Genomic DNA, 56,510 nt, shown 5'->3' on the forward strand with positions numbered 1-56,510 from the left:
TTCTCCGTATAGCGCCACACCATTTATCCGGCGGTCGAACGGCGGTTTCCGCCGTCCGATCCTCACGAGCCGACGCCTCGACCCGAACGTGTCCCCGTCAGAGGTACTCGTCGAAAATCTCCGCGAGTTCGTCCCGCACCAAGTCCCGCATCGCGTCGGCGCGGGCCCGCCGGCGGGTGCGCTCGTCGAGGTAGTTCCGTTCGGAAACCGAGGCGTCCCGGCTCCCCTGCGAAGCGGCGACGGCGGCCGTCCCCGCCCGGATGTTCGGGCGCTGGCGCCGGTAGAGCCGATACCAGGTGCGTCGCCCCATCTTCGGGAGCGGGTGGCCGCCCGCGATTTCGACGTCGGCCCGCGCTCCGAGTCGGCGGAACCACCGTCTGGCCGTCTCCGTCGACATCGGCGCTCCGGCCGACCGGCCGGGCAGGAGGTAGCCCGCCCAGTCATCGGCCGCGGCGAGCGCGTCGAGGCGGTCGCGGACCGCGTCGACGCCGACGAGAATCTCCACGGTGTTGCGGGTCCGGCGGGCGTTCTTGCGCTGACCCGCTTCGAACTCGACGTACGGAACGTCGCCGTCGTCGGGGTCGAGGACGAGTTGGTCGACGTGGAGTTCGCACGCTTCCACGGGGCGAAGTCCCCACCCCGCGAGCGCCAGCAGGAGGAAGCGCTCGTCGTCGTCGCCGGCGGCGAGCAGGGCCGCGAGGTCGTCGCGGCCGAGGGCGGGATGGTCGTATAGGGGTTCTTCGTCCCACCCGAACCGGTTCAGCAGGTTCTCGGCCGGATTGTAGAGGCCCCGACCCATCTCTTCGAGGAACGTGTACCAGTTCTTGACCGCCGAGACGTACTTCTTCTTCGAGGCGAGCGTGCCGAGTTCGTCGTCGAGGACGCGGAACGCGTCCCGAACGCGCGCGATCTCGTCGGGCTTGGCGGTTTCGTCGAGTAACGGCGTGAGGAGGTCGCCCGTCCCGTTGACGTCCCGGTAGGTCGTGACGTAGGTCTTCAGTCTGGACCGGCGGGGACCGACCGTGGTTTCGGCGCGCCCCCGGTCGCGTTCGAGTTCTTCGAGGTAATCCTCGAGTCCGCGGGCGGTCGGTTCGTGGTCGATTCCCCAGGGGTCTTCGCCGTCGTCGGGCCTCGGCGGGAGCCCCACCGTCTCGTAGAACTCGCCGGGCGAGCGGTCGTGGTCGCGCCGCAGGCGCTCGACGAATCCCGAATAATTGCGCTTGAGCCAGGCGTAACTGGGGGTTTTGTGGTCGGGGTCGACGTCGACATCCGGGTCGGCCCGAAGCGCGGGCGCGATCTCCTCGCGGTAGAACGTCTCGAAGTCGTCGAGGCCGTCGAAGCGTGCGTAGTTCGGCATAGTCAGTCGGCGGAGTTGCAGAGGGCTTCCATGTCGGTGACGAGTTCGCGGGTTCGGGAGTGGAGCGCGTCGACGTTCTCATCGAGTTCGTCGTAGCCGTAGTCGGCTTGCTGCCGAAGCTCGGAGAGCTGGCTGAAGAAGCGCCCGTCCCGTCGGGGGGCGTCTCCGGCAGCGATGATCTCGGAGCCGAACAGGGACAGCACGCCGCCGTGGGAGGTGGGATCGAACCCGCGGTCGTAGAGGGCCGCCTGGACGGCGTGGAACGCGGCGTAGTAGAGGCGATTTATCACCGCGGCGTCGGAAATATTGGCCTCTCGCGCTTTCTTCGCGTCGTCGAGCGCCTGCCGCGCTTTCTGGAGTTCCCGCTCGACCGAAGGGGCCGTGTCGTCGTTTTCAGGCATACGACCGTCCCTCGGTGACGACGTTGCGGATGAACGGGTTCCCTTCTCGCCGGTGGCGCTCGAACGTGGATTCGGAGAGGATGTGGAGTTCGACGACGGGGCCGTACTCGATCATCGCGTCGAGGGCGATGTCGCGGAGGGAGTCGGCGGTGGCGTCGCGGTCGGCGTCGTCGTCGAGGACGACGAGAACGTCGACGTCGCTCGCGCGTCCGCGGGCCTCTCCCCGGACGGTGGAGCCGAAGACGTACAGCTCCGCAAGTTCGTCGCCGTGTCGGGACCGCGCGCGCTCGACGAACGCCGCCGCTGCATCGGCGTGGGCGTCCTCCGGGAGGGACTCGTGCGCGGTTTCGTCGCTCATGGGCGGGAGTAGGGGCTTCGGCGTCATTTATATTTCCCCGGCGGAGTGGTGTCGGAGCGACGAGAGCGGGTGAAGAAAGCCGCTCGCCGTGTCCGGTGACGATTTCAAGACCATGGTTCTCGGTGGATAGCGCGATTCGGTCAAATCACTTATCGGTTGTGGTGTGGGGTTGTCTCGTCTGGACAACCATACAACACGGAATCCCCTCGGTTTCTCCGCCGAACACGATAAATCGTATAACGGTATACCAAATCTGACGGCGGTCCGTCGGGCAGCGAACGGCGACGAATCTGCGAAAAACTCGACGAGCGCCGTCAACTACGCCTCTTCCGGCGGTCGCTCGAACGGCTAGTCGTACTCGCAGCCCCACTCGTCCAACAGTTCGGCGACCTCGTCGGGATGGTCCATCGCGACGAGGTACGCGGCCTCGCGCACGTCGGTCAAGTACGTGTCGTAACCCGTCTTCGACTCGACTTCGCGCTGGAACCGCGACTCCCGTTCCTGCACGAAGCCCCGGAGGTAGAACTGCACCATCTCCCGCTCGCTCTTCACGCTGTTGCGCTCGACCGCCCACGGCAGGCCGTCATCGCCACCCTCGGCCGCGCCGCCCCCATCCTCGGCGTCCTCTCCGCCGGACTCGACGGCTACCTGCGCGTCGCCGGACTCCGCCTGCGTCGACGACGAATCTTCTCCTCCTTGGGATTCGTCTTCGGTGTCGCTCGCGTCGTCCTGGCCGTCTGCGACCGGGTCGTCGTCGCCGAACGGGTCGCCGCCGGTCCCTTGCTTCATAGGCCACCACGCTCCTCGAGGTGGGCCGCGAGTTCGTCGAGTTTGTCGAGCGTCTGTCGCTCGTGGTCCCGCTCGCGGTCGCGGTATTCGTCGACGTACCGGAACGCGCTGCATTGCTTGGCCCAGCACCCCTCGAAGAGGCTCGAGCGCTTCCGGAGCGTGATGGGATTCGAGTACGGCATGTCGGTGACCTCGTCGAGGACCGCCCGCTGGTCGTTCGTCCCCTCGAACCGGTTCACCACGGTCGCCAGCACGCCGACGTCGATGTCGAGGTTCGATTCGATGCCGGCGACGACCGACTCCAGTCCGGTGATGGACTCGCCGCCCTTGCCGCTGGGCTCGACGGGGATGACCAGACTCCGGGTCGCGTGGATGGCGTTGTAGAGGTGGGGACCGCTCGTCGCCGGTGGGTCGACGATGAGCACGTCGTAGTTCTCGGGAACGTCGTTGGCGGCGAGGACGTGTCGGAGGCGGCCGTACTTCGAGAACGACTCGCCGGTCTGTTCGGCGATGGACGCGGCCTTCTCCAGGAGGTCGCCGAGTCGTTCGAGCATGTTGTGGCTCGGGACGACGTCGATGCCCTCGGTCGTCCGGACGAGACCGTCGAAGTCGTCCCCGCGGTCGATCATGTGGTGGACGATGGTGTCGGCGTCGCCGTCGCTCCGGTCACCGTCGACGCCGAGGAGGTAGGAGAGACAACCGTCTTGGGGGTCGAGGTCGACGACGAGGACCCGGTGGCCGTGGTCGGCGTGGGCGCGCGCGAGGTTCGCCGAGAGCGTAGTCTTGCCGACCCCGCCCGCCTCGCTGTACGTCGTGTACGTTAGCATAGCAGGCTAATCAGAGAGGATGGCTATAAATCCTCGTCAGACGAACTCGTTACACTCCTTGGTTAGTCAGTTCAGTTAGGTCGCCTAGTTAGGCTAGTCAGTTAGTCTGTTTGGCTATTCTTCTTGGATAGTCTTGGCAGATAGGTTAATCAGCTAGTCTGGTTGGTTGGTCCATGTGAATAGGTTGTTCAGTTAGGAACTCTGGTTAGGTTGTATGATATCTCCGTTTGGTTAATCCGTACAGTTAGGCTGTACGGTTAGGTCGTGTGTGGGATCTACGGGGTTAGTCTAGAACGTTCGGCTGCGTGGCAAAACTCCGCAAATAGGCTGTCTCACCCGACTTCCAAGGAGAGCCGTCTGGCTGAGCGCACGTAGATGTCCATCGTTGGTTCTACGAAACGTGGCTGCGTCGTGCGGTTAGGCCGAACTGTTAGGCCGAACGGACGGCTACGTCAACAGGGCGGACGCCGCGTCGCTCACTCTGTCGTATCGACAAATACCGACCGACGATGTACGCAACGGCTTCTGCTTCGACCTCCCGTTTTGCCCGTTCGGGTTCATCCTCAACATCAAAGTATATCACCAGTAGGAGCGTTGGAAGCGACGTATCACTGAACCGACGTCTCTCCGACCGCCCGTTTCAGTGCAGTCGCGTCCTCGACTGCTACTTCACTCTGGCGAGACGCTTCTCTCGCCGTTCTCCGAAATTTTAATCGTGAGCACGGGTGTTGACGAGAGGGTCACGACCTTTTGTGAGACACTCCCGAGCATATTACGCATTGTATCATTTCCATGTGACACATCACTATGAGATCTGCGCTGCATTCGTCGGCCACGGCGAGGATTTCATCCGCGGGACTCCCCTATCGGATCTCGGTCACGAGCGATCCGAACAACTCGATGCCCCACAACATCGACTTACACGCGGTGCGCGGGCCCGGAGACGGCGCAGAGGCCTCGCTCGTCGCGCCCGGTGAGTCGAAGACCTTCGCGTTCACGGCGACCTACCCGGGCCTGTTCGCCTACCACTGTGCCATCCCGAATATGGACTACCACATTAGCTCGGGATGTTCGGCGCGATTCTGATCGAGCCCGAGGCGGGGCTCCCGGCAGTCGATCACGAGTTCTATCTGGGCCAGCACGAACTCTATACCACGAAGGCCGTCGGCGAGAAAGGCCACCACGAATTCGACCTCGATGCGTGTACTCGCGAAGACCCAACCTACGTCCTCGTCAACGGCGAGAAGTACGCCATTGGACCTGACGGCTACGATGAGATGCAAATGAAGACCGGGGAAACCGCCCGCGTCTTCTTCGTGGTCGGCGGGCCGAATAAATCCAGTTCGCTTCACTCGATCGGATCGGTCTTCGACGAGGTCTGGGAGCAGGGCGCTATCCTCGGCGAACCGACCCGGTACGTTCAGACGACGTCGGTTCTCCCAGGATTGACCGTGATGGCGACGATCTCGGCACCGGTGCCCGGTCCGATCAAACTGGTTGACCACTCCCTCAGCCGCGTGACCCGAAAAGGAATGTTGGCGGCGATCAGCGTCGACGGTGCCGCGAACAAGCAAATCTTCGACGCCGGGGAAGCGGCGACTGCGAGGAAGCCAGCAGACCGTGACGGCTTTGACGGCTGGTTCGACGACGTCGACAACTACGACGGCGTGGTCGACCGGACGGGCAAATCGACGGTCCGCATTCAGGTTGGTTCGCAGGGCAACGGCGGTGCGTTCGGCTTCAGCCCCGCGGCCGTCAAGGTATCGCCTGGAACCGAGGTCGTCTGGGAGTGGGTCGACGGGATGCACAACGACGAAGCCGAGGACGGTTCGTTCAAGAGCGAATTGGTCGGCGAGACGGGACACACCTTTGCCCACACGTTCGCCATGACGGGGACGACCAAGTACTTCTGTCTGCTCCACAAGGCGATGGGGATGAAGGGGGTCATCGTCGTCGAGTGAGCGATGTGCCTCGCGAACTCTTTGTCACGCAGTTTTCTCCACTGCCGATGTATGTGCTCCGGACTTTCTAGAGCACATCTCTTAATTCTGTGGGCATAATCCACTTGTTTATCCCTGGCGAATCCGTTTGTGCAATGAGTGACGACGAAACCGTGTTCGATCGGCTCGGCGGCCAGGATGCGGTCAAAAATGTCGTCAACGATTTCTACGACCGCGTACTGACCGACGAACGGGTCGTCCACCACTTCGAGGACAGCGATACGACCGAACTACGCGCCCATCAGGTACAGTTCATCTCGGCGGTGACCGGCGGCCCGGTCCAGTACACCGGTGACGACATGGAGGAGGCCCACGAAGGGATGGGTATTACGGACGGAGAGTTTGATGTAATCGCAAAGCATCTGGATACCGCCCTCGACGAGAACGAGATCGCTGACGAGGACCGCGAGCAGGTACTCAACGAGGTCAAGGCACTACAACCCGAGATCGTCGAAGCGTAGCAGACGGTGCTTGGGTTACTGGGGGACTACGTCGCTAGACTCCTCGAATGCTCTCCGGCGATGACATTCATGTGGGCTTGAGTCGACACGTGAATGCGTAGTGATTCCAATGAGTAACACACGTACTCACGAGAACGAGTTTCGTTCGACAATCGCCGGTGTCACCGTCGAGGGACGCGCTCACTCGCTGAGCGCGTGGTTCGTCCTCGCGTTGCGCCTCGTCATTGGCTTCGCGTTCCTGTATTCGGGGGTCGAAAAAATCCTGGCCGGCTTTGATGCGGGGGGCTATCTCAGGAACGTCGCCGCGACCAATGGGAATCCATTTGAAGGACTGTTCCTCTGGATGGGTCAGACGTCGTGGTTCGTCGACTTCGTGAATATTGCCGTTCCGTGGGGCGAGGCAGCGATCGGCCTCAGTCTCATGGTCGGCCTGCTCACTCGCCTGGCGGCGTTCTTCGGCGCACTCATGATGTTGCTGTTCTACTTCGGCAATTGGGATATCACCCATGGCTTCATCAATGCGGACTTCATGTACATGCTGGTGTTCCTCTCTGTCGCTGCCTTCGGCGCAGGTCGGATTCTCGGTTTCGACGCGATCGTTGAACAGTACGAGATTGATGGACAGCCTCTTATCGAGAGGTATCCCGTACTCGAATACGTCTTGGGGTGAATCGCGTCCATCTCGTGGTTCAATTCGTAACTGTGCTCGTTGAACCCTTCAGGACACGAAAGCACTGGCCATCGTTATCTATGACAGACAACACGGCAGTGACGCAGATATGGAGGTGAGATGGCGACTCCCTTACTCGGTTCTCACGCCGTAAGAACCAGCTTCCATGTATATGGGTTCAGCAGTCCATTATCTACGTGTAGGAGAGATTAACGATGGCAACCGACATCCAAACTAGCGTGAACGAGTTCGAGAGCAAGATTGGCGGCGTGACCGTCCACGGGCGGGCCCACAGCCTGAGCGCGTGGTTCGTGCTTGCACTCCGACTCATGATGGGCTACGCATTCGCCTACTCGGGCTGGGCCAAGCTCACTGAGGGTGGCTTCAGCGCACAGGGCTATCTGGTGGGTGCCGCCGCGACCAACGGCAACCCCTTGGCGGGTATGTTCCTCTGGATGGGCCAGACGCCCTGGTTCGCCGAGTTCGTGAACGTCGCGGTGCCGGTCGGCGAACTCGCGATCGGGCTTGGGCTACTCGTCGGCCTCATGACTCGCCTCGCAGCGTTCTTCGGCGCACTCATGATGCTCCTGTTCTACTTCGGGAACTGGAGCGTCGAACACGGCCTGATCAACGGCGACTTCGCGTACATGCTCGTGTTCCTGGCCGTCGCGGCGTTCGGTGCAGGCCGGATCCTCGGCCTCGACGCGCTCGTCGAGCGCTACGAAGTCGGTGGCCAGACGCTCATCGAGAAGTATCCCGCTCTCGAGTACATCCTCGGCTGAACGACCCATTTTGGGACGGGCTCTCCGTCGTTCTCGAAGAGCAACTGTCCAGCGGCCTGTTCACCAGTGAGTGTTCGCTAATTCTCCGTCACATCCGTGAACAGACCCGACTGATTGTGATTCCTCGATTCTTTACATACCCGTCATGTAGGGTTAGCGCAATTCATCAGTCATCGGTTGGGTTGGTATTTCTGTAGTTGGGGCTGGAGGTTCATGAGTGCCAAAGTCGGGATGCGTCTCTTCCATCCACAGATACACGACTGTACCGGAGAGAAACATCAAAATCGCAATCATGTAGAAGGCGGCCACTGCGTTCACGAACTCCATTGAGGACCCAATTAGAATTGCGCCAACACCATAGCCTGCGTCGCGCCACATCCGATACACGCCCATTCCTGCCGACCGCCACGTCGGATGGGCCGCGTCACTGGGAACCGTCATCAAGTTCGGATAGAGCAACGCCATTCCCAGTCCAGAGATTGCCGCGAGGAGTGTCCAGAGGAGGTAACTATCGACGAGTACCATCCCGAGAACACCACCCCCGGCTACGAACATTCCTGTGACGATGGGTGGACGACGACCGATTCGGTCCGCGAGTCCACCAGTGGCAATCTGGAGGAAGTACATCGCGCTGTGGACACCGACGACGACCCCGACTGCTGCAATCCCGAGTCCCTGACTCGTGAGATACAACGGGACTGCGAGCCAGTATAGCGTATCGACGAACTTCTCGACGTGGCCCGCTTGTGCCGCGGCGAACAGCGTCTTATCGCCGTAGGTCGCCCGCTTCAGCACCTCGCTGAACGGGAGGTTCGCATCGTGGTGGTCATCGTCGGCCTCCACCGCTGCGTACTGGACCGTCTCCTCGATCAGGAAGATCGAGACGAGGAACGCCAAGACGACGACGGCGGCGAGGAAGTAGAACGGCTCGGGTCGGAGACTCGTCCGGGTGGCGACGACGCCCGTGATCCAGGCACCGACGGCGACGCCAGTGTAGCCGAACGCCTCGTCGATACCGACGGCGACCCCTCGCTGTTCGGGGCCTGCGAGATCGATCTTGGCGTTGATCGCCATACTCCAGGTCAGCGCCTGGTTGATACCCAGCAGGATATTTCCGACCGTGATCCAGCCCCAACTCGGCGCAAAGATGAGGACGATTGGGAGTGGGAGGGCGGTCGCCCATCCGAGGATAAGCACCGGCTTGCGACCGTATTCGCCGCCCCACTTGCCGGCGTAGAGGTTGAGAAGCGCCTTGACGAAGCCGAACGAGACGACGAACGAACCGACGACGAGTAGCGATTCGACGCCGAATACGTCACGACCCAGGACGGGGACGACGGCCCGCTCGGACCCGATGGTCAGGCCTGTAGCGAACACAAGCAGGATGTGTAGCGAGAACTGCCCGAGGTGTTCGCGAATCCCTTGCTCGAGTGTGGGTGACTCACGCATGATTCGTTCTTGAAAGAGCAGTGATGGGGATGACCGCTTTAGTTAGCGGCGCAGTTGTTGGGGCCGAGTTCGAGCGCTTCGGCGTCACCGCCGGGCTGTTCTTTCCCCCAGTTGATTTGCTTGATCTCGTTGTAGTTGGCAGGTTCGTCCGAGAGGCTCTCGACGATGGTCTCGGTGAACGCCTTTTGGTCGCCGTCTTCGACGTAGCCGACGAGTTCGTTGTCGGTTTCTTCCTGAAGCGCGCCGAGTTCGGTCGCGAGTGGCCGAACCTCCTCGTCGCTGAAGTGCCCTGGGAGGACGACCGTGTTGTCGCTCAGTTCATTCACGCGGTCGAGGCTATCGAACAGCTGACCCGCGGCCTCTCGGACAGCGTCTTCGGAACTATCTTCGAGGTCGGGCCGACCGACGCTGCGGAGGAACAGCGTGTCCCCCGAGAGGAGTGCATCGCCGAATCGGAACGAAACGCTGCCGGGCGTGTGGCCGGGGGTGTAGAGCACGTCGAGGTCTCGGTTGCCGACGGTCAGTGTCTCACCTTCTTCGATCTCGGTGACCTCGTCGAGTTCGCCAGTGTCTTCCTCGTGGAGGAAGTACGGCACATCGAGTTCACCGGCGAGGCGCCGCGCTCCCGAGACGTGGTCGGCATGGGCGTGGGTGTCCGCGACCCCGACGATTTCCAGGTCGCGCTCGTCAGCCGCACCCAGATACTGGTCGATGTACTGGCTCGGGTCGACGACTAGGGCCTCGTCGCCGTCGTGGATGAGATACGAGATACACCCCGTCCCCGGCCGAACGATCTGGACGACGCCGTCCGCGTCTTCGATGTCGTACTGACGGTGAACGCGGCCCCAGCCGTTCATGCCGCCATCGATGGACTTCGCGTCGAAACCGTGATCGCGGAGGAACTCCGCGGCGCGGGCCGACGTGACGCCGCCAACGCAGACGACCGCGATTTCCTCGTTCTCCGGGAGCGCATCGAGGTGCTGCTCTAATTCGGAGTAGTCGTACTCGAGGAGTTCGTCGTAGACGGGAACGTTCGTACTTCCGTCGATCTGCCACTCCTCGTAGTCGTCTTCGTTTCTGACGTCGAGGACGAACAAGTCTTCAGCGTCGTCGTCTCGCACACGTCGGGCGACGTCAGTTGCGTCGATCATAGTATTGCTCATTACACCCAATTCTATACAATGCACTCTATTAAATCCGTCGGCTACCCTGATGGGCTCTCAGGGAGAATCAAGACCCGGGCGGCAATCGACTACATTGCTTGGTCATCGACCGATGTCGGTCCGCGATTGCTCGCGTAGTTCCCTCAGGGCACTGTAGACGACTGCGCCAGATACCACGATGGCCGCGCCGAAGATGAGCGCTATGCTCACTGTCTGCAACATCTCGATACCGTACCCCGTACTGAGCTTCTTCGCTGCGACTGCGCCACTCCCGGCTAGCAACATCGCGGCGAAGTAGCCCTTTATATCGTCCTCGTCGACGAGTTTCGTCGCGCTCGCACCGATACGGGCTCCGAGAGCACTCCCAGCGAGTAGCGAAATGACGACTGGTAATGCAATCGAGCCTGCTCGCGCATACGTGAAGGCACCGAACGCTCCGGAGATAGTGATCTGGAGAACGTCGGTCCCGACAGCGACTGTCGCGGGCACGCCGAACCCGTACATCATTGCAGGCATCAAGAGGAACCCTCCGCCGACGCCGAGGAACCCCGAAAGGACGCCGATAGCTAGCCCGACGGCGAAGACGATGACAGCAGCGACGCGGACACCGCCCGTGAATTCGACCATCGGCCAAATCTCGATAGACTGTATCGTCCCAGACAGGTCGAAGCTAGCGGACTCGTCAACTTCGGAGCGAGCGTCCCGCAGGGTCATCAGACCGACGGTAGCGAGTAGTCCCACGTAAGCTACGCTGATGACCAGATCTGAGATTCCCGCTTCTTCGAGGAAGAACACGACGTGCTTCCCGCCCTCGATGCCGAGCGTCATCGCGACCGTCATGATGAGGGCGAGCGTGTAGTCGACCTGTCCGTGGTCGCGGTGGCGCAGTGCGCCGATAACGCTCGTCCCGAAGACGAACGCAAGCCCACTGCCCACAGCGACTTTCGGTTCGTAGCCCATTACGAGGAGGGCCGGCGTGACGAGAAACGAACCACCCATCCCGAAGAATCCGAAGAGGATTCCGATGAGGAGTCCGAATCCGACGAACAGCGCGACCGTCACCGCACTCAATCCGAGTATCGCCATGACTACTTGCCCTGAACCGCGGTAGTAATTCGATCGCCAACGGCAGAAGTCAGTCCACCGTAGACGACGTACAGCACCATGGCTTCGGCCAAGACGAAGCCGACCTGGGCAACGGCCCTTGCCGACCCCTGTAGCGTTTCGATTCCGAACATCACTGGATCCCCGCTTCTAATCTTGTACGGATTTCTGATTTCTGCACACGACCCGCTAACCGTCGGGGCGTAATAATGGTTTTGAACGAACTACACAATACTATGTTCGCGTGACCAACGGATGGCAATGCGTAAGTTATGGATAACTACGGTCGTTCGTCGACGGAGAGTTGCTTGCCCCGCCCCGAGAGCGAGTGTACCCATGGTCACCATTGTGATGGAAGCGGACGAAAGCGAACACTACCGCCCGACGCATGATTACGTAGAGATGGAAGTAACGGTTCAGACACTAGAATTTTTGTCCTATCGCTGCGCTGTCGTTACAGAAGATGGCATTTTCACGTATGCCGAAACGAGAGACGTCTCCAAGCGCCAACAGAGATGTGTCGAAAACAGTAGCTAGCTCGAAGTAGCGTCGGTCACGTCACCCGCATCATCTGCGCGAAGTGCGCGCCAGTATCCCTGCGCATACGCACCGAGGAACATCCCGGCGATGGCGAATAGAATCGGGTAGTTCCCAATACCGACGCTGGCGTACGCGGCGCCGGGACAGATCCCCGACAGTCCCCACCCGACGCCGAAGATGGTGCCGCCGATGACGACGTTCCGGTCGAACTCCTTGAGCCGACGCGTATACTCCCGCGCCGTCAACGGCGCGCGCTCAAGGTACCGCGTTGCAACGGCGAACGTAACGCCGGTCACGAGTGCGGCACTGCCCATCACGAAGAGCAGGCCGAAATCCTCGAACTGGAGGAAGTCCAACACGACCTCCGGGCGGGCCATCCCGCTGATGGCGAGTCCGAAGCCGAAGATGAGCCCGCCGACGTAGATGACGGGCAAGAACAACGGACTCCGCTCCTGCCCGCTCACGGTGCCACCCCCAACGCCTGGACCAGCTGAGCAGTTCCGATAGCGACGGTGAGGAACGTCGCGACGTTCACGAGTGACGTAGGTGAGAGCGATCCGGTGCCACAGACGCCGTGGCCCGAGGTACATCCCTTACCCAGGCGGGTACCCACTCCGACGAGGAACCCACCACCGAGCAGCCGCCACCACTGGACGTCGGTCGTCCAGATACCGGGATTCAACACGAGTCCGTAGACGGCTGCGCCGGTGACGATGCCCGCAGTGAACACGAGTCGCCAGTCGCGCGACTGGCGATACGTGAAGCGGTTGAACCGCGGCACGTCCGAGACGTACGACAACGTCGACTCGAGGAACGTGCTGGCCCCGGCGATGATGCCCGTCGCCAGATAGATGACCGCGGCCCCGAGTCCGACGAGGAAACCGCCGAGAAGGTACGGCAGAATCTCCCGCGGGAAGAGCTCATTGGCGGTGAGTAGCGGTACGAGACTGTTCATCTTAGTCCGTTAGCGCCTCCTCGCTGGCCGCGCAGTTGTTGGGGCCAAGTTCCAGTTCGAACGCGCTCTCGTCGTCGGGCGACTCACGTCCCGTGTTGGTAGCGATGATGTCCTCGTAATTGGCCGGACGCGGGGGCATATCAGTGACGATGAATTCGACGAACTCGTCTTCGTCCATCGTCAGTGCGTCCATCGTCTCCTCCAGCGCGCCGAGTTTGGCCGTGTATGTCCCGTCGTCGTTCGGCGTCGCCGAGTCGCTAAAGTGCGCAGGTGCGACGACCGTGTCGTCAGGTAAGGTCAGCATGCGCTGGGTGAGACTTGTGTAGAGGGTCTTTGCCGCGTTCTTCGCAGCTTCGGGGTCTTCGAGGTCCGGCCGAGCCACGCTCTCTGTGAACAGGCCGTCGCCGGTGAACAGCACGTCGCCGACCTTGTAGGAGGTCATCCCGGTCGTGTGGCCGGGCGTGTGAACAACCTCGATATCCACGTTGCCGACGCCGAGAGTGTCACCGTCCGAAACGGTTTCGTAGGGCCGGTCGTACTCGACGCCGCGCTCCACGGCGGGGTCGGGTAGAACCGCCGTCGCGTCGGTCTCGTCGGCCAGGTTACGAATTCCGGAGATGTGGTCTGCGTGGACGTGCGTGTCGAGCACGTACTCGAGTTCGGCATCGAGAGCGTTCACGTCTCGCAGGTAGTCGTCCGTGAACGCTCGCAAGGGGTCGACGACCGCGGCCTCGCCGTCGGAAACGACGAGGTACGCGAGACAGCCGCTGGAGGGCCGGCGGTACTGTGCGATCGTGGCGTCCGCGTCGGTGTCCAGTTCCGTGTACTCGTAGATACGCGCCCAACCCTTCATTCCGCGCTCGAGGTGGTTGACGTCGTACTCCTCGTCTTCGAGGTGGTCGGCGACCATTTCGCTAGAGCCGCCTTTCCCGCAAAGGACGGTGATCTGCTGGTCCTCGGGAAGGTTCGCGAGCAACTCCCCCGGGATGCCATCCAGAAGCTCGAAGTACGGGTAGTTCACGACGTCGACGTTCTCAGCGTCAATGCGCCATTCTTCGAAGTCGTCTTCTGCGCGTACGTCGAGGAGGAAGACGTCCTCACCGCTGTCGATGTGCTCTTTCAACTCGTCGGGCGTGATCGATTCGACTGTTCTCCCGGAAGGGCTCGATTCGGTCATCGTCACTCGTGTCTCTCTTCGGCGCCCAAATAAGACTTTGCATAGTAATCCAAAGACAGTACAATATTGATTCGGCGTTCGGGGGCCGTAACGCCGTTTTCGTGCCGGTACGCTATAATCGCATTTTGATTGTGCGCGAACTCCGAACCACTACCGACACGCTTTTACTACCCGGAGCAATATTGGGCAGTGAAGTCAATACCATGACTGAATACGAGATTACCGAGACGCTCGACGTGAAAGGACAGAACTGCCCGATGCCCGTCGTGAAGACGAAGCAGTCCATCGACGAACTCGACGAGGGAGACGTCCTCGAGGTCCTCGCAACCGACCCAGGAAGCACGAGTGATCTCGGCGGATGGGCAGAAACGACCAACGGTGTCGAACTGATCGAACAGGAGGAGGGAGACAACCTCTACAAGCACTACGTCCGGAAGACGGAGTAAACATGAGTACGGATACTCCCTCCACGTCAGCCGACGCCGCGACCGAGACGGACGTAGCCGCGCTCGAATCCCGCATCGAGGAACTGGAGTCAGAACTCGCCGACCTCGAAAGCAAGACCGACGAGGGTGCTGAGAAGATGTCGATCATTGCAACGAAGGGGACGTTGGACATGGCGTACCCGCCGCTCATCCTCGCGAGCACGGCGGCCGCGTTCGGGTGGGAGGTGACGGTCTTCCACACCTTCTGGGGACTGGATATCCTCCACGAGGAGCGCTCGAAGAATCTCAAGCTGAGTTCGGTCGGTAATCCTAACATGCCACTTCTCAATGCGATTGCGGCGCTTCCCGGAATGGATCGCGTGACGACCAGGATGATGGAGCGACAGATCGAGGACAACGACACCGCGACTATCGAGGAACTCGTCGAAACGTCGTTGGACATGGGTGTGGAGTTTCAGGCGTGTCAGATGACGATCGACCTGATGGACTACGACGAAGACGACTTCTACGACGGGGTCACCACCGGGGTCGGGGCCGCGACGGCGCTTCAGGAGATGGCCGACGCTGACATCCAACTTCTGATTTAACTTGGGATCTCGAGTCCCTGACCGTCTATTGCTCCTGTGTCTCCGGCCGTTCGTTATGATTTGCAATCGTAGGATGATTATGCAAGACTCCTCAAAGTGAACACCGATGACCGAGAGTTCGAATAAAGAGATAGACCCGTCCGATCCGGAGTACCGAGAGGTGGGTCAAGGGCTCCTTGACGAGGAGATGGGGCCGAGCAGCTCGATGGCCCACCTGTACCGTGGCGAGATCCACCGAATGAAACTCTGGCGTGAGCGTCTCGACCGCACTACCAACTGGGCGGTCATCATGCTCGCGGCAATCTTGACATGGGCGTTCTCCAGCGAGACGAATCCTCATTATGTACTGCTCGCTGGCGGAGTAGTACTCAGTACCTTCTTGGGTATCGAGGCTCGTCGATACCGAGGGTACGACATCTGGCGGTCTCGCGTCCGCATATTGCAGAAGAATGTCTTCGCGTACGGGCTCGACCCCTCACAGGGGTTAGAGGACGTAGACTGGCGGACTCACCTAAGCGGCAGTTACCGGCAACCACGGCTCAAAATCACTCGGATGGAGGCCATCGCCCACCGTCTGCGCCGGGTGTATCTCCCCCTACTTACCGTTCTGCTCGGAGCGTGGGTCGTTCGAACCACCGCGTTTGCAGACGTTCCTTGGCCGGCTAGCGCAGCCATCGGCCGAATTCCGGGCGTCATCATAATTACCATTGTACTGCTTAGCTACGGTGTTCTCCTCCTCATCGCACTTTGGCCACGGACGTGGCACGCTGAGACGGAACTCTTGACCGAGGATCTGCGAGAGAATTAGCTTACGTCCGGACTGCCGTCCGATTATTCGCCGGTTCTGGCGAGTACTCGTTCGAAGTTCTATGGATGTCGGTCGTGACCATCAGCACGATACTGTGTTCATCATTGACATCCTCCCCGCGCTGAAGTTCGAGAATTCCTTCGAGGGGCGTCGGGCCGTCCAACGCTACCCCGAAGGCAACTTCCTCACCCCGCGTGGTGAGTACCGGGTTCGTGCGCTACACGTCGGCCCTCAAAACGAGGGTATGGCGTGTTCGGCGTCCGAGAGAGACACGGTATCCGCTTGTGCCGTACCTGATACCGCCTGAACCGAGGCGTCCGAATACCGGGCAACCGCCCACGGTTGGAACGTGGGCGGACACGGGGTCGTGCCATCGACCGTACTCCACCACGACAGGTGGAGTGCAACCGCGAATGGGGCGTGTTTTGGTATGCTGTCGCCCCCTCGTGTGCGCGGTCGTTGCCGACCGTCTCCAGTGACGGGTAGGGGTAGTGTGAGGACGGCGGATGAACCTCAACCACGTACTCCCCACCGGGTTTGCCGGTGGTGGGCGTGGAACCGTCATATCAGCGGGAAGCGACCCCGTATCTTCCGATTGAGAGTTTCCGCGAGTTGTCTTACCGCACGGTACGACGCCGGACTACGTGATAATGTCGGTTGGGGAGGGTTTATCGGCTTCATCCCCGCCCTGAAGGGCGAGGCTTTCGCCTCGAATTTTCCGTAACGCAGGACCAATTATCGGGTTCTATCGAAACCTTTCGAATCTGACAGTAGATGGCGTGAGCAATTCGTGGTGCAAATCTATCGAACGATGAGAAGGCATTTATCCATAGTATCAATAGATTTGCGCATGAAACGGCGTGCCCTCCTCTCCACCGCTCTTGGGAGCAGTCTTATCATATCTGGTTGTCTCGGCGTCGGCGGGGAACAGGGTGGAGAAGGAACGACCGTCGAAATCATCCCAACTAACAATACTAATCAACAAATTACCCTCGATGTAGCCGTCTACGCGACGGATAGCTCCCTGCTACTTGACCACTCGTACTCGTTGCCGCCGGAACACGCTGACGAATCACAAGGTGTCGAAAATCGCGTTGACCACCTTGTCGTCTCACTGAATGGCGGAGACCAGATAAGACACGAGTACGACCCCGATGTGGACATCTGTTCACACGATGGCGAAGACGTTCAAATCATAGTCAAACCAGAAGGTATTACGTTCGCTTACTCGTGTTAAACCCACGCTCTGTATTGCGCACAGCCGACTCAATTCTATCAGTATCTAAGGGTGTCAACAAGACCGAACCGGCTATCTACTAGAATCAACTGCCCTCTTATACTTCAAGCGAATCTTATCGCCATCACGCCACTGCCAGTAGTAGCAATTATCGTTACTCTCTTTCACCGTAATCGTCACCTTTGAGGGGACATCACCCGGAAGACTCTTCGGTTTCTCTTTAACTTCCTCCTGCTCCTCGCGTTCTGCGAGTCGTGCTTCTCGAGCGTAATGTTTGGTGCCTTCCTCGGCGAATCGAGCGATTTGCCGAAGCGCCTCCGGAGATTGTTCATCGAACTTCGAAGTGAGGTCAGCTGAGTGTTTCCGTGGTGGATCAGGTGGGGAACTGGACACGGGTCGTAACCTCGTTAACCAACATTGTCGGCCGATATCCCAGATTTGTTGGTTACTACCTTTCCTACTGAATTGAGAGTTCGTCGATAACTGCGACCGTAGCTTCGAGTTTCTATCGTCGGTCATCGCGTTCTTCTACCTCTTGTTCCAGCACGCTACACTCGATACAGGCTGAATTTTCGATATCATTCGATGAGGGCCACGATACTCTAACCTCGTGTCTATCAGAACTCGCCGAACTGTGCACCACAGTGAGGCCTGTTCCAGTCGAGTCGGCTCCTAGGAGCGGAACCATTAAGCGCCACGGTGACACATTATGACTGAGTTAGTGACGCCTATAGACCGTAGTCTCGAAGATATTGATAGATATGCTCAAAGCTACAAGGTTGAGTAAACGCAGTCGCTATCAATCAACGATAATCTCCAAAGCCGAAAAACGCACCGTCTCATGTCGGGAGCGGAAAACCATTACAATACCACCATTTCCAGAGGAACTTATATTACGTCACCCTCAGAAGGTGTTCATAGAGAGGGAATGACTGGCGAGTCGAATACCCCTGTTCGGACGACTGCTCGGTCGTTCGATATCATCGAAACCCTTCGTGAACTCGACGGAGCCCGCCTCACGGAGATCTCCGCCTACCTCGATTTACCGGATAGCACGGTCTACAACCATCTTCGAACGCTCGTCCAGCGAGGATACGTCATCAAAGACAACAACACGTATCATGTCAGCCTCCAATTCCTCGAAATCGGCGAGTACGCCCGTTCCAGGCGAAAGATTTACGAAGTAGCAGAACCAGAAATCGACAAGTTAGCCGACGAAACCGACGAGTCCGCGAGCCTCCTCGTTGAGGAAGACGGCCGAGGCGTTTATATCTACGATGCGCAAGCGGACACCTCCATTCCGGTTGATACCCATCCGGGAAAACACGTCGCACTCCACGCCACCGCCCTCGGCAAGGCCATCCTTGCCTACCTGCCCGAAAGCCGTGTCGAGGAGATACTCGAACGCCGGGGTCTCCCCGCCCGCACGGCGAAGACGATAACCGACCGCGAGGAACTCGCCACGGAACTCGAAACGATTCGAAAATCTGGATACGCCGTCGATAGCGAAGAGCGCGTGCGCGGCGTCCGCTGCGTCGCGGTCGCCATCAAGAGTGAGAACGGGCAGGTCATCGGCGCGGTCAGCGTCTCCGGTCCGTCCAGTCGAATCGACGCCGACCCGAACGAGAGGTTTCTGGACGAACTCATGCGGGCAAAGAACATCATCGAACTGAAACTCGCCCATTCATGAACCGTGTCGTCAAGACAGAACGACGCTCGTGAACGGAGCGATGGGTTTCCGCGGTGCCGACACGACGGCCGGCCGTCGCGTCGGCACCGTCGAAGCACGACCTAGTTTCGGTGGTGTCGTACGGTTCGGTGTAGTTGTCGCTCGGCCTAGCGCGGCCCGTTGTCCGATTCAGTGTAGCCGGTCGTGCATCGACCCGATGAGGGTGTTGCTAGGGTCCTGAGAGAGTTCCCAGCACATCGCACCGCCGAACCCGTTGTTCTTCACGAAGTCAACCTTGTTTGCGATGGAATCGACGTTGTCGTAGGAGATGAACGTGTCCTCTGCCGCAGAGTAGAGCCACGGTACCTTCGCATCGGGATGCCAGTGATACTCGTAGTCCGCTTGCGGTTCGATGTTCTGTACGATATCATAGTACGTTTTTGACGTGGACGAACTGAACGAGTTGAACAATCCGTCGTTGGTGGCTGCGACACCGGAGTACGAGCGACCGTAGAACGGCATGCCCATGAGGAGCTTGCCCTTCGCTATGGGCTTGCTGGCCCAGTACTGCATGTGGTTGGTGGTGTTCCAGCTCTGTTGTCCGTCCGGGTCCGCCGGCGGCGAGTCGTACGGTGCATTGAAGTTCGTGTCGTTGCTCCAGTCGCCGTGGTAGTCGTAGGTCATGACGTTGACGTGGTCGAGATAGTTGCTGATCGTCCCGACCTCGTATGCGTCGTCGACGATGTTCGGGTTAGGAGAGCCAGCCATCGTCAGATGCGCCCACGAACCGACTCGCGAATCGAGCTCGTTGCGGACCGCTTCCAGCAGGAGCGTAAAGTTGTGCGGGTCCTCCGCCCGAATCGTGCCGTCCGGGTACTCCCAATCGAGATCAAGCCCGTCGAAGTTGTACTGAAGCATCACGTCGACAGCGGTCTTCGCGAACCGCTGTCGTCGTTCGGCCGTGGACGCGGCGTCCGAGAACGTGCCGGAGTACCAGCCGGAACTGATCGAGAGCAGGAAGACGGTGTTCGTATCGTCGTAGTTCGCCAACTCGCTAAGTCGGTCCTTCTTCGATTGACTTCCGACCACGACCGTCCCGTCGGACTGAGGCTCGATGAAGGCAAAGTTCAGGTGCGTGAGTTTGTCGTACGGGACGTCCGCGGGCGTGTACCCGCTCGCCCAACCGGGGTAATAGCCAACGACGCGATTGCCGTAGTCGCCGTGCGCCTCGACACTGCCGGTTGCCAGCATTCCGGTCACCGCCAGCGCACTCGTCCCTCGAAGGAACTTCCGTCTTGACGTGTCCGGGATCGTGTTCTGTTCGATGCTATCTGACGTTGAATCTCTGTCGTCCGACATCGCAAATAATTACCCACTAGGTGAACTTAAATTTATCACGGGCGAAATCTTGTAATATACTCGTCATATTATGCTTGACAATTGCGAGGAACCTGCCGCGACGAACGTTCAGGGGTGTGGGAGGTGTCGGTCGATGGTCCCGAGCAGGACGTTGTCGGGGTCCTGAGAGAGTTCCCAGCACATCATCCCGCCGAAGTCATTGTCGACCGTGTACTTCGTCTTCTCCTTGATGGAGTGGCGGTCGTCGAAGGAGACGAACACGTCGTCGGCTTCGGAGTACAGCCACGGCACTCGCGCTTCGGGATGCCAGTGGTACTGGTAGTCGGTGCCGTGCCGGACGTTCCCCATGATGTCGCCGAACGTTCGGGCCGACCCACCTTCAAACGGTTGGAACAACCCGTGGTCATTGGGGTGACTGCTCTGCACGTTCTCGAAGGTACGGCCGTAGAAGGGGAGTCCGAAGTTGAGCTTCTCCTTAGCTATCGGTTTGCTGGCCCAGTAGCGCATCGCGTGGTCGGCGGTGAACTCCGGGTTCGCGTTCGGCGCGTCCGGGACGGGATAGAGCGGTGCATTGAAATGGGTCCGCTCGTCCCACGTCCCGTGGAAGTCGTAGTTCATCACGTTGAGGAAGTCCACGTCACCGCTGAACGCACCGACTTCCTGGGTGTCGATGACCGACGGGTTGGCCGACGCCGCCATACTCAGTTCGTACTGCTGGCCGTCCGCTCGCTCCGCCGCGTCGAGCTGTCGGCGGATCTCTCGGAGGAGGAGCGTCAGGTTGTGCGGGTCACTCTCGCGAATCGTGCCGTCCGGGTACTCCCAATCGATGTCGATGCCGTCGAAGTTGTACTTTCGAACAAGTTCGATGGCGGTCCGGGCAAACCGTTTGCGTCGATCGGCCGTGAGAGCAGCGTCGGAGAAGCGACCCGAGTACCACCCGGCCTGGATGGAGAACACGAACGACGTCTCCGGCTGCTCGTAGGTGACTGTCCGGAACTGTTCGAGGAGTCCGGGGTCGGCGTCGCCGGTGACCGCGAGCTTCACCTCCCCGTTCGACTTCGGTTCGAGGAAGGCGTAGTTGAGGTGCGTTAGTTTGTCGTACGGGACGTCTCGAGGCGTGTACTCGCCTGCCCACGAGGGGTAGTAGCCGACGACCTTCTTCTCCGAGGAGTCGTAGTCCGTCGTCTTTCCGTTACGTGCTCCAGCGACGCCGCCAACGAACGGTACCGCTGCCAGGGCGCCTGCGCGCTTCATAAATTCGCGTCTCTCTCCGCTTACTTTTCGGTGTGACATTCGATTGTAAGAGGGTGTCGGAGATAATAAATCTTGGTACGATATATCATCACGTAATGGGAGCCTCGTCGATCGCCAACTGCCGGGCCTCGTTCGTACCACGAAGACGATTTCCCGCTCCGCGTCCCCAACTCGTTCGGACAGTGGTTCGGTTCCGGCGGAATCCCAATAGATATACGGCCGACACGAGCAGTGTCCTCCATGCTCCCAACAGGGCGCTCGTCGTCCGTCGCGTGGGCGACGAAGACTCGACGTGAAATCCGAAAGACGGGAACGGCCGACGGGTCGGTCGTCGTCGTTCCGGTCGGAAGCATCGAACAACACGGCCACCACCTCCCTGTCGCCACCGACACGCTACTGGTCGACGCGGTCGCACACCACGGTGCCGAGCGTGCCACGGACGACGTCCCAATCCTCGTGACGCCGCCCGTCTGGTCAGGTTTCTCACCGCATCACGCATCGTTGGGCGGGACGTTGACGCTCGAACTCGAAGACCTCCTTGCCGTGCTGGAGGACATCGCCGACAGCGCGCTCGACAACGGCTTCGACGGTGTCTGCTTCATCAACGGCCATGGCGGCAACGCCGCGATCATCGACAACGTCGTCAGCACGGTCGGCAAGACGCATCCCGAGACGGAAGTGACCGGCCTGACGTACTTCGAGCTCGCCGAATCCTTCGCCGACGAAATCCGCGAGAGCGACGTCGGCGGTATGGCCCACGGCGGTGAGTTCGAAACCTCGCTCATGCTACACCTCCACGCGGACCTCGTAACGATGGACGAGGCGGACGCCGAGTACCTCGACGAGCCCTACGACCGTGGGACGAAAGACCTGCTCGTCGGCGGTGCACTCTCGACGTACAGGCCCTTTGAGGAGTACTCTACGTCGGGTGCCATCGGCGATCCGTCCCTGGCGAGCGCGGTGAAAGGGGCGGAGCTGTTCGACCGACTCGGCGACGAGCTGGCAGACGTGCTACGGGCGGTTTCCGAACAGTCGCAGTAGGGTGACACGTCGCCCCAATTCAACGTGAGTCGTCGTCGGACGTCGACACCGGGAGCCGACCGGTCGGTTCCCATCTCCCGACGAGCACATCGGCGGCAGTAGCGAGTGACGGAGGTGTGCCGTCGTACGTCGTCAGGTACGTCCCGACGGCTGGAAATGCGGCGATGTCGTAGGGACTGGCGGTCGCGACGACGACCACGTTCGCGTCCGTTTCGAGGCGGTCACGGACCACGGCGGCCTGCTCGGGATTTGCGGCCACGTCGGACGTGCGTACGACTATCAAATCCTCGGACGTTGCGGCCAGATCGTCACAAGGCGACTCGCCGGCGTCGAGAACCGACGCGTCTACCGCTACGCCGGACGCTGCGAGCGCCTTTGCGAACGCACCGCCATCGTCGCGCGTCTCCTCGGCGAGCGAGCCACAGCTCCCCTCGAACTCGAGGACCTGAACGGAGTCCTGGGAGAGCGGTACGTTGTCGGCATCGTCGCGAACGAGCGTGACGCTGCGTTCGGCGACGGTCCGTGCAACGGCGCGACAGTCGGTCGCTGCGGCGACCCACTCGGCGTCGTCGCCGACCGCTCCAGCGCCGTACGACCGTTTCGCCCGAAGCACCCGCCGCACCGACTCGTCGATACGCGACTCCGAGAGACGCCTCGACTCGACGGCCGCCACGACGGCGTCGATGGCCGCGCGCTGTTTCGCCGGCGTGTGCGAGACACAGATTTGGTCACAGCCCGCTTCGACCGCCTGAACGCAGCCCTCGACCGTTCCTACGCCGTCGGCGATGGCGTCCATTTCCATGCAGTCGGTGAAGACGAGTCCGTCGAACCCGAGCTGCTTGCGGAGCAGTCCGGTGACGACGCGCGGCGAGAGCGTCGCCGGTCGTTCGGGGTCAGCCACGATGGTCGGAAACACGACGTGCGTCGTCATGACGGCATCGATTCCGGCGTCGATAGCGCGGCGGAAGGGGCGAAGTTCGACGCGGTCGAGGCGGTCGCGGTCGTGGTCGATGACCGGCAGGTCGCGGTGAGAGTCAACTGTGGTGTCGCCGTGGCCCGGAAAGTGTTTCCCACAGGCCACGACGCTTGCGCCCTGTAGCCCGTCGGCGTACGCGGTGCCAAGTTCCGCGACGGTTTCGGGGCGCTCGCCGAACGACCGGACGCCGATGACGGGATTGTCGGAGTTGTTGTTCACGTCGAGGACGGGTGCGAGGTTCACGTCGATGCCCAGCGAACGCAGTTCGTGGCCGACGGCTTCGCCGGCGTGGCGGGCGAGTGCGGGGTCAGCGGTCGCGCCGAACGCCATCGCACTCGGCTGTTCTGTTCCCCACGCGAGTCGGGCGACCCGACCGCCCTCCTGGTCGATGCTCACGAGCAGCGGCGGCGCGTCGTCCGGGACGAACCCCTGCAGCGTCCGCGAGAGGTCGCGAAGCTGGTCGGGCGAGTCGACGTTCCGGCTGAAGTAGATGATGCCGCCAAGACGCCGCTCGGCGATGAGGCCCTCGATTTCGGCGGTCGGAGTAGTGCCGTCGAAACCCGCGACGAACAACTGTCCAACCTTCTCGTCGAGCGCCATCGACGAGACGGTCGATTCGTTGTCGATAGGGGGGTTGCTGGCGACCATTCGTAATCAGTAACGGAGATACGCTCCCCGAACGTCGGCGAACTCTGCGAGGTCGTCTTCCCACTTACCCGTGATTTCCGCTGCAACCTCCCGGGGTTCGCTCGTGGCGTCGGCAGCGTCGATAGTTTCACGGAGGTAGCTGCCGCCCGCGAGTTTGTCGACGAAGAAGCCGTCGTCGTACTCGACCCACTCGCACTGGTCGTACGTCGTGAACGCCGAGGCGAGCACCGTCAGCCCGACCAGCACAGGGTCGACGACATCGCGGTCGAGGACGTGGACCTGCACGCCCGTCACGTTCTCGCGCTCGTGCTTCGAGAAGGTCGGGGAGAAGTATGCCGGCCGGAACTCAACGCCGTCGAGGTCCTGAGCCGACAGCTCCGCCGCCCACTCGTCGGCGTCGATCCACGGCGCACCGACGAGTTCGAACGGTTTCGTCGTCCCGCGGCCTTCCGAGAGGTTCGTCCCCTCGAAAAAGCCCATACCGGGATAGAGCGTCGCGGTCCCCAGCGTCGGCATGTTCGGCGAGGGGTACACCCACGGGAGCCCGGTGTCGGAGAACCAGTCCGAGCGTGACCACTCGCGCATCTCGACGACCTCCAGCGTCGCGCCGATGTCGAACTCCTCGTTGAAGTACGTCGCCAACTCGCCGACGGTCAGTCCGTGCACGATGGGAAGTTTGTACGCGCCGACGAACGAGGTGGCGGATTCATCGATGCGGTTACCGGTGACAGGTAGCGGCGCAATTGGGTTCGGTCGGTCGAGGACAACCATACGTTTTCCGGCCTCGGCGACGCCTTCGAGCGCGTACGCGAGCGTGTAGATGAGCGTGTAGAAGCGACAGCCGACATCTTGCATGTCGTAGATGATGGTGTCAAGCTCCGACACCATCTCGGGTCGGAGTTGGCGCTGTTCGCCGTAGAGACTCTTGACCGGTAGCCCGGTTCGTTCGTCGGTGCTGTCGCCTACTTTCACGCCTGCCTGTACATCGCCTCTGATGCCGTGTTCGGGACCAAATAGTTTCCGGAGGTCGAACGAATCGCGGTCGTCGAGCAAATCGATAGTCGTTTTGAGACCGCTATCGGTTCCCGACGGATTCGTGATGAGCCCGAGCCGATCGTCTTCAACAGCGTCGGCTCGCTCGTCGAGTAACCGTTCTACGCCTAATCGAACCATGTCTCAGGCAATGCGCCGTTAGGTTAAAAATCATTGTGTCAGCTCCGGTTTCGCCTCGTCAGTCTGCTCTCGATTCACTCGGATCGTCCTGACACCGTTATCCACCTTCCGACGCATCGCTCTCTGCGAGGGGTCGGTGATGGGACGACTGTTCGTCGGCGTCACCGGTCGCGGTCGCGCCGACCGCGTCGAACCAGTCGAAGTGGGCGTCGCTCATGAGCGCATGGTTGTAGATGTGGACCTCGTCGACGAGATCAGATACGGCATCGACGACTGCCCGCCACTCCGATTCGGTTCCGGCCAGGTCGGGGTCCAACGTGACCCCGGCGTCGACCGGAACGTCCGTCGTCTCTCGATATCGTCGAACGCGACGACGAGCGAGTTCCTCGTCGTCCGTATAACAGAGCGAGATAATGCGGTCAAGGTGAGGTCGAACTCGGTCGAGGACGACCCCCGCAGGCCACCCGTCGTTCGGGTCACGGCCGAGCCCGTCCGACGCGGAGTAGGTGAGTGCGACGTCACCGCTGGCGACCGCCACGGTTTCGAGGAAGCTCTCGATGACCGATGCCCGGAAGTCGAAGAGATCTTCCAGCGCGGGATACTCGGCAGCAAGCCGTTCGAGCGACTCCACCTGCGGTGTTGGGTCGCTCAGCACGTCCCGGACGAGCGTCCGGACGACTGAACGCACGTGGTCGAAGTCTACCACGTGGTCCGCTGCCCGTTCCCGGCATGCCGAACAGAAGCACTGTGAGACGAGTATCTCTTCGGCGGTGTTGCTGACGACCTGATTCTTCGCGTGGCCAAATGTCGCGCCGTGGCTGTGGAAGGCATTTGGGAACCCGAGCGATTCGAGGTTGATGGCTTCGACGTCGTAGTTGGCGAGCGAACGCACGACTCCCTCGAAGTAGCTGCGGACCGCCTCGTTGGACGGACAGAACGCGTGTTCGTGTACGTCACCGAATGCGCTCTGGACCTGGAACTCGGGGTTGTCCGCGCCGAGTTTCGAGTTGTGAAAGCACACGAGCCAGGCGTTCACGTCGATACCGCCCTCGCGGAGCAATTCGACGACGTCACCGAACGGGTCGGCGCGTCCGTCGATATCGTTCACCGGCGGGTTGATCGGCGTGGCGGCGAACGCGTCTCGGTCGGGGGCGAAGTAGCAACCACCTTCGTACGATTCGAACAGATGCGGCTCCGACCGCGGGTCGAGCGTTCGAATCGAGTGGTAGTGCGCGGCGACCGTGACGCTGTTCACGCCGAGTTCGGAGAGTTCACGCCGCGTCTCGACGGGGTCCCGGGAAAGCAGTTGCCAGGGATAGCTCCAGACTGCGACCATATCAGCCAAGGAACGGGGCTCGTAATAAATATTGTGCGGTCGGAGCAAGCGTCCGGGGTGGTGCGTCGAAGGTTCGAGAGATTCGTCGACCGATTTGTCGCGCTCAATCGAACGTCCCGGCGGCGACCATCGCGTGAAATCGCTCGCGGAACCGGACGAGCCCCGTCTCCTTTCCGTCGTAGACTTGATTCGTGAGCAACACCGCGACTCGGTTTCGGTCGTGGTCGAGCCAGAGCGATGTGCCGGTGTAGCCGGTATGGCCGAGTCCGCGACGCGACCAGTTCGGCGCGGGATACGTCCCATCGGCGAGCCGCCAGCCAAGGCTGTGGCGGTCGCCGTGGTTCGGGAGCCAGTCGTCCTGCAATCGCTCGACGGTCGCGGCCGATAGCGGCGTCCCGTCGGCGGCGAGATACCCCCGCGCAAACGCAGCGAGGTCGTCGACGGTCGTGAATAGTCCGGCGTTACCGCTGCGTCCGTCCGTCGCCCATCCCAGCGGGTCGTGGACTTCACCTCGGAGTATACGGTCGCGGTACTCATGGTCGTAGGTCGCGGCAACTTTTCCTTCCTGCTCGTCGGCTATTGGTCCGAGTCGCGAGTCGTCCATCCCAAGAGGACCGAAGATGTGGGTCTGGGCGAGTTCCGGCAGCGAGCGACCGGTCGCGCCCCGGAGCGCCTCGGCCAGGTAGACGAAGTTGAGGCAACTGTATTCGTATCGGCTTCCGGGCTCAGCTTCGAGCAACGGGCGGTCGCGGAGCCCAGCGAGTACGTCGGACGTGGAACGCCACGATTCGGCGAACGCGTACGGTTGTAGGCCGGAGCTGTGCGTGAGGAGCTGTTCCAATCTAATTTCGCCGCGCCGGTAACCGGCTAACTTGGGAACGTGGCGACTTAGTTCGTCTGAGAGCACGATATCGCCCGACTCGACGAGCGCGAGCGCAATCGTCGCCGTCACGACGGATTTGGTGAGCGATGCGGCGTCGAACACCGTTGAGCGGGTCGTCGGCTCATCACGCTCTGGGTCCCGTTCGCCGACGATGCTCACCCGGTCGATACCGTCGGTCCTGCCGACGGCCGCGACGGCACCGGGAAAGACGCCGTCGTCGAGGCCGCGAGTCAGCAATGTATCGAGCGGGTCGTCGGTCGAGCATGTCATCGCGCTGGGATAGAGCACGCTCCGTGTTAACTATTGCAGTTTGAAAAACAGCGGCTGGGACGATGCATCGCTCGCGTCGTCGATCAGTACGAGTTGACGAGGTCGATGTAGTAGTCCCAGTCCCAGTTGGACCCGGGGTCGGTGTGGGTGCTCTCGGGAACCTGGGAGTGGGCGATGATGCCGCCGTTCGCCGGGTTCGCGGCGTCGTAGGGGACGCTGGACGGGTGCTGTTTCGGGACGCCGTACTGGTCGCAGAGCCAACTGGCGAGTTTGGCCGACGCCCGGTACTGGGCGTCCTCGTATGTGCCGCTGACGTAGCCGCCGTGCTCGATGCCGACGGAGTACGTGTTATAGTTCGACCCGCCCGCGTGCCACGCGATGTTGATGTCGCTGACCGACTGGTACTTGTAGCCGTCCTGGGCGACGGTGTAGTGGGCGCTCACGTCGGCGTCGGGGTCCTGGAACCAGTTGACCGCGCTCTGGGCCGACCCCTGGACGGTGTGGATGACGATCCAGTCGATGTAGCCCGCGCCCCGGTCGGCGGACGTGTAGTTGCTCGAATGGGCTGCCTCCCAGTCGACCGAGGGTTTCGCCGCCGCAGTACTGCTCGCCAGTACAGTACCACCGAGGCTGACGACACCTGCCGCAGCCGCACGTTTCAGTACGTCTCGTCGAGTCGAGGTTGGTTCTTCATCTTTTTGCATCGCATCTAACCCATTGATTTTTCCCAACTTTAATTTAACGGCTATCAACCATAGGTTTAATGTGGATATTCACCGCTATCGACTCATCTCACTTCCGACGACGATCTCGCCGACACCGTCGAAACCCTATTGTCGCGTCGCGTACAACGACGCGGTAGATGACCTACGACGCGCTTCTGTTCGACGTTGACGGCGTCCTGCTCGACCGTCACGCCGACCATCCGGGCGTCTACCGATGGGCCGTGGCGGCGACCTTCGACGAGTTCGGCGTCGCGCCAGCAGACGCCGAACTCGACGTATTCATCTCCGGCGCCACGGTCGAAGGAATGCGACGTGTCTGTTCTGACTACGACATTGAGTTCAAGTCGTTCTGGGAGCGACGCGAGGCCAACGCGTCGGACCTCCAGTGCGGGATGATGGACCGCGGCGAGCGCGTCCCCTACGACGACTGCAAGGTTGTCCGCGAACTCGCCGCCGAACACGTCATGGGCGTCGTCAGCAACAATCAGCACGCGACGGTCGAGTACATGCTGCGGCGGTTCGACCTCGCGCACGCGTTCGACGCGGTGTACGGTCGTGCCCCGACGGTCGAGGGATTCCGACTGACCAAACCGAACACGCACTACGTGGAGCGAGCGATGTCCGACCTCGACGTTGCAGATGGCCTCTACGTCGGAGACAGTTCCTGTGACGTGATCGCAGCCCACCGCGCGGGACTTGACTCGGTGTTCGTCCGTCGGTCTCACCGCAAGGACTACTCGCTCTCCGAGGAACCAACCTATGAAATCACGTCACTTGCTGGCCTTTCCGATCTTTCGGGCGTCGCTCTGTCGTCGGCGTAAGGTCGCGTTCTCTTCCACCATTCGGTCCTGCTCAACGAAAGCCTGCGTAGCGTTTCTCCTTCGCTGGCCATCCTTCTGTCCCATCTTTAGCGCCACAGTCGTGCGGACTCGCAGTTCAGTAGAGTGGAAACGAAACGCACAGCCCCAAATCATGGAATGTGAAGTCATACCAACCCGAGCGTGGCTTGTTGCTGTCGTTCGGCGTTTTCACTCAGTCTAAATAGAACGTAATCGGCCGTTAGCGGGCCGTACGCGCCACTTTATTTGAATCTAGTCACACTAGATATCCGTTACAGAGCTAGTGGTGTAATGGTTCCGTGGACGGTTCGTTCACCGAGTTTCGCTGCAGTTCAGCGCAATTTTTACCGCATCAAACAGTAATTCATCGCATTCGACCTATTCGAAAGTGGTTTCGAAGTGGATTCGGCACTCGTCTCGCTACCATACTGTGGGTAGACACCGCATCAAGACTCTACGACGGGTCGCCGATGTCCAAACGACCGAAAGCTAGGAGCGTGAACTTCCATACTGAAGGACTCGCATTCGACGAGGCAAGCGATTTCACAATGCGAAAATCTGCTTTGACCTCTGGGCGGAGAGTGAGCTCCGACTTCGACACCGTGAACGGTGACCGCGAAGTTGCAAATCCGTTTCGAACCTCACAGAGGCGGACAGCGTTTCCCCATCACCACGGAACGGGATGCGCCGGTCGCATTCGGGATGTTGTTCGGAACCCCGTCCAGTGCCGCGGCGGCGAGCAGTGCGAAGGCGACTGCTTCCTTCGCATCGGCACCCACACCGTATTCCTCGACGGTGCGAACCTCGGCGTCAATCGCGGCGTCGAGCATTCCGACGAGCGTCGAGTTGTGTGCACCGCCACCGGAGACGATAACCTCGTCGGGGGTCCGAGGGAGGAATTGGCGGTAGGCGTCCGCGACGGAGTGCGCAGTCAGCGCGGTTGCAGTGGCGACTACGTCCTCGTCCGAGAGGCTTCGAGCGCGACAGGACTTGAGGAACTCGCGGGCGTACGAGCGCCCGAACTGCTTGCGGCCGGTCGTCTTCGGCGGTTCAGCGCGGAAGTAGTCGTCGTCCAGGCACTCTTCTAGGAGCACGTCGTCGACGGTTCCCGCGCGAGCGAGTCGCCCGTCGCGGTCGTAGGTCTGCTCGCCGTCCGTCAGCGACTCGACGACACCGTCGATGACTACGTTACCCGGTCCGGTGTCGAAGGCGAAGACGTCCTCGCGGTCAGGGTCCGGCGGCAGCGCGGTGCAGTTCGCGATGCCGCCGACGTTTTGTGCGACTCGAAAGCGGTCGGAGGCGGCGAGCAGTGCAAGGTCGGCAAACGGCACGAGCGGTGCGCCGTGACCGCCGACCGCGATATCCGCGGTTCGGAAGTCGGACACCGTCGGCACGCCGGTCCGCTCGGTGATGACGCTGCCGTCTCCGATCTGCAGCGTCGAGCGCAACTCGTCGCCGCAGGGGAGCGACTTCGGCTCTGGAACGTGGCGGATCGTCTGGCCATGCGAGCCGATAACGTCTACGTCTTCGAGGCCGATTCCCGCGGCGTCCGCGGCCTCGCCAGCAGCGGCGGCGAACACTGCGCCGAGTGCGACGTTCAACTCGCAGGCGTCGGTGACGGTTCCTGCCTCGCCGCACGTTGCTGCGAGACGCTCGCGGAACGCGGCGTCGTACGGTCGCGTGACAAACGATTCGACGCACACGTCGTAGCCGCGCGGCTCGTTGCCGTCGCGGCGAACCCGGCAGCAGGCAGCGTCCACGCCGTCAAGCGACGTGCCGGACATGAGGCCGACGACGATACGCCCTCGGTGCTGTTCACGGCCCTGGTCGCCGCTAGACCGCTCGCCTCCGTGCGCGCCGCACGTCGAATCACTCACGCCGACACCTCTTTCGTGAGCGTCTCGTACGTCCGCCACGGTTCGAAGCCGAGTTTCCCGTAGTAGTCGAGCAGCCCCGTCCAGTCGATGACCATCCGGTCGTACCCCTTGTCGCGGTAGCGTTCGACGATGCTGGCGATCATCCAGAGTCCCCAGCCCCGGCCCCGATACGATCTGTGGACGCCGAGTGGTCCAAGGCCACAGACCGCTCCGTCGAGGTGGGTCGCCCAGTTGACGTTTGCCCCGCAGTATGCCGAGTCGGGCGTATTCGCCCGAGCGAACCCGACGGTCGTCCCGTTGTGTCGGACCAGCCAGTAGTCGTCGCCGCCGCCGGGTACGCGACAGACGTTCCGCGCTTCGTAGTTCCACCGACCGGGGAACTGGTCGGCGAGGAACGCGTGAAGATCGGCGGCGTTCGCGCCGACACGTTCGACGGTTAGGTCCGGCCACGACTCACGGACTTCGGCGACACGCCCGCCAGGGTCGAACCCCGTGATGTCGCGTTGCAGGTCGTAGACGGTTTCCTGCGTCTCGAATCCCGCATCATCGAGTATCCCGCGGAGGTCATCGAATTCGGCCGGCAGTCCAGGAAGGAACTGTCCTGGGTCGCCGCCGAAGCGGAGTCGGGAGACGCCGCGGTCGGCCATCGCTCGCTCGACCGTTTGGAGCAGTTCGTCGGCGATGACGCCTCGGTCAGGAATCGATGAGGTCACGGCGAACAGGCCGATCCAGCCCTGTTCGGGTCCGGCGTAGTCGGGAATCGACTCGACGAGTCGCTTTCCGAGCGCAACGGCGATGACGTCGCCGTCCGAACACGCACCCCACACGGTCACGTCGAGACCGTCGAAGGGAGCGAAGACATTCTGGGCGACGGCCCACTCGGGAAGCGAGAAGGCCGGATATCTACGGTTCCAGCAGTCGATTCCGTCACGAATCGCGTCACGGTCGGTGAGTCTCTGGACCTCGTACTCCATCAGCTTCGGTCTTTCTCACGGCGGTACTTAAGCGCCCGCGTCGGCCCACTCGTGTGCCAACCCCGGTAGGCCTTCTCTCGCGCCGTTCTACCCTCTCACTCCCGCCCCGTCACTCGTCGCTGTCACTGTCCGTCGGTGGTTCGTTTGCTGACGGATTGTCGGTCGGCGCGTCGTCCGTCACTGGGTCGTCGATGTCGTACATCATCGTCTCCAGTCGCTGGTCGAGACTGGCCGTGAGGCCACCGTCGATGGTGAGTTCGGTCCCTGAGACGAACGACGCTGCGTCCGAACTCAGGAACTCGACGGCGGCTGCGACGTCTTCCGGGTGACCGAACCGACCAACTGGATATTGGTCGAGCCACTCGTCGCGGACCGGTCCCTCGGTGGTCAGTTTCTCACTCGATGCGTCGGTGACGATAGTTCCTGGACAGACGGCGTTCGAGCGAACGCCGTGTCGCCCGTACTGCGTCGCGATGAGGCGGGAGAGTGCGAGGACACCGTTTTTCGATGCGGAGTAGGCGGCGAGACCGATGCCAAGTTTGGCGTTGACCGACGAGACGTGGACCATCGAACCACCGCCGGATTCGACCATCGCCGGAAGCGTTTCTCGCGCACAGAGGAACTGCCCCTTGAGGTTCACGTCGACGATTCGGTCCCACGTTTCCTCCGCGACTTGGTGGGGATTCCCGTCGTTGAACGACCCGCCGGCGTTGTTCACGAGCACGTCTACGCTTCCGTGGGTGTCCATCGCCGCCTCGACCATCGTCGAGACGTCGTGCGCGTCGCTTACATCCGTGCGGACAAACTCGGCGGTGCCGCCGTCGTTCTCGATGGCGGTGACCGTCTCCGCGCCGCCATCGGTGTCTATATCAGCTACTACCACAGTGGCGTTCACAGCGGCGAGGCGTTCGGCGACGGCGCGACCGATGCCACTGCTCGCACCGGTGACGATGGCAACGTCGTCGCTTCGGTCGCAGTCACTGGTGTCCATGTTACTGCCATTTTCGCTCGTGTACAAACTGTTTTGCGGTCGCATTCACCCGATTCGAGCCTCAAGTCTTTATAGCAATAGCATAAATATAAGATACCAAGCAAAAACTTATTAGGGTCTTTTATGATATTCTCTTACCAGTATGGTAGACGGTAACCATCGTTCTGGTCACGACACAGACAGCGACAGGATAACGCGGCGACAGTGGCTCGCACTCGGCGGGAGCACGGCGCTGGCTGGATTGGCCGGTTGCAGCGGCGACAACCCGAATGAGGCGGACGTCACGATGGCTTCGGATTCGACGGACACGAAAAGTGGCGGCGACACCGGGGAAGGCGGCGGTACGCCCGTCACGACGACGCTCAACATGCGCGCACCGGTTAGTTGGCAGCCGAGCCAGTCGAACGTCAATCCATTCACTGACACGAAGAACACCGAATACTGGATGGATTACATGTGGTCGGAGTCGCCAGTGTACCCGAACGCCCTCGGCGAACCGATGTACTGGCTCGCCGACAAGATAGAGCTCAAAAGCGGCGGCTGTGAGGTACACATCAAGCTCAACGAAGACTACACGTGGTGGGACGGCACTCCGGTGACCGCGAAGGACGTCCGCACGACCGAGCGCATCAGGGACTACAAAACCTATATGGGTCCTGAGCAGACCGAAGACAGCTGGGAGGTCGTCGACAAGTACACGGTCAAGAACGTGCTGGCGGGGCCGGCAAACCCGTCGCTGAAGAAGTCGACGTACTACTCGGTCGTCGCCAAACACGACTACTTCAAATCGTGGCTGGAGAAGTATCAGGATGCGGGCGGCGAAAGTGCGGTTAAGCAGGTGACCAAGGAACTCCAGGATCACCAGATAACGTTGAACGACCTCACGGAGAAGGGGCTCGGCTGTGGCATGTGGAAGCCGACCCAGCTTTCGCCGACCAAGGCCGTCCACGAGAAGTACCAGGACCACCCGCGCGCAGACTGGACGAACTTAGAGACGTTCACGTGGCACCTCATCTCGGAGAAGCAGAAGGCGATTCAGTCGCTCCAGACCGGGACACTGGACATGGGTGATAAGACCGTCACGCAAGCCCAGTCCAGTAACAAGGTGAGCGTGTTCAACCAGTTCGGTACCTCCAGCATCGTGAAATTGGCGATAAACTGGAACAACGAACATCTCGCCCGCCGACCGGTCCGTCGCGCCATCGCATACCTCATCGACCACGACGAACTGGTCAAGGTCATTAAGACGACGCAAGGCCTGAAGTACAAGCCTCGTAGCACCGTCAATGGCCTGTCCTCGAAACAGGCCGACAAGTGGGGCGGAAAGAGCTTCCAGAACAAACTCATCACCTACGGTCGGAAGTCGAAGCCCGAGAAAGCAAAACAGGTCCTCGAAGAGGCGGGCTACTCAAAGAAAGGCGGCGTCTGGGTCGGTCCGAACGGGAGCAAGGTAAATAACCTCACCTACTTGACGCCACCGTGGAACATCTACGAAACTATTGGGAACTACCTCAGTCCGAAACTCGACAAATTTGGGTTCAAGAACAAACTCATCATCCCATCGTCGAGCGGCTTCTGGAAGCGCTGGACGGACACGTACGACTTCGACATGGTCAACTGGTTCTCGAACACGTCCCATCCGGGGAACGCCTACGCGACCAACACGGTGGGTGGCTTGGGCAAGTTCGACGAAGTCGCTACCGTCAAAAACCCGAAAGGTAGTTGCAAAGTCAACCGCTCGGTGCCCGAACTCAGCCAACAACGGAGCAAGAAGCTCAACCAGCCCCTCCGGCCGAAGTTCCCGACGAAGGTCGGCACGGAGGGAACCGGCGGCAAGCAACAGACGCTGTACCCGATCAAGTGGAACAACATCATCACTCAGACGCAGTCCACGGACGAGGTCAAGCGATTCACCAAGAAATTCATGTGGTATATGAACTGGCAGGTGCCTCACATCGGCTTCTACGACGAGACGAGAGCGTACTGGGGCAACACCGACGAGTTCGACTTCCCCACCGGGAAGGTCGACGATCACCCGCAAGCCGAGGCGACAAAACAGGAACACTTCACGAACGCGATGGAGTTCCTGATGAAGGGCCATATCAACGCGAAGACGAAGTAGAGCCTCCGTGGCGAATCGACCCTCGATGACCCGCGTCCTGCACCCCGAAGCGGACCTCTATTAACCCGTTTGCTATTCGAGCAACTGTCGCGACCGATCGCTCTCGATGCTACGTCGGACTATCTTTCTCTCTACATTCTGTTGCATTTTAGCAGAATCGCCGCCGTCGCGCTGCCGAGGACGGCGATGCCGACGAGGTTCAACACGCCGACGACGTGCGTGGCAGTCCCCGGTTCCGTGCCGAGGAAGAGGACGAGCGAGAGTGCCCCCGCGAGGACCTCGAACGCGAATAGCAGGGCAAACTTATCGGCGTTCGAGCAGACGTAGTCGAAGAACGTCGGTTCGTGGGACATTTTCGCCTGAAAGAGATTCACGCCGGGAATTAAGTATTTCGTCCTACTCTCCGTCGTCGATCGGAACGACCACGTGCGGAACGCCACAGGCCGGACACTCGTACTGTTTGCGCTCGAACGTCCGGCCACACCTGATACACTGATAGGTTTCGGTCACAGTCTCGTCTCCACCGCCGACGAGTTCGAGAAGTCGCACTACGAGTGACATATGCCAACCTACGTCGCGTTCGTTATGAGTATTCCTGCTTTCGCCGTGGCAAGACCCACCATAGTTTTATTGAGGTGGGTGGAAGACAACACAGTAGCACGATGTACTACGCGAAGCGCATCGGTCAATCAGTGCTGGTATTTTTTACCGCACTGACAGTAACGTTCGCTCTCTACCGGATGTTACCGTTTGGTCCGGTCGAGATGGTCAAAGTTCAACTGATGAAACAGCTGCTTGAACAGGGACAGAGTCCGTCTGCCCAGCAGATGCGGACGATAAACGCCATGGTAAAGACGTACACCGGCATCGATCCGTCAGTACCGTGGTACGTCTCTTACTACGAATATCTTCGGAATATCGTCCTCTATCAGGACTTCGGACGGTCGATATTCAAAAATAAACCCGTCTTCGACATCCTCTACCGAGCGATGCCGTGGTCGGTGTTCATCAGCATATACGGGCTCGCACTTGGAACGACCGTTAGCCTGCTGTTTGGTGCTGTCATGGCGTACAACGAAGGAAGCAAGTTCGACACCGTGATGACGTTCATCTCTATCGGCAACAGCACCGTTCCTTACTACGTCGTTGCCATCCTCACGCTCATCATCTTCTCGTACAATCTCGGCTGGTTCCCGAGCGGCGGACGGATGAACCCGTCGACGACGCCCGGCCTCAACCTACCGTTCATCGTCGGCATCGTCAAGCACGCGGCGCTGCCCGTCTTCTCCGCATTCGTCGCCAGCTTCGGCGGTGCACTGGCATTCCGCGGCAACTGTATTCGGGAGATGGGCGAGGGATACATCCGCGTTGCGCGGCTTCGTGGTATCAGTCAGGGTCGAATCGCAATCCGCTACGTCGGTCGGAACGCCCTGCTGCCCGTCTACACCAGCATCATGATGGGCATCGCGAGCGTCTTCGGAAGCAGCATCATCCTCGAAACGATATTCAACTACCCGGCGATGGGGCTGGTGACGTTCAACGCGCTCATGAACCGCGACTATCCGCTTATCATGGGGTCGTTCATTTTCTTCACGATAGTCACGCTCCTCGGCATTCTCATCGCCGACCTCACATACGGTGTCATTGACCCCCGCGTCAAAGGAGGGAACGAACGTGAAACCTACTGACACCGCAGACGAATCGACTGCCGACAGGAACGACCCAGTGGACGGTAGGAACACCCCGACTGGCGACACGGCTGAACCTGCTGACCACAATGTCGACTTGAGCGCTCGGACGGACGGCGGTGCAGGCAAGGTCGACGAGACGATCTTTACGCAGACGTCGAACGTACCCGATCCGACGGTCCGCGAAAAAGTCGAGCGTGGGTTCGAACGCCGCATCTATGCACCGGCGGCGATACTGGTGAACGACTGGCGGGGCTTCGTCGGATCGGTTATACTGCTCGGGTTCGTTCTAATGGGCACGGTCGGCATCTACGTCGTTCCCAGGCCGACCGTGATGGAAGGGCCGATCTTCGTTCCTCCGTTCACGGACTGGGATTTCCCGCTTGGGACCGGCGTCATGGGTGAGTCGTTGTTCAAGCAGGTCGTCCACGCAACTCCTGCGATGTTGCAGATGATCACTGCCGGTGCGTTGCTCTCGGTCGTCCTCGGGACCGTCATCGGAACCGTCGCGGGCTATCGCGGGGGCCGCACCGATTCGGTGTTGATGATGCTGACCGACACCGTCCTCACGATTCCAGGACTGGTGTTGATCATCGTGCTGGCGACCATCTATCAGCCGGAGAATCCATTCGTGGTCGGACTCATCCTCGGAATCGACAACTGGCCGCGACTGGCTCGTACCATCCGCTCGCAGGTGTTGAGCATCCGGGAGGAGGCGTTCACCGAGGCGTCGCGTATCATGGGACTATCTGACGTTCACATCCTTCGTCGGGACGTCGTCTCGAACCTGATGCCGTACATCTCGGTGAACTTCGCCAATAGCGCACGCAGAATCATCTTCGAATCGGTCGCGCTGTACTTCCTCGGCATCCTGCCACAGTCACAGCTGAACTGGGGCGTGATGATGGACGACGCCTACACTAATGCGAACCTGACGAATCTGAACCAGATCCACTGGTTGCTCGTCCCAATGGCGCTCATCATCCTCCTCTCGCTCGGCTTCATCCTACTCGCACAGGGACTTGACCGCGTCTTCAACGTCCGACTGCGCGCCCGCCACGAAAAGTCGGCGAGCGGAGGTGAGACATCGTGAGTACCGGCCACTCCTCAAACGGCGTTGCGACATCATTGCTGCTGGCGATTCGTAAGTCGTTCCTCGCCTTCGTCACGACGATCGGCGTCGTCTGTTGTCTGCTCGCCGCCCTACTGTCGGAGTACGTCTTCGTCGGACTGTTCAACGGCGTCCTCGCCGGAATGTTTGCCGTCTGGGGTGTGAGCGCATTCATCTACGCCGTCCTGGGCCACCTCGGACTGCGACTTATCGGCTACCACTGACAACCAATGATACGACACACTACATCCAAGTACATGTCCGCTCTCGACACCATCACCAGCTTCGACACTCCCTCGACCCGACCGTCTCAGCACGTCGACCACCACCGGCCTGTGAAACCCATTGACCGCCACAAATCCGTTGATTGGACCGACCGCCGCGAGTCCACCGTTTGGACCGAACGACACCGGTCTACTGGCCGATGCCGAGGAGGATGCGACGGATGGTAAGTTCGATGGAGGGTGAACGCCGACCCACGGCGAACGCTACCGACGAGCAAACCGACGCAGACGTCATACTGGAGGTTCGAGACGCGAGCGTCTCGTTCAACACTAACGACGCCGATTCTCGCGTCCTCCGTGACGTGGACCTCGACGTTCGTGCCGGCGAAGCACTCGGCGTCGTCGGCGAGAGCGGGTCGGGTAAATCGATGCTCGCCTCCGCGATGCTGGACGCCGTCGTCTCGCCGGGTCAGGCGAGCGGTGAGGTCATCTACCATCCGCCGGACGGGGAGTCCGTCGATATCCTCTCGCTCTCGCGGGAAGAACTGACGGCGCTCCGCTGGAACGAGATCTCGTTCGTCATCCAGGGTGCCCAGAGCGCGTTCAACCCAACGATGATAATCGGTGACCACTTCGAGGAGACGCTTCGCGCTCACGGCGCGAACGTCGAGGAAGGGATGGAACACGCCCGCGAACTGCTGGCCGACCTCTATCTGCCGGCAGAGCAGGTGTTGGAGTCGCATCCGTACGAGCTGTCCGGCGGCATGAAACAGCGCGCGCTCATCGCGCTCGGACTCGTCCTCGAACCGAACGTCGTCGTGATGGACGAACCGACGGCCGCGCTCGACCTCCTCATGCAGCGGTCCATCGTCAGCATGCTGGAGAACCTCCAAGAGAAGTACAACCTGACGCTGGTGTTCGTCACCCACGACCTCCCGCTGGTCGCGGACCTCGCCGACCGGTTGGCCGTGATGTACGCCTTCGACCTCGTCGAACTCGGCCCGACGGACGAGCTCATCGAACGTGCCGGCCACCCCTACACGCGCGCCCTGCTCAACGCCGTGCCGAACATCTCCGACCGGTCGATGAACCTGGAGGGCATTGAGGGGTCCAGCCCCAACCCCGCCGCAGTCCCCGCCGGCTGTTCGTTCCACGCCCGGTGTCCGCTGGCAGACGAAACGTGCAAAGCGAACGACCCGTCCATGCACGACGTGAGCGCCGACCGCCCGAACGACCACACAGCCGCCTGCTTCTACTGGGAGGCCGCCCGCGAGAAAATTCCGTTGACGCTCGACGACGCGGAGGATCCAATCGACCGTGAGTACGATGGGGGTTCCGGAGGTGTGCCTCGATGAGCCACACGGCCAACGAACCGTTGCTTTCGATTCGGGACGTGAGCGTCCACTTCGAGAAGAAGCGTCTGTTCGGCCTTGCCGGGTCCGAAACCGTCCACGCCGTCGACGATGTGAGCCTCGACATCTACGAGAACGACGTCGTCGCGCTCGTCGGGGAGTCCGGTTGCGGGAAGACGACGCTCGGAAAAACGGCCATCGGCATCCAGCGACCGACCGGGGGCGAGGTGCGTTACCGCGGTCAAGATCTCTGGGAGGCCAAGGATTCGGACGGCCTTCTCGGCCACCGAGGGGACCAAACGTACTCGTGGGCGGAGATTCGACGGTCACTTCAAATGATTCATCAGGACCCCGGCAGTTCGCTGAACTCGAACTACACCATCGAGTCGACACTCTCGGCGCCGCTGGAGAAGTGGCAACCCGATATGAGCGAGGCCGACCGCCGCGTCCGCATCTACGGCCTCCTCGAATACGTCGGCATGACGCCGGCGGAAGAGTACGCCGGTCGGTATCCACACCAACTGTCCGGCGGTGAGCAACAGCGCGTCGCGCTCGTCCGGGCGCTGTTGATGAACCCGGACCTCATCCTCGCCGACGAAGCCATCAGCGCGCTCGACGTGTCGCTCCGCGCGGAGATGATGGACCTGATGCTCGAACTGCAAGAACAGTTCAACACCTCCTACCTGTTCATCTCGCACAACCTCGCCAACGCGAAACACCTCACCCAACGCGCTGGCGGCCGCATCGGCATCATGTACCTCGGCGAACTTGTCGAAATCGGGACGCCGGAACAGATAATCCACGACCCACAACACCCCTACACGAAGGTGTTGCTGTGGGCAACTTCGGACCTCCGGAACCGCTCGGACGGCGTCTCGACGCCGCCGGTGCGGTCGCTCGACATCCCCGAACCGACCGACCCGCCCTCGGGATGTCGGTTCCACACGCGTTGTCTCGAAGCACGGGAGGCCTGCACGCGCGAGTGCCCGTCGCTCGAAGACCACGACGGCGACGGCCGACGGACCGCTTGCTTCCGCGCGGAACCGGACCACGAGTATTGGGAGAGCGAACCGCTCGGCGGTGAGGGGACGCGAGAAGAAGGTGGGTCCGACGACGCGAGCAGACGCGAGACGGCCGGAAGCGACTAAGTTCCCGATTTTAGTCAGTCGACCCGGTACCGTTCGACCTTGTCCTCGTCCACTTCGACGCCGAGGCCCGGCCCGTCCGGCACTGGCAACGCACCGTCTTCGACCTCGAACGGGTCCTCGATGACGTAGTCGTTCCACCCGTAGTAGACGCTGTCAGGCGGCAGATTGATGCCGGGCGTGCTCGCGACCGTGTGGAGCATCGCCGCGGTCTTGACGCCGAGGTCGAACCCGCAGTGGTGGGAGACCGAGACGCCCGCGTTGGCGGCCATCGCGACCTGCTCGCGGACGCGAAGGATGCCACCTGCGGGGACTAGATCGACGACGGCGACGTCGATGGCGTCGGCCTGTAGGAGGTATCTGAGGTTTCGCGGAAAGTACGTGTCCTCGTTGACCGCTATCGGCGTCCGGACGCGGTCCCGGAGCGAGGCGTACGCGCCGTAGGTGTCGATGCGGACCGGTTGTTCGAGATACTGGAGCAGGATGCCAGCCTCTTCGAGTCGGGTGGCGACCCTGACCGCGTCCTCGAACGACCACCCCTGGTTGGGATCAAGTCTGAACTCCAGTTGGCCATCCGCTTCGTCGTGCATTGCGCGGATGCGCGCCACGTCCTCGCGCCAGTCGGGACCGGCCTTCGTCTTCAACGTCGAGAACCCGTGTTCGACGGCCCGTCGGGCGTACGTGCGAGACTCCTCGGGTCCGAGGATGCCGAGACACGTGGCGATCTCTACCCGGTCACGAGTCTTCCCGCCGAGCAATCGGTGGACGGGTTGGCCGACCGACTTGCCGAACGCGTCCCAGAGGGCAGTCTCGACGGCGCCGAGGAACGGTCGCACCTTCACGTACGGGAAGTAGAACGACTCGACGAAGTCGCGTATCTCACCGACCTCCCGGCCGACGAGTTCGGGGGCGACGACGTCGTCCATCACGGCCTTCGTCACGGCGGCTGACTTCATGCCCACGAGCATCTCACCCCACCCGGTCACGCCGTCGTCGGTGTCGACTCTGACGAGCATCCGTGTGACAGAGGTAACTTCATCGTGGTTGCTCACGTACGGTGCGAGACCGAGGTCCGATTCGAGCGGCTTGACGCCCATCTCTACCGGGATGGCGTCGACGTTCGTAATCGACATACCTTCCCCTTGGTGTCCACCTACAAATAATTCCGTACCCGAATCAGTGAACGTCCGCGTGGCGGCGAAGAGACGTTCGGTTCGTAGATTTTATACTGCCGCCGGGTGTCCCGAAAATCATGCCAACCGAGACGCTGCACGTTCTCGTCGTCGGTGCTCATCCCGACGACTGCGACCTCAAAGCAGGCGGAATCGCCTGCAAGTACGCCGACCGGGGCCACAAGGTGCTGTTCGTCTCGACGACGAACGGCGAGGCGGGCCACCACGAACTCGCAGGAAGGCAACTCGTCGAACGTCGCCACGCGGAGGCCGAGGCGTCGGCGGCCGTCGCCGGCGTCGAGTTCGAGATGTTCGACGTTCCCGACGGCCGTCTCCGACCGTCGCTGGAGAACCGCGACCGACTCGTCCGCCGGATTCGGGAGTTCCGACCCGACCTCGTGCTGACCCACCGGCCGAACGACTATCACCCGGACCATCGGTACACGTCCCGACTCGTGCGGGACGCCGCCTACCTCGTCGCGGTACCGAACGTCTGCCCGGCGACGCCCGCGCTCGACCGGAACCCGGTCTTCGCGTATTTGAGCGACACGTTCGAGCGACCGTACCCCTTCTCGCCGGACGTGGTCGTGGACATCGACGACGTTGCGGGACGGAAATTCGAGATGCTGGACTGCCACGAGTCGCAGATGTACGAGTGGCTACCCTCCGTCGAGGGCACGTTGGAGGCGGTTCCCGACGACCCCGACGAGCGATTCGAGTGGCTTCGAGGCGGCGGCCTCCCCCACGTCGAGGTACTCGCAGACGTCTCGGACCGCTACCGAGACGCCCTCGTCGAGCGGTACGGCGCGTCCGGCGAGGACGTTCGCTACGCGGAGGCGTTCGAGGCGAGCGAGTACGGCCGAGCGCTCACCGACGAGGCGGCCGAGCGTCTGTTCCCGTTCTGACAGGGCAGTTCGCCAGTCGAGACGACGGATTGGAGCGAGAACTACTTCCAGAATAGCGGTACGACACACCGGAGATTGCAGCATACCCGTCGGATAGCGGTTCGCCAGCGCCCATAATCCCTATACTTATGCCCCCAGCGTTCGACCCCGCGGACGATGACGAGCATCCTCCTCGCCGGCGAGTCGTGGGTGACGGTACAGTTCGAAATCAAGGGCCGAAACGTCCTGCGGGATAGTCGGTACGGCGAGGCGGCCGACAGATTCGTCTCGACGCTCGAAGAGATCGGCGCGTCGGTGACGTATCAGCCGTGCCACGTCGTCGCGGAGTCGTTCCCCCGAACGAAATCGGACCTCAACGAGTACGACCTCGTGATTCTCAGCGACGTCGGCGCGGACACGCTCCAAATTACGGAACGGGTCGCCGACGGCGACACCGACGTCGACCGCTGTGCGCTACTCGCAGAGTGGGTCCGGGACGGCGGCGCGCTCGGCATGGTCGGCGGCTACATGAGTTTCGCGGGGAAAGGCGGCCAGGCCAGGTACGGAACAACGCGCATCGCGGACGTGTTGCCGGTCGAAATCACCACGGGCGACGACCGAGTGGAGACACCCGACGGCGCAACCCCCCAGAACGAGGGCGTGCCGGACGCCGACCTCCCCGCGAAGTGGCCCCACATCCTCGGCTACAACCGAACTACGGCAAAACCGGACGCCGAGGTCTGGGCGACGGTCCGGGATGACCCCTTCCTCACCATCGGCGACTACGGTGACGGCAGTACGTTCGCGTACGCCACCGACTGTGCGCCTCACTGGGCACCAGAGGGGCTGCTCTCGTGGAACCACCTCCCGACGCTCTGGAGCCGCATCCTCGACCGTGTAACGTAGCCGAATCGTTCCAACGAGACCGCGCGTCGGTCAGGGCAACTCCTCGAGGTAGGCGTCCCACACGGCCATCGGGTCCTCGCAAGCGATCTCCGAGATCGTCCGACAGCCGTCGTAGCCCCACATGAACACGCTGTCCGCGCCGAGGTCGAGCGCGGTTCGTGTCGCGGTGCGTACGTCGTCCGTGGCCGACTCGCCGGACAATCCAAAGCCCTGAATCCAGAGCTGGCTCCGCAGACCGTGGTCGTCAGCGACCGCGACCAGTTCCTCGCCGAAGCGCGCGACGTACTCGCCGGGGTCGGCGTCCTCGGCGAACGCCGCCCAGTAGGGATCGGTCGCTAGCACGTCGACGTGCTCGTTCTTCGCCAATTCTGCCCAGTCGCGCGGTCCGTGGTCGGCCGACTGGGTGGGCATGAGACAGACGGCGTTCGTCGCACCCTCGTTACGGGTTAGGGCCATCATCTCATCCAGGAAGTCGAGCATCGAGGTTTCGCGGAACCGCGAAACCTGTTCGGTTTCGGTCGCGGGCATCGGCTCGTCGTAGCGTTCGCGGTACCGCTCTTTGCAGTGGTCGCACCGACAGCACCAGACGTCGTCGGGGTAGCCGTCTTCGTACCAGTGGACGTTGTGCCAATGCGGTTCGTCCCAGAAGAGGACATCTGCGCCGAGTCCGGCGGCGTCTCGCGTCCACTCGCGCATGTATTCGCGGAACGTCGGAGCGTTGAAGCAGGCGGCCGGGACGCGATTGCCGGTGTTGAGTACCTGCCGGGAGTCTGGATTGTGGGCGACGAACCGGGAGTACTCCTCGCCGCCGAAGACGCCGCCGACCGCCCACGGGTTGACGTAGGTCGTCAATCCCCACTCGTCGCTTGCGGCCACGATGTCGGCCATCGACTCTCGGTAGAACGCTCGGTCCCGCTCGCTGAACGTGTGGAGGACGGCGTCAAGTCCGGCCTCGCGGAAGCGCTCTACGTCCGCCGTCGCGTGTTCGGGGTCCTGTACGCCGAAGTAGCTCGTGCCGGTTTCGATATCGGACATATCCGTGACGTGCTGCGATGGTCGTTCGGATGCAATGAACGTACCGATACCCACGATAGAGAGCGCTTCCAAGCACAAACGACTCCAGAAAGACGACGATGAGCGCGAGCGCTCGGGGGGTTTCATTCCCCCGACGGTCGACTGGCTGGCGCGATTCCCAACAGTAGGTCGGTCGAAATCGGTCTCCGAACGTAAGTTCGAACGAATTCCGACGAGCGAACGCCGAACCTATTTACGGTCCGGCGCGCGAGACGTTCGTATGTCATCTCAGACGATCTACGAGGAGTTGGGCATCCCGCACGTCGTCAACGCGACGGGGACGAAGACGCGCATCGGCGGGAGCCGAATACGGCCGGAGGCCGTCGAGGCAATGGGTCGGGCGTCAGAGGCGTTCGTGCGGCTTTCGGACCTGCAGGCCAGAGCAAGCGAGTTAATCGCGGACGTGACCGGCGCGGACGCTGGCTACGTCGCGTCCGGTGCGGCGAGCGCGCTCGCGCTCGGCGCGGCCGCCTGCATCGCGGGCGACGATCTCGGCGCGATGGCCCGTCTGCCTGACACCGAAGGCGTCCCCGACGAGATCGTCATGCCGCGGACGCACCGGACGGGCTATGACCACGCGCTCCGCGGGGCTGGCGCGCGCATCGTCGACGTGGGGACCGACGACAAGCACCTCGGCACCGGCTCGCGGAACGTCGAACCCTGGGAAATCGAAGACGCTATCGGCGAGGATACCGCCGCGGTCGCCTACGTCGAAAAGTCCTACACCGAACCGCCGCTGGACGTGGTGTGCGACATCGCTCACAATCACGGCGTCCCGGTCATCGTGGACGCCGCCGCCGAGCTCCCGCCGACGAGCAACTTCGAGGCGTTCGTCGACGCCGGTGCGGACCTCGTCGCGTTCAGCGGCGGGAAGGCCATTCGCGGCCCCCAGACCACGGGAATACTCGCCGGACGGGGCGGCCTCGTCGAGTCGGCTGCCGCTCAGCACCTCGACATGCACGCCGCCGAGCAGGTGTGGGAACCGCCGCGAGAACTGGTCGATCCTGGTCGGTTCGGTGGCGTCCCGCGGCAGGGAATCGGTCGCCCGATGAAGGTCGGCAAGGAGGAACTCGTCGGTCTGATCCGCGCGCTCGAACTGTTCGTCGAGGAGGACCACGACGCGCTGGTCGAGGAGTGGCTCGACCGCGCACAGCGAATCGCCGCCGACCTCGACGAAGTCGCGGGCTTCGACACGTCGCTCACGGCCGACGACAAGACCGCCGTCGCTCCCGAGGTGGTCGTCTCGGTTAACGCCAAGGTCGCCGGCGTGTCGGCGACCGACATAGTCGGCGATCTCCGCCGCGAGGAACCGCGCGTGTTCGTCGGCGCGGACGCGCTTCCGGCAGGGGAGTTCACGGTCAATCCGATGTGCCTCACCGACGAAGAAGCCGACTATGCCGTCGAACGTATCACCGCACAGGCCGAGGAGTAACAGCATCGGTTTCTTCTGACTTGATACGCTTCCAGTACAGCGGAGACGGTATGCCCGAAAAGACGAAGACGAAAGCGTCTCGATAGTAGAACGGAGTTACCGGCGACCCCGAACAGGGTCGCGCAGACAGCAGAGGGACTGCTGCACGAGACTTACGAAATCGGTTGTCCCGAGGAGAGTACGTACTCTCCTCGGACGCGGACGAGGACTGGGATAACTCTCTGCGACGCGGACTGAACTGGTACGCCGCGCTGGCGGACTCCAAGATTCCCGTCCCCGGAGCGGTGTCCAAGACCTCCGTTCGTTCGACAGAAGCAAGTACACTATCGACCCGGTCGAAAAGACGTAGCGTCCTTGATTCCTGACGACACAGTACGATTAGCGCCGACGAATACGAAATCGTCGACGAGTACGGCACCCACGAGTCGTCGACGACGCCAACGTGATTCGGTGGCGCTACACCGTGTCGAACTCCACGACGCTCTTGATTACGTCGTCGCCGGTTTCAAACGCTCGCTCGACCTCGTCGGGGTCGTGGACGTCGGTAACGAGCGCGTCGGCGAACCAATCGGGGAACGCAGCAAGCGACGCTTTGGCGGTTTCGTACTGCGCGACGTTCGAGTTGACGCTGCCGAGCAACGCCTTGTTCTGCAACACCATCTCTCGATGGACGCGGCCGCCGTTGATTTCGATACGCCCGTCCGATGGGATGCCGAGCAGCATGCCGACGCCATTCGGTGCGAGCGCCTCGACGGTTTCGAAGGCGTGTGGCGCGTAGCCGGTCGCTTCGTAGATGAAGTCCATCGGCTCGTTTGCGTCCGGCACCGTCGAGAGGGGCGTCTCGCGCGAATCGATATACGTTGCCCCGAGGCGTTCGATTATCTCGATTGTCGGGTCGGGGCGGTTTCGCCGCCCGAGACAGTAACAGCGCTCGAAGTCGTCACTTCCGGCCAGCATTGCAAGCGTCAACAGCCCCAGTGGGCCGTTGCCGAGGATGAGCGCCGACTCGGGGTCCCACTCGAACGCCGATCTGCTCGCGTAGGCGTGTTCGAGCGCCTTCTCGGAGTTCGAGATCGGTTCGATGAGGAACCCGGTCGTTGCGAAGTCGTCGGGGACGCCGACGAGGAACGCTTCGGGGGCGGTGAAGTACTCCGACATGTAGCCGTGCGCGCCGACGATTCCTCGCTCGACGTACGCGCCGTCGGGGGCCATGTCGGGTTCGCCCCGCTCGAAGTATTCGGCCGTCGGTTGCCCAACGGGCGGCCGCCGGACGGTCGGCACGACGAGGTCGCCTTCGTTGAAGTCGGTGTCGTTGGCGTCCTCAACGACTCCGACGGCCTCATGGCCGAGGATTTGATACGCCGAATCTGCGGGAAATCCGCCGTGGTTCCCGTCGACGACTTCGTGGTCGGTGCCGTCAATGCCGATTCGGAGCGTTCGAATTAGTGCTTCACCGGACCCGGGGGTCGGTTTCGGCACGTCGATGACACGTGGTTCGGACTCGTCGCGTCGGACCGCGATAGCTCTCATTGTTCTGTCACCTTGTACTCCTCACTCCTCGCTCCCACGTGCGGTCGCGATGACCTCTATCTCAACGCCAATATCGATGGGCAGGTCCTCTATCTGGACCGCGCTCCGGGCTGGATATGGCGGCGACATGTACTCAGCGTACACCTCGTTGATGGTGTCGTAGTCGTCCATATCCTGGACAAAGACGGTTGCTTTCACCACATCGTCAAGTGAGCAATCCGCCGCAGCGAGAACTGCGTCGATGTTTTCGAGCGTTCGTGCGGTCTGCTCTCCGATGTCCTCGCCGACGATCTCGCCCGATTCTGGGTCGACGGGTCCTTGCCCTGAGACGTAGATCCGGTCGCCGTCGCGGAGTGCTTGTGAAAACGGGCCGATGCTCGGCGGTGCGGCGTCGGTGCTAATTTTGTCCATCAGTCTCCTCCGAACGGGCGTCGCGGGCGGGAATGGCCATTTCGCCGTCATAATTACGGTGGCGAGACGATGAACTATCCGTTCGAACTGCTCCGCGCAGTATACGTACCGTCATCAACCGTGTCCTCATGCCGCTGAACTATAAAACCGCCCGACGTTAGCCGTAATTGACAGTATATGTAAATTACCTTCGGTGGACTTTTGTAGGTTACTGCATGGCCGTTCTCCTCCCGGCCGCGCTATTTGTCCATTCGTATGGATTTTGAACGACCGAATAGCGGAAACAATCGACAGAAAATGCCGAGACGTGATGAAGACGGCGGGCTTGGCGTTCAGTAGGCATAAAGCCATAGCTCAAGTGTAACGATACGTGTGGAGATATATAAACATCACTGATGGGGTGCTTTCGTCCTTGAACTCCGCGTAAACGTAGATTCCGTTTCTATCTCCTCAAGTACGCTGGTTCGAACGTTGCATTCGAACGCCGTGAGCACCTAGTCTAATCGTCGTCATGTACGTGGATTCTCGATTCAGATGGCAATCTAGGTGGTGCGACCCAGCACCGTCGTCCAGCGCGATTACCGAAGTCGAGGCCGGACAGAGCGTTCCTTCATCGACATCCATCTCGGCGACCGCAGTGTGTCCGTCTTCGTCGATGGGAAGCATCGAACCGGGTTCGCCGTGGTAATTCGCGACGAACACGAAACTACCGGTTAGCATCGACGCTACAGTGTCGGGGTTCTGCCCCACCGATCGCCCGACGGTAATTGCGGACTCAAGAATCGAGGGACTACGGCAGAAACCCCTATCGAAAACACTTACTAGTCCGGAAATCGGTTTTCTTCAAAGCTCTTCCAGACGAATACGTGGCCGGAGCCATCCCGCCACGAGCCTGTACAATTTTGTAGCCTCCCTCGAAAAGGGGACTCGATGACCGACCACGGCCACGAGGATATGCTCTGGCGCTCGGAGGCGGTTCGGCGCGTGCTGGACCTGCGGGCATCGGTCCGGGCCGACCGCTCCACCGAGTCGGTACCGCTCGACGCCACTGCCGGGCGAACGCTCGGCGAGGACGTCACCGCCGACGCCGACGCGCCCGAAACGAGCTGCGCGACGATGGACGGCTACGCATTCGACGCGACCGACGACTACCCGCTCGACGTCCACGATGAGGAGGTGTTCCCGGAGGACGACGGCGGGGCGCTGGAACCAGGCGAGGCCGTCGAAATCGCGACCGGCGCACCGCTCCCGCAGAACGCGAACGTCGTCCTCAAGCGCGAGGACGCGACCGTCGAGGACGGCCGACTCACTGGACCGGCCCTCGAACCGGGGACCTACGTCTATGAGCGGGGGAGCAACTACCGGGCCGGCGAGACGCTGTTCGAGGCGGGCGAGCGACTCGCTCCGCGAGACGCCGTCCTACTGGCCGACCTCGGCTACTCGGCGGTCGCCGTCTGCCGGCGTCTGTCGGCCGGCGTCCTCGCGACCGGCACCGAGATTCACACCGGCCGGACCGAGGACCTCGACTCGCCGATGCTCCAGGGCCTCGTCCGGTCGTGGGGGCACGAGGCCACCTACGAGGGCACCGTTCCGGACGACTACGACCGCGTGAAGGACCGAATCGAGGCGGTCGCCGAAGACCACGACATGGTCCTCACCACCGGCGGCACCAGCGTCGGACACAAGGACCACGTCGTCCGAGCGCTCGACGAACTCGGGGACGTCCTGTTCCACCGCGTGCGGGTGCGACCCGGCAAACCCATCGCGGTCGCCGAACTCCCCGACCAGGACGCCGTCGCGTTCGCCATCCCCGGCAAACCCGTCGGGGCGCACGCCGTCGCGACGCTGGTCGCGCGCCCGTTCTTCACTGGCGCTGGGACCGACCTCCCGGGCGTCGAGGCGACACTGTCGCGCGCGGTGACGCTCGGGCCGGACGGGTTCGAGTACGCTGTTCCGGTGTTGCTCGACGGGGGTGAGGCGACCCCGTACGGTCACGTCGACTCCCCGCTCCGGGTCTACGACGAACAGTTCGACCCGAGCGTGCTCTCGTCGAGTACGCGGGCGACCAGGGCCGACGGTATCGTCGTCACGACCGACGACCTCGCCGAGGGCGAGACGGTGACCGTGGTCCCGTACTCGGTGCTGGAGTGACGATGTCGACGCTTCCGCGCCGCGCCATCGCCGTGCTCGGAACCGGACTGTTCGGAATCGGTCTCTCTGTTGGCGGATACGGCGCTTACGTCTCGCTGCTCATCGACCGGGGCGTCTCGCCCGACGTCGCCGGACTCGGGATGTCGCTGTTCCTGCTCGGGCAGTTGGTCGTCGTCCTCCCGGCCGACCGACTCTCGCGGGTCGTCCCGGTCGGACGCGTCGCGGCGGCGGGACTCCTCCTCGGCGGCGTCGGCGCGGCGCTCGGCGGCGTCACCTCGCTGCCCGCCGTCCTGGCCTCGCGGAGTCTGCTCGGACTCGGACAGGGGACCGCGTTCGTCGCCAGCATGAAGCACGTCGGTCGGACCACGACGGGCGGCGACACCGCGACCGCGCAGGGGTTGCTCGGCGCGCTGTTCACGCTCGGGTTCGCCGCGGGGCTGGCGGCCACGCCGGTCGTCCTCGACCCGTTCGGGCCGACGCTCCCCGCGGTCGTCGCCGCCGCCGCGGTCGCGGTCGGCGGCGCGAGCGCGTTCCGACTGGGTTCGGTCGAGACGCGGCCGCCGCCCTCGCTCGGAACCTACCTCGACCCGTTCGTCTCGCCGACCGGCCTCGCGCTCGGACTGGGGAACATGGCCACGTTCGGGTTCCTGATGGTCGCCGCGACGTGGTACGCCGACGTGCTCGAACGCGCGCCCGCCTTCCCCGCGACGGCGGTTCTCGTCGGCTTCGCCCTCGCGACGGTCGTCGGGCGCGGGGTCGGCGGGTGGCTCTCGCGGCGCGTCGGCGAGCGAGCGACGGTCGAGTTCTCGCTGCTCGGACTCGCCGGACTCCTGGGCGCCATCGCCGCGGCGGTGGTCGCCGACGCCCCGCTCCTGCTGGCCGTCGCGCTCGTCGGCACCGGACTGGGGTTCGGCGTGCCGTTCGGCCCGCTGTTCGGCCTCGCGTTCTCGGAACTGGCCGACGACGCCGGCGCGACGCTGGTCGGAATGCTGGTCGTCGGGAACCTCGGGGCGCTGGTCTACCCCTGGCTCGTGGGACGGTTGCTCGCGAGCACCGCATCCTACGCCGCCGGTTTCGGTGTCATGGCTGCCTCGGTCGCCGGCGTCTGGTTGCTCTGGCGCGCGACCGTCGGGGGCCGGACGTCGGTCGCCGCGGCGACCGACGTCCGGTGAGTACCCGGAATCTCGGGTGACGGTTCGAGAATCTCTCGGCGAGTCGCCGGCCACCCGGCGAATCGCAGGGCGACGGGCGCAAAGCAAAGTTTTCCCTCCGCCTTACGGTGTATGCGCACGGATGTCAATGGGAGATCGGATACTAGACGGTGTGACGGTCGTGGACCTCACGACCTTCGTGACCGGCGGATTCTGCTCGCTCATGCTCGCCAACCAGGGCGCGGACGTGATCAAGGTGGAGCGTCCGGGTGCGGGCGACGACAATCGCCACTCCGGCCCGCCGTTCATCGACGGCGAATCGCCGTACTTCTGGACGGTCAACTACGGCAAGAAGAGCGTCGAACTGAACCTCAAGTCGGAGGCCGGCAAGGAGGCGCTGTACGACCTCGCGGGCGAGGCCGACGTCTTCCTCCAGAACTACCGACCGGGCACCGCCGAGAAGTTGGGCGTCGACTACGACCGCATCGCCGAGGAGAACCCCGAGATAATCTACTGCGCCATCTCGGCCTTCGGCCAGACGGGTCCCTGGAGCAAGCGCCCCGGCTACGACTTGTTGGTCCAGGGTATGAGCGGCATCATGAGCGTCACCGGCGAAGCCGACGGTCGCCCGGTGAAGGTCGGCCTGCCCCAGACCGACCTCATCACCGCGATGTGGGCGGCGTTCGGCGTGGTCAACGGCCTCTACAAGCGCGAGCGGACCGGCGAGGGCGAGTACATCGACCTCGGGATGCTCGACGCGACCCTGCCGTGGCTGACCAAGCAGGCCGGCAAGGTGTTCGCCGGCGAGTCGCCCTCCCGGATGGGGACGAAAGACCCCGTGCTCGCGCCCTACCAGACCTACGAGACCGAAAACGGCCACATCAACGTCGCCTGCCTGAACCAGAAGCTCTGGGGCGCGTTCTGCGCCGCCATCGACCGCCCGGACCTCCCCGAGGACGACCGGTTCGAAACCAACGCCGACCGGGTCGAGCACATGGACGAACTCGAAGCCGAAATCGAGTCGACGCTGGCCGACCGCACGACCGACGAGTGGATGGAGATTCTGGTCGAGGAGGCGGGCATCCCCGCGGGTCCCGTCCAGAGCGTCGAGGAGGCGCTGTACAACGAACAGACCGAGGCGCGCGGCGTGGTGACCGAGATTTCCGACGGCGACCGCGAGATTCCGGTCGTCGAACACCCACTCAACTACGCGCACGCCGACAGCGGGTTCGCCGCCCCGCCGCCGAAACTCGGCGAGCACAACCGCGAGGTCTTCCGCGAACTCGGCTACGGCGAGGACGAACTCGACGACATGGAGGCCGCCGGCGCCTTCGGAGAGCGGTGACCCACGAAAATCCCTAAATATCCCCTCCCGTTAGCACTACCCATGAGTAACTCTCCCGACTCCGACCCCTGGAGCGCGACCGCCGGCGCGGTCCGCGACGCCCTCCGGCGCCACCTGGCGGACGACCGCCCGACCGCGCTCGCGACCGTCGTTGACGTCGAGGGGTCGGCGTACCGCCGCCCGGGGGCGAAGATGGCGATTCCGGTCGACGGCGAGAGCCTCGGTGCCGTCACCGCCGGTTGTCTCGAAGGTCCCGTCGCCGATATCGGCCGAGAGGTCGTCGAGTCGGACGCGCCGACCGTCGAGACGTTCGACCTCACCGACGACGGCGACGACGCCTGGGGACTTGGTCTGGGGTGCAACGGCGTCATCGACGTCCTGGTCGAACCACTCGACGGGAGCCTCCGCGCGCCCCTCGACCACCTGGACGACGTCCGCCCGGTCGCGGTGCTCACGGCCGTCTGCGAGACGGAGTCGGTGCCCGTCGGCGCCCGCGCGACGCTCACGGTCGACGACGAGGAAGACGAGAACGACGCGGCGGGCGGCGACCGCGCATGGTCGCCGCCCGCCGGGACCGGAGCGGCCGACGCCCGTCCGGCGCTCCCGGCCGACGTCGTCGCGTCGCTCCGCGAGCGAGCGCTTGAGTTCGCCGCGGCGGGCAAGTCGCAGACGGTGCGCGTCGAAACCGAGGACGGCGACCTCTCGGTGTTCGTCGACGGCCTCGAACCGGTCGCCGAACTACTGCTGTTCGGCAACCAGAACGACGTCCACCCCGTGGCGCGCCTGGGACGCGAGGCGGGGTTCCGCGTCACCGTCGCGTCGGCCCGCGGCGGGCGGGCCGACGCCGACGCGTTCCCCCACGCCGACCGCGTCGTTGCGACCCACCCGACCGACATCGACGAGGTCCTCGAGGACCCCGAGCGCACCTACGCCGTCCTGATGTCGCACAACTTCCTCGACGACCGCCTCGCGCTCCAGACCCTCCTCGAAACTGACGTGCCGTACGTCGGATTGATGGGTCCGAGAAAGCGCTTCGAGCAACTCCGCGACGACCTGAACGACGACGGCGTCGCGCTCTCGGAGGCCGACCTCGCCCGCATCGCGACGCCCGTCGGCCTCGACCTCGGCGGGGGCGAACCCGGCCAGATCGCGCTGAGCGTCGTCGCCGAGGCGGTGGCCGTCTCGAACGGCCGCGACGGCGGTCGACTCGCCGACCGAAAGGGGCCGATACACCCGCGCGACGAGTCGGCGTAGCGGTCGCTCGCGGGGTCGGACGCGCGGGCGTCCGCGGGGCGAGTCGGCCGTCGCGTCGGCTTCGGTTCGGTCGGTTTTCCGGCTCCGCCGTCGGAACGTTTATGACGTTTTCGCCTCTTTTGGATGATGTGATTAATCCCCATGAGCACCGATGACACATCGGTCCCCGCCGACCGTCCGACGGAGGAGATCACGGTCACCGTCAACGGCGAAACGGTCACCACGGAGGTCGAACCCCGCCACAAGCTCTCTGATTTCCTGCGCGAGCACCTGGGCCTTCGCGGGGTCCGGGTCGGCTGCGAACACGGCGTCTGCGGCGCGTGCACCGTACTGATGGACGGCGACGCGGTCAAGTCGTGTCTCAGCTACGCGGTGCAGGCCGACGGCGCAGAACTCGAAACCGTCGAGGGGTTGGCCGACGACGGTTCGCTCCACCCCATCCAGCAGTCGTTCCACGAGGAGCACGCCCTCCAGTGTGGCTTCTGCACCAGCGGGTTCGTGATGGCGACCAAGGAACTCCTCAACGAGAACCCCGACCCCGACGACGAGGAGATTCGCGAGGGGCTCGCCGACAACATCTGCCGGTGTACCGGCTACCAGAACATCTACGAGGCGGTGAACCGCGCCGCCGACCGAATGGAGGACGAGTAGATGTCGGGCACGCAGTCGCCGCCCGAGGCCGACGTCGAGGAGCGCGCCGGCGAAGCCGAGTTCACCGGCCGTGGACTCGAACGGGTCGAGGACCACCGCATCCTGACCGGGCGAGCGGAGTACGTCCACGACGTCGCCCCGGAGAACTGCCTCCACATGGCGCTCGTCCGGAGCATGCACGCCCACGCCGACATCGTCGACATCGACGTCTCCGCCGCGCTGGAAGTTCCGGGCTGTGAGGCGGTGCTGACCGCCGAGGACATAAAGGAGCGGTACAACCCGATGCCCTGCGGCCTCAACGGCTTCGAGGAGTGGTCGCTGGCCGACGGGAAGGTCCGGTACGTCGGCGAACCGGTCGCGGCCGTGGTCGCGACCGACCGGTACGTCGCGGAGGACGCGGTTGACGCCGTCGTCGTCGACTACGAAACGCGCGACTGCGTCGTCGACCCCCGGGGGGCGCTGGAGGACGACGTCGTCGTCCACGAGGAGTTCGGTTCGAACGTCGCCGACCGCGAGGAACTCGTCTTCGGCGACGTCGAGGGCGCGTTCGAGGACGCCGACCGCGTCGTCGAGTCCTCGTACTCGTGGGGCCGCATCTCGGGCGTCCCGCTCGAAACCGCGGGCGTCGTCGCGCAGTACGACGACGACGCCGACTCCTTCGACATTGACTGCAACATCCAATTGCACACGCTGGTCGACGACACCGTCTACGAGACGCTGGGCTACGGACCCGACGACGTCCACCTCAACGTGCCCGCCGACGTCGGCGGGAGTTTCGGCACCAAGATCGCCATCCACCGCTACTGCTGTCTCGCCGCGATGGCGAGCCAACAACTCGAACGACCGGTGAAGTTCGTCGAGGACCGCATCGAGAACCTCCAGGGCGGGGACATGCACTCCTCCGAGCGCGAGTACGAGGTGAAACTCGCGGTCGACGACGACGGGACGATCCGCGGCCTCGACGTCTGGTTCGTCGACGACTTCGGGGCGTGGCCGCGCTACCCCGTCAACCAGGTGCTCAAACCGCTGTCGGTGGTTTCGAACGCCTACGACATCCAGGACGTCCGCTACGAGTACGAGCTGGTGTTGACGAACAAGACCAGCCAGACCGCCTACCGCGGGTTCGGCGTCCCTTCCCACATCTACGCGCTGGAGATGATCGTCGAGGAGGCCGCCCGCGAACTCGGGATGGACCCCGACGAACTCCGGCGGCGCAACCTCATCGCGCCCGACCAGATGCCCTACGAACTCCCGACGAAGAACATCTACGACTCCGGCGACTTCCCCGAGGCGTTCGAGGAGATCCAGCGAATCGTCGACGAGCACGAGCGGTGCGAGGGCGGCCTGCTCGACCCCGAGGTCGTCGCGGCCAAGCGCGAGGAGGGCAAGTACCGCGGCGTCCGACCCACGGTCCACATCGAACCGGGCGTCAGCGGGTCGGACTGGACCGACCGCCAGCGCTCCGACCGGGCGGAACTCGACGACCGCGACCGCGACGACGTGGCCGAACTCCCCGAACACCTCCGGGCGGAGGTCCTGGCCGACGGGACGGTCAAGGCCTACATCGCGACCGACACCTCCGGGCAGGGCCACCAGACGCTCGTGAGCCAGTTGCTCGCCGACGAACTCGGCGTCCTGCCGAGCGACATCGAGGTCGGCTACCTCGACAGCGTCGAGGCCCCGACCGAGTACGGCACCGCCGCCTCCCGGATGGCGGTGATGCTCTCGGGCGCGACAGCGGGCCTCGGCCGCACGCTGGTCGAGAACCTCGAGGCGCTGGC

General features: G+C 62.5%; 55 protein-coding genes and 2 pseudogenes (1 of these 57 running past the window's edge). 27 read left to right on the forward strand and 30 right to left on the reverse strand.

Features of this window, described 5'->3' with window-relative positions; all coding sequences use genetic code 11:
* Positions 1-97: 97 nt before the first annotated feature.
* From NGM07_RS23360 to NGM07_RS25500, 6 genes and pseudogenes are all read right to left on the reverse strand, one after another.
* Positions 98-1,357: a site-specific integrase gene (locus NGM07_RS23360; protein ID WP_253521304.1), complete on the reverse strand. Its 1,260-nt coding sequence runs from the start codon at positions 1,355-1,357 to the stop codon at positions 98-100.
* A 2-nt stretch (positions 1,358-1,359) separates the two neighbouring features.
* Positions 1,360-1,758 (reverse strand): HEPN domain-containing protein, encoded by a 399-nt coding sequence (locus NGM07_RS23365; RefSeq protein WP_253521307.1) that lies wholly within the window; start codon positions 1,756-1,758, stop codon positions 1,360-1,362.
* Positions 1,751-2,116, reverse strand: coding sequence for a nucleotidyltransferase domain-containing protein (locus NGM07_RS23370; RefSeq protein ID WP_253521310.1), 366 nt, complete (start codon positions 2,114-2,116; stop codon positions 1,751-1,753). Before NGM07_RS23370 ends, NGM07_RS23365 begins: the two co-directional genes overlap by 8 nt.
* Before the next feature lie 348 nt (positions 2,117-2,464).
* The gene (locus NGM07_RS23375) at positions 2,465-2,905 is read right to left on the reverse strand and encodes a DUF7970 domain-containing protein (protein WP_253521313.1); all 441 of its coding nucleotides are present in this window, start codon (positions 2,903-2,905) and stop codon (positions 2,465-2,467) included.
* Positions 2,902-3,732: a ParA family protein gene (locus NGM07_RS23380; RefSeq protein WP_253521315.1), complete on the reverse strand. Its 831-nt coding sequence runs from the start codon at positions 3,730-3,732 to the stop codon at positions 2,902-2,904. Before NGM07_RS23380 ends, NGM07_RS23375 begins: the two co-directional genes overlap by 4 nt.
* A gap of 478 nt (positions 3,733-4,210) precedes the next feature.
* Positions 4,211-4,315: pseudogene (locus NGM07_RS25500) on the reverse strand (DUF955 domain-containing protein); the annotation flags it as partial.
* Between the two features lie 287 nt (positions 4,316-4,602).
* Between NGM07_RS25500 and NGM07_RS23385 the strand changes: the two are divergent.
* The 5 genes and pseudogenes from NGM07_RS23385 to NGM07_RS23405 form a co-directional block, all read left to right on the forward strand.
* Positions 4,603-5,315, forward strand: a pseudogene (locus tag NGM07_RS23385) (multicopper oxidase domain-containing protein); the annotation flags it as partial.
* Between the two features lie 84 nt (positions 5,316-5,399).
* Positions 5,400-5,693, forward strand: a complete 294-nt coding sequence (locus tag NGM07_RS23390) for a halocyanin domain-containing protein (RefSeq protein WP_253521624.1) — start codon at positions 5,400-5,402, stop codon at positions 5,691-5,693.
* Between the two features lie 134 nt (positions 5,694-5,827).
* On the forward strand, positions 5,828-6,193 hold the full coding sequence (locus NGM07_RS23395; protein ID WP_253521318.1) for a group I truncated hemoglobin: 366 nt from the start codon (positions 5,828-5,830) through the stop codon (positions 6,191-6,193).
* Positions 6,194-6,302: 109 nt separating this feature from the next.
* Positions 6,303-6,863, forward strand: coding sequence for a DoxX family protein (locus tag NGM07_RS23400; protein WP_253521321.1), 561 nt, complete (start codon positions 6,303-6,305; stop codon positions 6,861-6,863).
* A gap of 215 nt (positions 6,864-7,078) precedes the next feature.
* On the forward strand, positions 7,079-7,645 hold the full coding sequence (locus tag NGM07_RS23405) for a DoxX family protein (RefSeq protein ID WP_253521323.1): 567 nt from the start codon (positions 7,079-7,081) through the stop codon (positions 7,643-7,645).
* 153 nt (positions 7,646-7,798) lie between these two features.
* Here the strand turns inward: NGM07_RS23405 and NGM07_RS23410 are convergent, their stop codons facing one another.
* The 7 genes from NGM07_RS23410 to NGM07_RS23435 all read right to left on the reverse strand — a co-directional run bounded on the left by NGM07_RS23410 (position 7,799) and on the right by NGM07_RS23435 (position 14,033).
* Entirely contained in the window at positions 7,799-9,094 is a 1,296-nt protein-coding gene (locus tag NGM07_RS23410; protein WP_253521326.1) for an MFS transporter, read from the reverse strand.
* Positions 9,095-9,132: 38 nt separating this feature from the next.
* Positions 9,133-10,257, reverse strand: coding sequence for an MBL fold metallo-hydrolase (locus tag NGM07_RS23415; RefSeq protein WP_253521328.1), 1,125 nt, complete (start codon positions 10,255-10,257; stop codon positions 9,133-9,135).
* A 102-nt stretch (positions 10,258-10,359) separates the two neighbouring features.
* Positions 10,360-11,343, reverse strand: a complete 984-nt coding sequence (locus NGM07_RS23420; protein ID WP_253521331.1) for a sulfite exporter TauE/SafE family protein — start codon at positions 11,341-11,343, stop codon at positions 10,360-10,362.
* 2 nt (positions 11,344-11,345) lie between these two features.
* Positions 11,346-11,495: a DUF7512 family protein gene (locus NGM07_RS25575; RefSeq protein ID WP_438267725.1), complete on the reverse strand. Its 150-nt coding sequence runs from the start codon at positions 11,493-11,495 to the stop codon at positions 11,346-11,348.
* Between the two features lie 399 nt (positions 11,496-11,894).
* The gene (locus tag NGM07_RS23425) at positions 11,895-12,365 is read right to left on the reverse strand and encodes a YeeE/YedE family protein (protein WP_253521334.1); all 471 of its coding nucleotides are present in this window, start codon (positions 12,363-12,365) and stop codon (positions 11,895-11,897) included.
* Positions 12,362-12,856 carry a YeeE/YedE family protein gene (locus tag NGM07_RS23430; RefSeq protein WP_253521336.1) on the reverse strand — a complete coding sequence of 165 codons (495 nt, stop codon included), beginning with the start codon at positions 12,854-12,856 and terminating at the stop codon, positions 12,362-12,364. The genes NGM07_RS23425 and NGM07_RS23430 overlap by 4 nt, the downstream gene beginning before the upstream one ends.
* 1 nt (position 12,857) lies before the next feature.
* Entirely contained in the window at positions 12,858-14,033 is a 1,176-nt protein-coding gene (locus NGM07_RS23435; RefSeq protein WP_253521338.1) for an MBL fold metallo-hydrolase, read from the reverse strand.
* Positions 14,034-14,236: 203 nt separating this feature from the next.
* On the opposite strand from NGM07_RS23435, the gene NGM07_RS23440 reads away from it, so the two are divergent.
* The 4 genes from NGM07_RS23440 to NGM07_RS23455 all read left to right on the forward strand — a co-directional run bounded on the left by NGM07_RS23440 (position 14,237) and on the right by NGM07_RS23455 (position 17,111).
* Positions 14,237-14,479, forward strand: coding sequence for a sulfurtransferase TusA family protein (locus NGM07_RS23440; protein ID WP_253521341.1), 243 nt, complete (start codon positions 14,237-14,239; stop codon positions 14,477-14,479).
* Between the two features lie 2 nt (positions 14,480-14,481).
* A complete protein-coding gene (locus tag NGM07_RS23445) occupies positions 14,482-15,066 on the forward strand; it encodes a DsrE/DsrF/DrsH-like family protein (RefSeq protein WP_253521344.1) in 585 nt (194 codons plus the stop codon).
* Between the two features lie 106 nt (positions 15,067-15,172).
* A complete protein-coding gene (locus NGM07_RS23450; protein ID WP_253521347.1) occupies positions 15,173-15,874 on the forward strand; it encodes a DUF2270 domain-containing protein in 702 nt (233 codons plus the stop codon).
* Between the two features lie 850 nt (positions 15,875-16,724).
* Positions 16,725-17,111: a hypothetical protein gene (locus tag NGM07_RS23455; RefSeq protein WP_253521349.1), complete on the forward strand. Its 387-nt coding sequence runs from the start codon at positions 16,725-16,727 to the stop codon at positions 17,109-17,111.
* A gap of 72 nt (positions 17,112-17,183) precedes the next feature.
* On the opposite strand, the gene NGM07_RS23460 is transcribed toward NGM07_RS23455, so the two are convergent.
* Positions 17,184-17,504, reverse strand: coding sequence for a hypothetical protein (locus NGM07_RS23460; RefSeq protein WP_253521351.1), 321 nt, complete (start codon positions 17,502-17,504; stop codon positions 17,184-17,186).
* A gap of 448 nt (positions 17,505-17,952) precedes the next feature.
* Here NGM07_RS23460 and NGM07_RS23465 point away from each other — a divergent pair, with 448 nt between their 5' ends.
* The gene (locus tag NGM07_RS23465; RefSeq protein WP_368410337.1) at positions 17,953-18,801 is read left to right on the forward strand and encodes an IclR family transcriptional regulator; all 849 of its coding nucleotides are present in this window, start codon (positions 17,953-17,955) and stop codon (positions 18,799-18,801) included.
* A 168-nt stretch (positions 18,802-18,969) separates the two neighbouring features.
* Here NGM07_RS23465 and NGM07_RS23470 read toward each other — a convergent pair whose 3' ends face one another.
* Positions 18,970-20,139: a glycoside hydrolase family 18 protein gene (locus tag NGM07_RS23470; protein ID WP_253521353.1), complete on the reverse strand. Its 1,170-nt coding sequence runs from the start codon at positions 20,137-20,139 to the stop codon at positions 18,970-18,972.
* Positions 20,140-20,247: 108 nt separating this feature from the next.
* The gene (locus NGM07_RS23475; RefSeq protein WP_253521355.1) at positions 20,248-21,393 is read right to left on the reverse strand and encodes a glycoside hydrolase family 18 protein; all 1,146 of its coding nucleotides are present in this window, start codon (positions 21,391-21,393) and stop codon (positions 20,248-20,250) included.
* Between the two features lie 240 nt (positions 21,394-21,633).
* Here NGM07_RS23475 and NGM07_RS23480 point away from each other — a divergent pair, with 240 nt between their 5' ends.
* Positions 21,634-22,434 carry a creatininase family protein gene (locus NGM07_RS23480; RefSeq protein ID WP_253521356.1) on the forward strand — a complete coding sequence of 267 codons (801 nt, stop codon included), beginning with the start codon at positions 21,634-21,636 and terminating at the stop codon, positions 22,432-22,434.
* A 19-nt stretch (positions 22,435-22,453) separates the two neighbouring features.
* Here NGM07_RS23480 and nagZ read toward each other — a convergent pair whose 3' ends face one another.
* From nagZ to NGM07_RS23505, 5 genes are all read right to left on the reverse strand, one after another.
* A complete protein-coding gene (gene nagZ, locus NGM07_RS23485; RefSeq protein WP_253521358.1) occupies positions 22,454-24,058 on the reverse strand; it encodes a beta-N-acetylhexosaminidase in 1,605 nt (534 codons plus the stop codon).
* A 6-nt stretch (positions 24,059-24,064) separates the two neighbouring features.
* On the reverse strand, positions 24,065-25,231 hold the full coding sequence (locus NGM07_RS23490) for an exo-beta-N-acetylmuramidase NamZ family protein (protein ID WP_253521361.1): 1,167 nt from the start codon (positions 25,229-25,231) through the stop codon (positions 24,065-24,067).
* 97 nt (positions 25,232-25,328) lie between these two features.
* Complete coding sequence (locus NGM07_RS23495; protein WP_253521364.1) at positions 25,329-26,615, reverse strand: hypothetical protein; 1,287 nt, start codon at positions 26,613-26,615, stop codon at positions 25,329-25,331.
* A 55-nt stretch (positions 26,616-26,670) separates the two neighbouring features.
* Positions 26,671-27,720, reverse strand: coding sequence for a serine hydrolase domain-containing protein (locus tag NGM07_RS23500; protein WP_253521367.1), 1,050 nt, complete (start codon positions 27,718-27,720; stop codon positions 26,671-26,673).
* Positions 27,721-27,803: 83 nt separating this feature from the next.
* Positions 27,804-28,424: an N-acetylmuramoyl-L-alanine amidase gene (locus tag NGM07_RS23505; RefSeq protein WP_253521370.1), complete on the reverse strand. Its 621-nt coding sequence runs from the start codon at positions 28,422-28,424 to the stop codon at positions 27,804-27,806.
* Positions 28,425-28,582: 158 nt separating this feature from the next.
* On the opposite strand from NGM07_RS23505, the gene NGM07_RS23510 reads away from it, so the two are divergent.
* The gene (locus tag NGM07_RS23510; protein ID WP_253521372.1) at positions 28,583-29,266 is read left to right on the forward strand and encodes an HAD family hydrolase; all 684 of its coding nucleotides are present in this window, start codon (positions 28,583-28,585) and stop codon (positions 29,264-29,266) included.
* A 659-nt stretch (positions 29,267-29,925) separates the two neighbouring features.
* On the opposite strand, the gene NGM07_RS23515 is transcribed toward NGM07_RS23510, so the two are convergent.
* From NGM07_RS23515 to NGM07_RS23525, 3 genes are all read right to left on the reverse strand, one after another.
* Complete coding sequence (locus tag NGM07_RS23515) at positions 29,926-31,161, reverse strand: anhydro-N-acetylmuramic acid kinase (protein ID WP_382194540.1); 1,236 nt, start codon at positions 31,159-31,161, stop codon at positions 29,926-29,928.
* Positions 31,158-32,135, reverse strand: coding sequence for a GNAT family N-acetyltransferase (locus NGM07_RS23520; RefSeq protein ID WP_253521375.1), 978 nt, complete (start codon positions 32,133-32,135; stop codon positions 31,158-31,160). The genes NGM07_RS23515 and NGM07_RS23520 overlap by 4 nt, the downstream gene beginning before the upstream one ends.
* 109 nt (positions 32,136-32,244) lie before the next feature.
* Positions 32,245-33,126 carry an SDR family NAD(P)-dependent oxidoreductase gene (locus tag NGM07_RS23525; RefSeq protein ID WP_253521378.1) on the reverse strand — a complete coding sequence of 294 codons (882 nt, stop codon included), beginning with the start codon at positions 33,124-33,126 and terminating at the stop codon, positions 32,245-32,247.
* 142 nt (positions 33,127-33,268) lie between these two features.
* Here NGM07_RS23525 and NGM07_RS23530 point away from each other — a divergent pair, with 142 nt between their 5' ends.
* Positions 33,269-35,248: an ABC transporter substrate-binding protein gene (locus NGM07_RS23530; RefSeq protein ID WP_253521381.1), complete on the forward strand. Its 1,980-nt coding sequence runs from the start codon at positions 33,269-33,271 to the stop codon at positions 35,246-35,248.
* A gap of 131 nt (positions 35,249-35,379) precedes the next feature.
* On the opposite strand, the gene NGM07_RS23535 is transcribed toward NGM07_RS23530, so the two are convergent.
* Entirely contained in the window at positions 35,380-35,601 is a 222-nt protein-coding gene (locus NGM07_RS23535) for a hypothetical protein (protein WP_253521383.1), read from the reverse strand.
* 43 nt (positions 35,602-35,644) lie between these two features.
* Positions 35,645-35,809 (reverse strand): hypothetical protein, encoded by a 165-nt coding sequence (locus NGM07_RS23540; protein WP_253521386.1) that lies wholly within the window; start codon positions 35,807-35,809, stop codon positions 35,645-35,647.
* A 101-nt stretch (positions 35,810-35,910) separates the two neighbouring features.
* On the opposite strand from NGM07_RS23540, the gene NGM07_RS23545 reads away from it, so the two are divergent.
* The 5 genes from NGM07_RS23545 to NGM07_RS23565 all read left to right on the forward strand — a co-directional run bounded on the left by NGM07_RS23545 (position 35,911) and on the right by NGM07_RS23565 (position 40,771).
* Positions 35,911-36,936, forward strand: coding sequence for an ABC transporter permease (locus tag NGM07_RS23545; protein WP_253521389.1), 1,026 nt, complete (start codon positions 35,911-35,913; stop codon positions 36,934-36,936).
* 142 nt (positions 36,937-37,078) lie between these two features.
* A complete protein-coding gene (locus NGM07_RS23550) occupies positions 37,079-38,029 on the forward strand; it encodes an ABC transporter permease (protein WP_382194582.1) in 951 nt (316 codons plus the stop codon).
* Complete coding sequence (locus NGM07_RS23555; RefSeq protein WP_253521392.1) at positions 38,026-38,271, forward strand: hypothetical protein; 246 nt, start codon at positions 38,026-38,028, stop codon at positions 38,269-38,271. Before NGM07_RS23550 ends, NGM07_RS23555 begins: the two co-directional genes overlap by 4 nt.
* Positions 38,272-38,492: 221 nt before the next feature.
* The gene (locus NGM07_RS23560; RefSeq protein ID WP_253521393.1) at positions 38,493-39,626 is read left to right on the forward strand and encodes an ABC transporter ATP-binding protein; all 1,134 of its coding nucleotides are present in this window, start codon (positions 38,493-38,495) and stop codon (positions 39,624-39,626) included.
* Positions 39,623-40,771: an ABC transporter ATP-binding protein gene (locus NGM07_RS23565; RefSeq protein ID WP_253521395.1), complete on the forward strand. Its 1,149-nt coding sequence runs from the start codon at positions 39,623-39,625 to the stop codon at positions 40,769-40,771. Before NGM07_RS23560 ends, NGM07_RS23565 begins: the two co-directional genes overlap by 4 nt.
* A gap of 14 nt (positions 40,772-40,785) precedes the next feature.
* Here NGM07_RS23565 and NGM07_RS23570 read toward each other — a convergent pair whose 3' ends face one another.
* A complete protein-coding gene (locus tag NGM07_RS23570; RefSeq protein ID WP_253521397.1) occupies positions 40,786-41,901 on the reverse strand; it encodes a mandelate racemase/muconate lactonizing enzyme family protein in 1,116 nt (371 codons plus the stop codon).
* 119 nt (positions 41,902-42,020) lie between these two features.
* Here NGM07_RS23570 and NGM07_RS23575 point away from each other — a divergent pair, with 119 nt between their 5' ends.
* Positions 42,021-42,845, forward strand: coding sequence for a PIG-L deacetylase family protein (locus NGM07_RS23575; protein ID WP_253521398.1), 825 nt, complete (start codon positions 42,021-42,023; stop codon positions 42,843-42,845).
* A 156-nt stretch (positions 42,846-43,001) separates the two neighbouring features.
* The gene (locus NGM07_RS23580; RefSeq protein ID WP_253521401.1) at positions 43,002-43,730 is read left to right on the forward strand and encodes a glutamine amidotransferase; all 729 of its coding nucleotides are present in this window, start codon (positions 43,002-43,004) and stop codon (positions 43,728-43,730) included.
* A gap of 30 nt (positions 43,731-43,760) precedes the next feature.
* On the opposite strand, the gene NGM07_RS23585 is transcribed toward NGM07_RS23580, so the two are convergent.
* Positions 43,761-44,765: a hypothetical protein gene (locus NGM07_RS23585; RefSeq protein ID WP_253521404.1), complete on the reverse strand. Its 1,005-nt coding sequence runs from the start codon at positions 44,763-44,765 to the stop codon at positions 43,761-43,763.
* A 259-nt stretch (positions 44,766-45,024) separates the two neighbouring features.
* Here NGM07_RS23585 and NGM07_RS23590 point away from each other — a divergent pair, with 259 nt between their 5' ends.
* Complete coding sequence (locus tag NGM07_RS23590; RefSeq protein ID WP_253521407.1) at positions 45,025-46,236, forward strand: aminotransferase class V-fold PLP-dependent enzyme; 1,212 nt, start codon at positions 45,025-45,027, stop codon at positions 46,234-46,236.
* Between the two features lie 456 nt (positions 46,237-46,692).
* On the opposite strand, the gene NGM07_RS23595 is transcribed toward NGM07_RS23590, so the two are convergent.
* Both NGM07_RS23595 and NGM07_RS23600 read right to left on the reverse strand, forming a co-directional pair.
* Positions 46,693-47,766 (reverse strand): glucose 1-dehydrogenase, encoded by a 1,074-nt coding sequence (locus NGM07_RS23595; RefSeq protein ID WP_253521410.1) that lies wholly within the window; start codon positions 47,764-47,766, stop codon positions 46,693-46,695.
* A gap of 21 nt (positions 47,767-47,787) precedes the next feature.
* Entirely contained in the window at positions 47,788-48,177 is a 390-nt protein-coding gene (locus NGM07_RS23600) for a Rid family detoxifying hydrolase (protein ID WP_253521413.1), read from the reverse strand.
* Positions 48,178-49,107: 930 nt separating this feature from the next.
* Here NGM07_RS23600 and NGM07_RS23605 point away from each other — a divergent pair.
* The 6 genes from NGM07_RS23605 to NGM07_RS23630 all read left to right on the forward strand — a co-directional run.
* Positions 49,108-50,328 (forward strand): molybdopterin molybdotransferase MoeA, encoded by a 1,221-nt coding sequence (locus NGM07_RS23605; protein WP_253521416.1) that lies wholly within the window; start codon positions 49,108-49,110, stop codon positions 50,326-50,328.
* Between the two features lie 2 nt (positions 50,329-50,330).
* Entirely contained in the window at positions 50,331-51,500 is a 1,170-nt protein-coding gene (locus NGM07_RS23610; protein ID WP_253521419.1) for an MFS transporter, read from the forward strand.
* Positions 51,501-51,621: 121 nt separating this feature from the next.
* Positions 51,622-52,824 carry a CaiB/BaiF CoA transferase family protein gene (locus NGM07_RS23615; protein WP_253521422.1) on the forward strand — a complete coding sequence of 401 codons (1,203 nt, stop codon included), beginning with the start codon at positions 51,622-51,624 and terminating at the stop codon, positions 52,822-52,824.
* Positions 52,825-52,866: 42 nt separating this feature from the next.
* The gene (locus NGM07_RS23620; RefSeq protein WP_253521425.1) at positions 52,867-54,078 is read left to right on the forward strand and encodes an XdhC family protein; all 1,212 of its coding nucleotides are present in this window, start codon (positions 52,867-52,869) and stop codon (positions 54,076-54,078) included.
* Positions 54,079-54,219: 141 nt separating this feature from the next.
* Positions 54,220-54,729, forward strand: a complete 510-nt coding sequence (locus tag NGM07_RS23625) for a (2Fe-2S)-binding protein (RefSeq protein ID WP_253521428.1) — start codon at positions 54,220-54,222, stop codon at positions 54,727-54,729.
* On the forward strand, positions 54,730-56,510 hold the 5' portion of the coding sequence (locus NGM07_RS23630; protein ID WP_253521431.1) for a xanthine dehydrogenase family protein molybdopterin-binding subunit. The gene runs 676 nt beyond the window's last position; 1,781 of the gene's 2,457 nt are visible here — the first part of the coding sequence; its start codon is at positions 54,730-54,732; the stop codon falls past the right edge of the window.

Origin of the sequence: Halorussus vallis (assembly GCF_024138165.1) — an archaeon.
GTDB lineage: Archaea > Halobacteriota > Halobacteria > Halobacteriales > Haladaptataceae > Halorussus > Halorussus vallis.

Excerpts from the sequence above, each read along its gene's own strand:
- NGM07_RS23360 (WP_253521304.1), bottom strand. The coding sequence starts at position 1,357 with ATGCCGAACTACGCACGCTTCGACGGCCTCGACGACTTCGAGACGTTC.
- NGM07_RS23365 (WP_253521307.1), bottom strand. The coding sequence starts at position 1,758 with ATGCCTGAAAACGACGACACGGCCCCTTCGGTCGAGCGGGAACTCCAG.
- NGM07_RS23370 (WP_253521310.1), bottom strand. The coding sequence starts at position 2,116 with ATGAGCGACGAAACCGCGCACGAGTCCCTCCCGGAGGACGCCCACGCC.
- NGM07_RS23375 (WP_253521313.1), bottom strand. The coding sequence starts at position 2,905 with ATGAAGCAAGGGACCGGCGGCGACCCGTTCGGCGACGACGACCCGGTC.
- NGM07_RS23380 (WP_253521315.1), bottom strand. The coding sequence starts at position 3,732 with ATGCTAACGTACACGACGTACAGCGAGGCGGGCGGGGTCGGCAAGACT.
- NGM07_RS23395 (WP_253521318.1), top strand. The coding sequence starts at position 5,828 with ATGAGTGACGACGAAACCGTGTTCGATCGGCTCGGCGGCCAGGATGCG.
- NGM07_RS23400 (WP_253521321.1), top strand. The coding sequence starts at position 6,303 with ATGAGTAACACACGTACTCACGAGAACGAGTTTCGTTCGACAATCGCC.
- NGM07_RS23405 (WP_253521323.1), top strand. The coding sequence starts at position 7,079 with ATGGCAACCGACATCCAAACTAGCGTGAACGAGTTCGAGAGCAAGATT.
- NGM07_RS23410 (WP_253521326.1), bottom strand. The coding sequence starts at position 9,094 with ATGCGTGAGTCACCCACACTCGAGCAAGGGATTCGCGAACACCTCGGG.
- NGM07_RS23415 (WP_253521328.1), bottom strand. The coding sequence starts at position 10,257 with ATGAGCAATACTATGATCGACGCAACTGACGTCGCCCGACGTGTGCGA.
- NGM07_RS23420 (WP_253521331.1), bottom strand. The coding sequence starts at position 11,343 with ATGGCGATACTCGGATTGAGTGCGGTGACGGTCGCGCTGTTCGTCGGA.
- NGM07_RS25575 (WP_438267725.1), bottom strand. The coding sequence starts at position 11,495 with ATGTTCGGAATCGAAACGCTACAGGGGTCGGCAAGGGCCGTTGCCCAG.
- NGM07_RS23430 (WP_253521336.1), bottom strand. The coding sequence starts at position 12,856 with ATGAACAGTCTCGTACCGCTACTCACCGCCAATGAGCTCTTCCCGCGG.
- NGM07_RS23435 (WP_253521338.1), bottom strand. The coding sequence starts at position 14,033 with ATGACCGAATCGAGCCCTTCCGGGAGAACAGTCGAATCGATCACGCCC.
- NGM07_RS23440 (WP_253521341.1), top strand. The coding sequence starts at position 14,237 with ATGACTGAATACGAGATTACCGAGACGCTCGACGTGAAAGGACAGAAC.
- NGM07_RS23445 (WP_253521344.1), top strand. The coding sequence starts at position 14,482 with ATGAGTACGGATACTCCCTCCACGTCAGCCGACGCCGCGACCGAGACG.
- NGM07_RS23450 (WP_253521347.1), top strand. The coding sequence starts at position 15,173 with ATGACCGAGAGTTCGAATAAAGAGATAGACCCGTCCGATCCGGAGTAC.
- NGM07_RS23455 (WP_253521349.1), top strand. The coding sequence starts at position 16,725 with ATGAAACGGCGTGCCCTCCTCTCCACCGCTCTTGGGAGCAGTCTTATC.
- NGM07_RS23465 (WP_368410337.1), top strand. The coding sequence starts at position 17,953 with ATGTCGGGAGCGGAAAACCATTACAATACCACCATTTCCAGAGGAACT.
- NGM07_RS23470 (WP_253521353.1), bottom strand. The coding sequence starts at position 20,139 with ATGTCGGACGACAGAGATTCAACGTCAGATAGCATCGAACAGAACACG.
- NGM07_RS23475 (WP_253521355.1), bottom strand. The coding sequence starts at position 21,393 with ATGAAGCGCGCAGGCGCCCTGGCAGCGGTACCGTTCGTTGGCGGCGTC.
- NGM07_RS23480 (WP_253521356.1), top strand. The coding sequence starts at position 21,634 with ATGCTCCCAACAGGGCGCTCGTCGTCCGTCGCGTGGGCGACGAAGACT.
- nagZ (WP_253521358.1), bottom strand. The coding sequence starts at position 24,058 with ATGGTCGCCAGCAACCCCCCTATCGACAACGAATCGACCGTCTCGTCG.
- NGM07_RS23490 (WP_253521361.1), bottom strand. The coding sequence starts at position 25,231 with ATGGTTCGATTAGGCGTAGAACGGTTACTCGACGAGCGAGCCGACGCT.
- NGM07_RS23500 (WP_253521367.1), bottom strand. The coding sequence starts at position 27,720 with ATGACATGCTCGACCGACGACCCGCTCGATACATTGCTGACTCGCGGC.
- NGM07_RS23505 (WP_253521370.1), bottom strand. The coding sequence starts at position 28,424 with ATGCAAAAAGATGAAGAACCAACCTCGACTCGACGAGACGTACTGAAA.
- NGM07_RS23510 (WP_253521372.1), top strand. The coding sequence starts at position 28,583 with ATGACCTACGACGCGCTTCTGTTCGACGTTGACGGCGTCCTGCTCGAC.
- NGM07_RS23520 (WP_253521375.1), bottom strand. The coding sequence starts at position 32,135 with ATGGAGTACGAGGTCCAGAGACTCACCGACCGTGACGCGATTCGTGAC.
- NGM07_RS23525 (WP_253521378.1), bottom strand. The coding sequence starts at position 33,126 with ATGGACACCAGTGACTGCGACCGAAGCGACGACGTTGCCATCGTCACC.
- NGM07_RS23530 (WP_253521381.1), top strand. The coding sequence starts at position 33,269 with ATGGTAGACGGTAACCATCGTTCTGGTCACGACACAGACAGCGACAGG.
- NGM07_RS23535 (WP_253521383.1), bottom strand. The coding sequence starts at position 35,601 with ATGTCCCACGAACCGACGTTCTTCGACTACGTCTGCTCGAACGCCGAT.
- NGM07_RS23540 (WP_253521386.1), bottom strand. The coding sequence starts at position 35,809 with ATGTCACTCGTAGTGCGACTTCTCGAACTCGTCGGCGGTGGAGACGAG.
- NGM07_RS23545 (WP_253521389.1), top strand. The coding sequence starts at position 35,911 with ATGTACTACGCGAAGCGCATCGGTCAATCAGTGCTGGTATTTTTTACC.
- NGM07_RS23560 (WP_253521393.1), top strand. The coding sequence starts at position 38,493 with ATGGTAAGTTCGATGGAGGGTGAACGCCGACCCACGGCGAACGCTACC.
- NGM07_RS23565 (WP_253521395.1), top strand. The coding sequence starts at position 39,623 with ATGAGCCACACGGCCAACGAACCGTTGCTTTCGATTCGGGACGTGAGC.
- NGM07_RS23570 (WP_253521397.1), bottom strand. The coding sequence starts at position 41,901 with ATGTCGATTACGAACGTCGACGCCATCCCGGTAGAGATGGGCGTCAAG.
- NGM07_RS23575 (WP_253521398.1), top strand. The coding sequence starts at position 42,021 with ATGCCAACCGAGACGCTGCACGTTCTCGTCGTCGGTGCTCATCCCGAC.
- NGM07_RS23580 (WP_253521401.1), top strand. The coding sequence starts at position 43,002 with ATGACGAGCATCCTCCTCGCCGGCGAGTCGTGGGTGACGGTACAGTTC.
- NGM07_RS23585 (WP_253521404.1), bottom strand. The coding sequence starts at position 44,765 with ATGTCCGATATCGAAACCGGCACGAGCTACTTCGGCGTACAGGACCCC.
- NGM07_RS23590 (WP_253521407.1), top strand. The coding sequence starts at position 45,025 with ATGTCATCTCAGACGATCTACGAGGAGTTGGGCATCCCGCACGTCGTC.
- NGM07_RS23595 (WP_253521410.1), bottom strand. The coding sequence starts at position 47,766 with ATGAGAGCTATCGCGGTCCGACGCGACGAGTCCGAACCACGTGTCATC.
- NGM07_RS23600 (WP_253521413.1), bottom strand. The coding sequence starts at position 48,177 with ATGGACAAAATTAGCACCGACGCCGCACCGCCGAGCATCGGCCCGTTT.
- NGM07_RS23605 (WP_253521416.1), top strand. The coding sequence starts at position 49,108 with ATGACCGACCACGGCCACGAGGATATGCTCTGGCGCTCGGAGGCGGTT.
- NGM07_RS23610 (WP_253521419.1), top strand. The coding sequence starts at position 50,331 with ATGTCGACGCTTCCGCGCCGCGCCATCGCCGTGCTCGGAACCGGACTG.
- NGM07_RS23615 (WP_253521422.1), top strand. The coding sequence starts at position 51,622 with ATGTCAATGGGAGATCGGATACTAGACGGTGTGACGGTCGTGGACCTC.
- NGM07_RS23620 (WP_253521425.1), top strand. The coding sequence starts at position 52,867 with ATGAGTAACTCTCCCGACTCCGACCCCTGGAGCGCGACCGCCGGCGCG.
- NGM07_RS23625 (WP_253521428.1), top strand. The coding sequence starts at position 54,220 with ATGAGCACCGATGACACATCGGTCCCCGCCGACCGTCCGACGGAGGAG.